The sequence below is a fragment of the Hymenobacter psoromatis genome, from assembly GCF_020012125.1.
Lineage (GTDB): Bacteria > Bacteroidota > Bacteroidia > Cytophagales > Hymenobacteraceae > Hymenobacter > Hymenobacter psoromatis.
The window spans coordinates 4,125,046-4,180,570 of the sequence record NZ_JAIFAG010000001.1 but is presented as its reverse complement, the minus strand read 5'-3'; the positions used below and the strand labels follow the sequence as shown (position 1 = coordinate 4,180,570).

52 protein-coding genes and 2 pseudogenes (1 of these 54 cut by a window edge) are annotated in these 55,525 nt (G+C 62.1%); 21 read left to right on the top strand and 33 right to left on the bottom strand.

Annotated elements, in window-relative coordinates; all coding sequences use genetic code 11:
• On the top strand, positions 1-1,270 hold the 3' portion of the coding sequence (gene uvrA, locus LC531_RS18060; RefSeq protein ID WP_223652782.1) for an excinuclease ABC subunit UvrA. Its footprint begins 1,829 nt before the window's first position; only the last 1,270 of its 3,099 coding nucleotides appear in the window; its start codon lies beyond the left edge, outside the window; its stop codon occupies positions 1,268-1,270.
• A gap of 69 nt (positions 1,271-1,339) precedes the next feature.
• A complete protein-coding gene (locus tag LC531_RS18055) occupies positions 1,340-1,600 on the top strand; it encodes a hypothetical protein (protein WP_223652781.1) in 261 nt (86 codons plus the stop codon).
• A gap of 404 nt (positions 1,601-2,004) precedes the next feature.
• Here the strand turns inward: LC531_RS18055 and LC531_RS18050 are convergent, their stop codons facing one another.
• From LC531_RS18050 to LC531_RS18040, 3 genes are all read right to left on the bottom strand, one after another.
• Positions 2,005-2,748 (bottom strand): ferredoxin reductase, encoded by a 744-nt coding sequence (locus LC531_RS18050; RefSeq protein WP_223652776.1) that lies wholly within the window; start codon positions 2,746-2,748, stop codon positions 2,005-2,007.
• Complete coding sequence (locus LC531_RS18045; RefSeq protein ID WP_223652775.1) at positions 2,745-3,377, bottom strand: sulfite oxidase-like oxidoreductase; 633 nt, start codon at positions 3,375-3,377, stop codon at positions 2,745-2,747. The genes LC531_RS18050 and LC531_RS18045 overlap by 4 nt, the downstream gene beginning before the upstream one ends.
• Positions 3,378-3,473: 96 nt before the next feature.
• Positions 3,474-3,893: an OsmC family protein gene (locus LC531_RS18040; protein ID WP_223652774.1), complete on the bottom strand. Its 420-nt coding sequence runs from the start codon at positions 3,891-3,893 to the stop codon at positions 3,474-3,476.
• A gap of 79 nt (positions 3,894-3,972) precedes the next feature.
• Here LC531_RS18040 and LC531_RS18035 point away from each other — a divergent pair, with 79 nt between their 5' ends.
• From LC531_RS18035 to LC531_RS18015, 5 genes and pseudogenes are all read left to right on the top strand, one after another.
• Complete coding sequence (locus tag LC531_RS18035; protein WP_223652773.1) at positions 3,973-4,818, top strand: hypothetical protein; 846 nt, start codon at positions 3,973-3,975, stop codon at positions 4,816-4,818.
• Positions 4,819-4,887: 69 nt separating this feature from the next.
• Positions 4,888-5,802 (top strand): lipoyl synthase, encoded by a 915-nt coding sequence (lipA, locus tag LC531_RS18030; protein WP_223652772.1) that lies wholly within the window; start codon positions 4,888-4,890, stop codon positions 5,800-5,802.
• Between the two features lie 246 nt (positions 5,803-6,048).
• Positions 6,049-6,255 (top strand): annotated as a pseudogene (locus LC531_RS23045) (type II toxin-antitoxin system RelE/ParE family toxin); the annotation flags it as partial.
• Between the two features lie 64 nt (positions 6,256-6,319).
• On the top strand, positions 6,320-6,460 hold the full coding sequence (locus tag LC531_RS18020) for a hypothetical protein (RefSeq protein WP_223652771.1): 141 nt from the start codon (positions 6,320-6,322) through the stop codon (positions 6,458-6,460).
• A 21-nt stretch (positions 6,461-6,481) separates the two neighbouring features.
• Positions 6,482-6,661 carry a DUF805 domain-containing protein gene (locus LC531_RS18015; RefSeq protein WP_223652769.1) on the top strand — a complete coding sequence of 60 codons (180 nt, stop codon included), beginning with the start codon at positions 6,482-6,484 and terminating at the stop codon, positions 6,659-6,661.
• 65 nt (positions 6,662-6,726) lie between these two features.
• Here LC531_RS18015 and LC531_RS18010 read toward each other — a convergent pair whose 3' ends face one another.
• Positions 6,727-7,356 carry a DUF4136 domain-containing protein gene (locus LC531_RS18010; protein WP_223652767.1) on the bottom strand — a complete coding sequence of 210 codons (630 nt, stop codon included), beginning with the start codon at positions 7,354-7,356 and terminating at the stop codon, positions 6,727-6,729.
• 208 nt (positions 7,357-7,564) lie between these two features.
• Positions 7,565-10,489 (bottom strand): aminomethyl-transferring glycine dehydrogenase, encoded by a 2,925-nt coding sequence (gene gcvP / locus LC531_RS18005; protein WP_223652764.1) that lies wholly within the window; start codon positions 10,487-10,489, stop codon positions 7,565-7,567.
• Between the two features lie 236 nt (positions 10,490-10,725).
• Here gcvP and LC531_RS18000 point away from each other — a divergent pair, with 236 nt between their 5' ends.
• Complete coding sequence (locus LC531_RS18000) at positions 10,726-11,940, top strand: NAD(P)-dependent oxidoreductase (RefSeq protein WP_223652762.1); 1,215 nt, start codon at positions 10,726-10,728, stop codon at positions 11,938-11,940.
• 120 nt (positions 11,941-12,060) lie between these two features.
• Here the strand turns inward: LC531_RS18000 and LC531_RS17995 are convergent, their stop codons facing one another.
• Positions 12,061-12,861 (bottom strand): NHL repeat-containing protein, encoded by an 801-nt coding sequence (locus LC531_RS17995; protein WP_223652760.1) that lies wholly within the window; start codon positions 12,859-12,861, stop codon positions 12,061-12,063.
• 257 nt (positions 12,862-13,118) lie between these two features.
• Here LC531_RS17995 and LC531_RS17990 point away from each other — a divergent pair, with 257 nt between their 5' ends.
• A complete protein-coding gene (locus LC531_RS17990) occupies positions 13,119-13,835 on the top strand; it encodes a methyltransferase domain-containing protein (protein ID WP_223652758.1) in 717 nt (238 codons plus the stop codon).
• Between the two features lie 11 nt (positions 13,836-13,846).
• On the opposite strand, the gene LC531_RS17985 is transcribed toward LC531_RS17990, so the two are convergent.
• The 4 genes from LC531_RS17985 to LC531_RS17970 form a co-directional block, all read right to left on the bottom strand.
• Positions 13,847-14,302, bottom strand: a complete 456-nt coding sequence (locus LC531_RS17985) for a macro domain-containing protein (RefSeq protein WP_223652756.1) — start codon at positions 14,300-14,302, stop codon at positions 13,847-13,849.
• A gap of 173 nt (positions 14,303-14,475) precedes the next feature.
• Entirely contained in the window at positions 14,476-14,760 is a 285-nt protein-coding gene (locus LC531_RS17980; protein WP_223652747.1) for a hypothetical protein, read from the bottom strand.
• A gap of 151 nt (positions 14,761-14,911) precedes the next feature.
• The gene (locus LC531_RS17975) at positions 14,912-16,024 is read right to left on the bottom strand and encodes a type III polyketide synthase (protein WP_223652745.1); all 1,113 of its coding nucleotides are present in this window, start codon (positions 16,022-16,024) and stop codon (positions 14,912-14,914) included.
• Positions 16,025-16,190: 166 nt separating this feature from the next.
• Positions 16,191-17,345 carry an NAD(P)/FAD-dependent oxidoreductase gene (locus LC531_RS17970; RefSeq protein WP_223652743.1) on the bottom strand — a complete coding sequence of 385 codons (1,155 nt, stop codon included), beginning with the start codon at positions 17,343-17,345 and terminating at the stop codon, positions 16,191-16,193.
• Between the two features lie 139 nt (positions 17,346-17,484).
• On the opposite strand from LC531_RS17970, the gene LC531_RS17965 reads away from it, so the two are divergent.
• Positions 17,485-17,865, top strand: a complete 381-nt coding sequence (locus LC531_RS17965; protein WP_223652740.1) for a T9SS type A sorting domain-containing protein — start codon at positions 17,485-17,487, stop codon at positions 17,863-17,865.
• Between the two features lie 321 nt (positions 17,866-18,186).
• On the opposite strand, the gene LC531_RS17960 is transcribed toward LC531_RS17965, so the two are convergent.
• Positions 18,187-19,581, bottom strand: a complete 1,395-nt coding sequence (locus tag LC531_RS17960; RefSeq protein ID WP_223652739.1) for a sigma-54 interaction domain-containing protein — start codon at positions 19,579-19,581, stop codon at positions 18,187-18,189.
• Positions 19,582-19,993: 412 nt separating this feature from the next.
• Here LC531_RS17960 and LC531_RS17955 point away from each other — a divergent pair, with 412 nt between their 5' ends.
• Positions 19,994-22,093 carry a T9SS type A sorting domain-containing protein gene (locus LC531_RS17955; protein WP_223652737.1) on the top strand — a complete coding sequence of 700 codons (2,100 nt, stop codon included), beginning with the start codon at positions 19,994-19,996 and terminating at the stop codon, positions 22,091-22,093.
• A 107-nt stretch (positions 22,094-22,200) separates the two neighbouring features.
• Here the strand turns inward: LC531_RS17955 and LC531_RS17950 are convergent, their stop codons facing one another.
• Genes LC531_RS17950 through LC531_RS17940 form a run of 3 tightly spaced genes read right to left on the bottom strand, consistent with a single transcriptional unit; the run spans position 22,201 to position 23,714 of the window.
• Positions 22,201-22,971 carry an exodeoxyribonuclease III gene (locus LC531_RS17950; protein WP_223652735.1) on the bottom strand — a complete coding sequence of 257 codons (771 nt, stop codon included), beginning with the start codon at positions 22,969-22,971 and terminating at the stop codon, positions 22,201-22,203.
• A 19-nt stretch (positions 22,972-22,990) separates the two neighbouring features.
• Entirely contained in the window at positions 22,991-23,365 is a 375-nt protein-coding gene (locus LC531_RS17945; protein WP_223652734.1) for a hypothetical protein, read from the bottom strand.
• Entirely contained in the window at positions 23,355-23,714 is a 360-nt protein-coding gene (locus tag LC531_RS17940) for a carboxymuconolactone decarboxylase family protein (protein ID WP_262903451.1), read from the bottom strand. Before LC531_RS17940 ends, LC531_RS17945 begins: the two co-directional genes overlap by 11 nt.
• A gap of 281 nt (positions 23,715-23,995) precedes the next feature.
• Here LC531_RS17940 and LC531_RS17935 point away from each other — a divergent pair, with 281 nt between their 5' ends.
• Positions 23,996-24,700: a ComF family protein gene (locus LC531_RS17935; protein WP_223652732.1), complete on the top strand. Its 705-nt coding sequence runs from the start codon at positions 23,996-23,998 to the stop codon at positions 24,698-24,700.
• Between the two features lie 222 nt (positions 24,701-24,922).
• Here LC531_RS17935 and LC531_RS17930 read toward each other — a convergent pair whose 3' ends face one another.
• The 3 genes from LC531_RS17930 to LC531_RS17920 form a co-directional block, all read right to left on the bottom strand.
• On the bottom strand, positions 24,923-26,191 hold the full coding sequence (locus LC531_RS17930) for an SUMF1/EgtB/PvdO family nonheme iron enzyme (protein WP_223652731.1): 1,269 nt from the start codon (positions 26,189-26,191) through the stop codon (positions 24,923-24,925).
• Positions 26,192-26,261: 70 nt separating this feature from the next.
• The gene (locus tag LC531_RS17925; RefSeq protein WP_223652730.1) at positions 26,262-27,311 is read right to left on the bottom strand and encodes a PorP/SprF family type IX secretion system membrane protein; all 1,050 of its coding nucleotides are present in this window, start codon (positions 27,309-27,311) and stop codon (positions 26,262-26,264) included.
• Between the two features lie 90 nt (positions 27,312-27,401).
• Positions 27,402-29,495, bottom strand: a complete 2,094-nt coding sequence (locus tag LC531_RS17920) for an OmpA family protein (RefSeq protein WP_223652729.1) — start codon at positions 29,493-29,495, stop codon at positions 27,402-27,404.
• A 134-nt stretch (positions 29,496-29,629) separates the two neighbouring features.
• Between LC531_RS17920 and LC531_RS17915 the strand changes: the two genes are divergently transcribed.
• A complete protein-coding gene (locus tag LC531_RS17915; protein WP_223652728.1) occupies positions 29,630-30,826 on the top strand; it encodes a lycopene cyclase family protein in 1,197 nt (398 codons plus the stop codon).
• Between the two features lie 57 nt (positions 30,827-30,883).
• Here LC531_RS17915 and LC531_RS17910 read toward each other — a convergent pair.
• The 3 genes and pseudogenes from LC531_RS17910 to LC531_RS17900 all read right to left on the bottom strand — a co-directional run.
• Positions 30,884-31,501 (bottom strand): annotated as a pseudogene (locus LC531_RS17910) (ABC transporter ATP-binding protein); the annotation flags it as partial.
• A gap of 200 nt (positions 31,502-31,701) precedes the next feature.
• Positions 31,702-31,923, bottom strand: coding sequence for a DUF2795 domain-containing protein (locus tag LC531_RS17905; RefSeq protein WP_068339058.1), 222 nt, complete (start codon positions 31,921-31,923; stop codon positions 31,702-31,704).
• 83 nt (positions 31,924-32,006) lie between these two features.
• The gene (locus LC531_RS17900) at positions 32,007-33,326 is read right to left on the bottom strand and encodes a DUF349 domain-containing protein (protein WP_223652723.1); all 1,320 of its coding nucleotides are present in this window, start codon (positions 33,324-33,326) and stop codon (positions 32,007-32,009) included.
• A 329-nt stretch (positions 33,327-33,655) separates the two neighbouring features.
• Here LC531_RS17900 and ettA point away from each other — a divergent pair, with 329 nt between their 5' ends.
• The gene (gene ettA / locus LC531_RS17895) at positions 33,656-35,323 is read left to right on the top strand and encodes an energy-dependent translational throttle protein EttA (protein ID WP_223652721.1); all 1,668 of its coding nucleotides are present in this window, start codon (positions 33,656-33,658) and stop codon (positions 35,321-35,323) included.
• A gap of 77 nt (positions 35,324-35,400) precedes the next feature.
• Here ettA and LC531_RS17890 read toward each other — a convergent pair whose 3' ends face one another.
• The 8 genes from LC531_RS17890 to LC531_RS17860 all read right to left on the bottom strand — a co-directional run bounded on the left by LC531_RS17890 (position 35,401) and on the right by LC531_RS17860 (position 41,159).
• Positions 35,401-36,306 carry a hypothetical protein gene (locus LC531_RS17890; RefSeq protein WP_223652719.1) on the bottom strand — a complete coding sequence of 302 codons (906 nt, stop codon included), beginning with the start codon at positions 36,304-36,306 and terminating at the stop codon, positions 35,401-35,403.
• Between the two features lie 165 nt (positions 36,307-36,471).
• A complete protein-coding gene (locus tag LC531_RS17885; RefSeq protein WP_223652717.1) occupies positions 36,472-36,945 on the bottom strand; it encodes a hypothetical protein in 474 nt (157 codons plus the stop codon).
• 8 nt (positions 36,946-36,953) lie between these two features.
• A complete protein-coding gene (locus tag LC531_RS17880) occupies positions 36,954-38,102 on the bottom strand; it encodes a hypothetical protein (protein WP_223652715.1) in 1,149 nt (382 codons plus the stop codon).
• A gap of 13 nt (positions 38,103-38,115) precedes the next feature.
• On the bottom strand, positions 38,116-39,261 hold the full coding sequence (locus LC531_RS17875; protein WP_223652713.1) for a hypothetical protein: 1,146 nt from the start codon (positions 39,259-39,261) through the stop codon (positions 38,116-38,118).
• Between the two features lie 103 nt (positions 39,262-39,364).
• On the bottom strand, positions 39,365-39,988 hold the full coding sequence (locus LC531_RS17870; protein WP_223652705.1) for a helix-turn-helix transcriptional regulator: 624 nt from the start codon (positions 39,986-39,988) through the stop codon (positions 39,365-39,367).
• Positions 39,985-40,110 carry a hypothetical protein gene (locus LC531_RS22765; protein WP_262903303.1) on the bottom strand — a complete coding sequence of 42 codons (126 nt, stop codon included), beginning with the start codon at positions 40,108-40,110 and terminating at the stop codon, positions 39,985-39,987. The genes LC531_RS17870 and LC531_RS22765 overlap by 4 nt, the downstream gene beginning before the upstream one ends.
• Positions 40,111-40,415: 305 nt before the next feature.
• Positions 40,416-40,724, bottom strand: coding sequence for a hypothetical protein (locus tag LC531_RS17865; RefSeq protein ID WP_223652703.1), 309 nt, complete (start codon positions 40,722-40,724; stop codon positions 40,416-40,418).
• Positions 40,725-40,769: 45 nt separating this feature from the next.
• Positions 40,770-41,159, bottom strand: coding sequence for a carboxypeptidase-like regulatory domain-containing protein (locus LC531_RS17860; protein ID WP_223652701.1), 390 nt, complete (start codon positions 41,157-41,159; stop codon positions 40,770-40,772).
• A 168-nt stretch (positions 41,160-41,327) separates the two neighbouring features.
• On the opposite strand from LC531_RS17860, the gene LC531_RS17855 reads away from it, so the two are divergent.
• Complete coding sequence (locus LC531_RS17855) at positions 41,328-43,424, top strand: T9SS type A sorting domain-containing protein (RefSeq protein WP_223652699.1); 2,097 nt, start codon at positions 41,328-41,330, stop codon at positions 43,422-43,424.
• 66 nt (positions 43,425-43,490) lie between these two features.
• Here the strand turns inward: LC531_RS17855 and LC531_RS17850 are convergent, their stop codons facing one another.
• The 3 genes from LC531_RS17850 to LC531_RS17840 all read right to left on the bottom strand — a co-directional run bounded on the left by LC531_RS17850 (position 43,491) and on the right by LC531_RS17840 (position 45,005).
• Positions 43,491-43,985 carry a GNAT family N-acetyltransferase gene (locus LC531_RS17850; RefSeq protein ID WP_223652697.1) on the bottom strand — a complete coding sequence of 165 codons (495 nt, stop codon included), beginning with the start codon at positions 43,983-43,985 and terminating at the stop codon, positions 43,491-43,493.
• Positions 43,986-44,119: 134 nt separating this feature from the next.
• Positions 44,120-44,380 carry a hypothetical protein gene (locus tag LC531_RS17845; protein ID WP_223652695.1) on the bottom strand — a complete coding sequence of 87 codons (261 nt, stop codon included), beginning with the start codon at positions 44,378-44,380 and terminating at the stop codon, positions 44,120-44,122.
• Between the two features lie 181 nt (positions 44,381-44,561).
• On the bottom strand, positions 44,562-45,005 hold the full coding sequence (locus LC531_RS17840) for a hypothetical protein (RefSeq protein ID WP_223652693.1): 444 nt from the start codon (positions 45,003-45,005) through the stop codon (positions 44,562-44,564).
• Positions 45,006-45,308: 303 nt separating this feature from the next.
• On the opposite strand from LC531_RS17840, the gene LC531_RS17835 reads away from it, so the two are divergent.
• The gene (locus LC531_RS17835) at positions 45,309-47,357 is read left to right on the top strand and encodes a M13 family metallopeptidase (protein WP_223652692.1); all 2,049 of its coding nucleotides are present in this window, start codon (positions 45,309-45,311) and stop codon (positions 47,355-47,357) included.
• Between the two features lie 80 nt (positions 47,358-47,437).
• On the opposite strand, the gene LC531_RS17830 is transcribed toward LC531_RS17835, so the two are convergent.
• On the bottom strand, positions 47,438-48,505 hold the full coding sequence (locus LC531_RS17830; RefSeq protein WP_223652691.1) for a zinc-binding dehydrogenase: 1,068 nt from the start codon (positions 48,503-48,505) through the stop codon (positions 47,438-47,440).
• A 68-nt stretch (positions 48,506-48,573) separates the two neighbouring features.
• Positions 48,574-49,146, bottom strand: coding sequence for a Crp/Fnr family transcriptional regulator (locus LC531_RS17825; protein WP_223652690.1), 573 nt, complete (start codon positions 49,144-49,146; stop codon positions 48,574-48,576).
• A 204-nt stretch (positions 49,147-49,350) separates the two neighbouring features.
• Between LC531_RS17825 and mgtE the strand changes: the two genes are divergently transcribed.
• From mgtE to LC531_RS17800, 5 genes are all read left to right on the top strand, one after another.
• Positions 49,351-50,742, top strand: coding sequence for a magnesium transporter (gene mgtE / locus LC531_RS17820; RefSeq protein WP_223652689.1), 1,392 nt, complete (start codon positions 49,351-49,353; stop codon positions 50,740-50,742).
• Positions 50,743-50,946: 204 nt separating this feature from the next.
• A complete protein-coding gene (locus LC531_RS17815) occupies positions 50,947-52,344 on the top strand; it encodes a carbohydrate porin (RefSeq protein WP_223652683.1) in 1,398 nt (465 codons plus the stop codon).
• 44 nt (positions 52,345-52,388) lie between these two features.
• Positions 52,389-52,985: a Uma2 family endonuclease gene (locus LC531_RS17810; protein ID WP_068339002.1), complete on the top strand. Its 597-nt coding sequence runs from the start codon at positions 52,389-52,391 to the stop codon at positions 52,983-52,985.
• A gap of 84 nt (positions 52,986-53,069) precedes the next feature.
• Positions 53,070-53,855, top strand: a complete 786-nt coding sequence (locus LC531_RS17805) for a S1/P1 nuclease (protein ID WP_223652681.1) — start codon at positions 53,070-53,072, stop codon at positions 53,853-53,855.
• 562 nt (positions 53,856-54,417) lie between these two features.
• Positions 54,418-55,461, top strand: a complete 1,044-nt coding sequence (locus LC531_RS17800; RefSeq protein ID WP_223652679.1) for an amino acid--tRNA ligase-related protein — start codon at positions 54,418-54,420, stop codon at positions 55,459-55,461.
• Positions 55,462-55,525: the final 64 nt, after the last annotated feature.

Below are 55,525 nucleotides of genomic sequence, written 5' to 3'. Positions count from 1 at the left end.
GCGCGACAACGAGCGCTTAATCAAGGCCTTGCAGCACCTGCGCGACATCGGCAACTCGGTGATTGTGGTGGAGCACGACAAGGACATGATTATGCACGCCGACCACGTGCTCGACATCGGGCCCGGCGCGGGCATCCACGGCGGCCACATCGTGGCCGAAGGCACGCCCGAAGCCATATTCAATTCCGGCTCGCTCACTTCGGACTACCTCAGCGGCAAGCGCCATGTGGAGATACGTAAAAAGAAGCGGGTAGGGGAGGGTAAAGAGTTGGTTCTGAAGGGCGCGAAGGGCCACAATCTCAAAAACGTAACGGCCAAGTTCCCCCTGGGTAAGCTCATCGCCGTGACGGGGGTAAGCGGCTCGGGCAAGTCGTCGCTGATTCACGACACACTGTATCCGATTCTGAATCAGCACTTTTTCAACGCCCACCGCGAGCCGCTGGCCTACGGCAGCCTCGAAGGCCTGGAGCTGATTGACAAGGTGATAGAGGTGGACCAGTCGCCGATTGGCCGCACGCCGCGCTCCAACCCGGCCACGTACACGGGCGTGTTCACCGAGATTCGCCAGCTTTTTGCCGAGATGGCGGAGTCCAAAATCCGGGGTTACGGGCCCGGCCGTTTCTCGTTCAACGTGCGGGGCGGGCGCTGCGAAACCTGCGAGGGCGCGGGCATCCGCACCATCGAAATGAACTTCCTGCCCGACGTGCATGTGCCCTGCGAAACCTGCAAGGGCCGCCGCTACAACCGCGAGACGCTGGAAGTGCGCTTCAAGGGCAAAAGCATCACCGATATTCTGGATATGACGGTGGAGAAGGCCGTGGAGTTCTTCGAGTTTCAGCCGCGCATCCTGCGTAAAATCAAGACCTTAGCCGACGTGGGCCTGGGCTACCTCACGCTGGGCCAGCAGGCTACCACGCTCTCGGGCGGCGAGGCCCAGCGCGTAAAGCTGGCCACGGAATTGAGCAAAAAGGACACCGGCAAGACCTTCTACATCCTCGACGAGCCCACCACCGGCCTGCATTTCGAGGACATCCGCCACTTGGCCGACGTGCTCCACAAGCTCGCCGACAAGGGTAATACCGTGCTCATCATTGAGCACAACCTAGACCTGATAAAAGTGGCCGATTACGTCATCGACATCGGTCCCGAGGGCGGCGCGGGCGGTGGTGCCATCGTGGCCCAGGGTACCCCCGAACAGGTAGCTAAAGCCAGCAAGGGCCACACCGGCCGGTTTTTGGCGGCGGAGCTGAGGACGAGCCAGTATGTGTAGCGCGCCGTCTTCGCAGTAGTAAATTCACTTCTCCAACCCGTTGCGCCATGACCACCGCCTAGGTTTTACTTGAGCAGTACAAAGTGCTGCCCAAGCATATTCAGCAGCAATTCAAGCAACTCATCATGCCGGCCCGCCCCTACGGCCGACGAGGCCGACGATGAGGATACGGATATCACCATCAGTATTTCGATGGAGGCATTGCGGGTTAGCATTGAGCAGGTGAAGCTGCTGAAAGTCGGTAAAATTACCGGCCGCCCGGCCCGCGAGGCACTCGCCGAACTGCGAAAAGAGCTGGCGGCTGAAGAGCTAGCTAAAATGCCCGCATAATTGCTCACGTAGTAATCCTCCCCGAATTTGAGCGCCGAAACAAGCGGCTGAGTCGCAAATTTCGAACGCTTCCCAATGAAGCAGACAACTTTATTGACTAGTTGCAAGCCACACCGCGCCAAGGCGAAAGCCTTGGCGCTGGCCTCTGTAAAATCCGCTTGGCCAGTGCCAGCAGGGGCGGCAGCAAGAGCGGCGACATCCGCGTCATCACCTGCTACGTGGAACAAACTGCCGAAGGTGAAACTATTTATCTGGTAACGATTTATGATAAATAGGAAGCCACCAGCATTCCTAAGGAAGAGCTGCTAAAATTGCTTCGACAAAAGTTGCTACCGGCTTAAAAAAAGTACGCCCGCCTACCTTTCAAGGGGTAGGCGGGCGTACTTTTTCATGGTTATTCAACTTCACCCGGTCGTTGGCCCAAACCGCTCGGTCAGAATTAATTCGGGGGGTAGGCCAGCTGCCAGTAAGCCGTTGGCCGCCGCTTCCACGAAGCCCGTGGGGCCGCACGCGAATACCTGCGGCTGGGCCGGGCCAAAGTGCGCCACTACCTCGGCCAGCATGGGCGCGTCGAGGCGGCGCTGGTAGCCGGCCCAGCCGGGCGGGGCCTGGCGGGTATAGTCGAGCAGCAGCGTAAAAGTGGAGTCGGCCCGCGCCAACGCTTCTAATTCAGCACGATAGATAACGTCCTCGGCCGTGCGGACGCTGAATAGCAGCGCGGCCGGCGTGCGCAGCCCTACCCCCCGTCGGTGGCGCAGCATGGCCATGAGCGGCACTACGCCCGAGCCGCCGCCCACCAGCAATAGTGGTGGCGCATTGGCCGCGCCGGCCCACACAAAGTAACCGCCGATGGGGCCGCGCACTTCCAGCTGGTCGCCTATCCCCACGCCTTCGTTGAGATAGCCGGATACTTCGCCGTCGGTGATAATTTCGACGGTTAGCTCTATCTCGCCGGTTTGTTCGGGGGGCGAGGCTATGGAGTAGCTGCGCTCGGCCTGGTAGCCATCCTCGGCGGTGAGGCGCAGGTCGTAGTGCTGGCCGGCCAGGTGCGGCGTAAACTGCGGCAGGCGCAGGGTAAAAGTCTTGACGTGCGAGGTCTCGGCCTTAATGCCGGTGACGGTGGCCTGCTGCCAGGTAATGCGGCTCATAGCCGGCTGGCCGCGGGCTCGTCGTCGTCGCGGTAACGCTGCTCTTTCCAAGGGTCGCCGTACATGCTGTAGCCGCCGCGCTCCCAGAAGCCGGGCTCATCGGCGGCGGTGAAGCGTAGGCCCTGCACCCACTTGGCGCTTTTCCAGAAGTAGAGGTGCGGCACCACCAGCCGGGCCGGGCCGCCGTGCTCGGCGGCCAGCGGCTGGCCCTCAAACTGCACGCCCACGAAGGCCCTACCCCCCCGCAGGTCGGCCAGCGGCACGTTGGTGGTGTAGCCGCCGTAGCTGAACTCGGTCACGAACTGCGCTTCGGGCTTGAGCCGGACGTGCTCCAGCAGCGTGTCCACGCTCACGCCGCGCCAGTGGGTGTCGAACTTCGACCACTTCGTGACGCAGTGAATGTCGGGGTTGAAGTCCTGCATGGGCAGTTGGTTGAACTCGGCCCAACTCCACTTCACGGGCTCTGCCACCAGCCCTTCGAGCCTAAACTCCCACTGGCTGAGCGTAATGCGGGGGGTAGGGCCAGCCGTGAGCACCGGAAAATCGGTGGTTTCGTACTGGCCCGGCGGTAGCGGGTGGCTACTCTGGCGCTTGGGCTGAAAGCCCTTATTGGTGAAGAAACCAGCCATCTTTTTAGGGGGTAGGAATGAACAATTAGTGAGTAAAGAATCGGCGACCAGAAAGTTATTACTCCCTGACCGTTCATCCCTACCCCCTAAAAAAACCTACTCGTACACGAACCGAACCTCTTGCCGGATTTCTGGGTTCAGGCTCAAGGCCACGGGGCAGGTGTGCGCGGTGCGTTCCAGTAGGGCGCGGTCGGGCGCGCTGAGGGCGGCGGGCAGGTGCAACTCTACGGTGAGCTGCGCGATGCGGCGTGGCGGCTCTGGGGTCATCATTTTTTCCATCTTAAACGACGCGCCCACCATAGCTAGCTGGTGGCGCTCGGCCACGATGGCCATCGTAGTCAGAATGCAGGTGCCGAGGGCGGTACCCACGAGGTCGGTTGGCGAAAATGCCTCGCCGCGCCCGTGGTTATCAACTGGCGCATCGGTTTGAATGACAGTGCCCGAAGCCGTGTGCGTAGCTTCGGTGCGCAGGTGGCCCTCGTAGCGGGCGGTGGCGGTGGTGTGGGGCGTGCTCATATCACAAAGCTACCCCGCCAACGTTAGCTAAGCGTCCGGCGGTGAATTGCCGCGCCAGCCGGTATTTTTGACTTCGCTTATGAACCAGACATACGTTCTCATCACTGCCCTTTGCTTGGCCCTGGGCCTGGCCGGCACCGCCCGCGCGCAGGCTCCCGATGCCAGCACCACACCCGCGCCCACCGGGCCGGTTATTCAGGCCCGGCCGCAGGCCATGCCTTCCGATGAGCAATCATACCAGCGCGAAACGGTGTTCGGCATCAATTTTAATACCCAGGGTGCGCTCATCGGGGGCATCAACGTGCGGGTAGCGCGGGTGCTCGACGAGCGCTGGCTGCGCTTCTGGAGCCTGGAGGGCGTATCGTTCAAAAACCCGAAGGAGGAAGCTGTAACCAACCCGTATACGGGCGGCAGCTACAAGCTCTACAAGGCTAATTATGCCTTCGCGCTGCGGCCATCCATTGGTATTCAGCGCATTCTGTTTCGCAAGGCCGCCGATGCGGGTGTGCAGGTCAATGGTCTGCTGAGTGCGGGGCCATCGCTGGGCTTACTCATGCCTTACTATATTAGCTACGACTATACGGCCGAAAAAAATAATGCTTTCGGCCCAGCCGATGTTATTGTGGACGAAGCCTATGACCCGGTGAAGCACGCGCAGGAACAGTTTATTTATGACCGGGCCCCGCTTTTCAGCGGCATCGCCCAGACCAAGATAGTGCCCGGTGCCCACCTGCGTGGGGCGCTCAGCTTCGAGTATGGCCGCTACCGCGATGCCGTGGCCGGGGCCGAGCTGGGCTTTCTGGTCGAGGTGTATACCAAGGAGCTGCTAGTGCTTAACCCGCCCGCCCCAGCTGATGTGAACAGCCTCAACCACCAGTTTTTCCCTTCGGTGTACCTGACCCTGTACATCGGCCACCGGAATTAATTTTGGGGTTATTTTAGTGGCTGCGCCGCGTACCGCGCGCCCTGGCAATCGATTTTACGGATAAAAAAGATGGATACTCTGCTGCTGACGCTTCCCATTATTCAGGCTGCGCCGCTGGCGGCCCCTACCCCCGCCCGCCCGCGCAAGCCCGACTGGCTGCGCGTGAAACTGCCCATTGGCCCCGACTACGCGGCCGTGCGCAAGCTCGTAGATGAGCACAAGCTGCACACTATCTGCGAAAGTGGCAACTGCCCCAACATGGGCGAGTGCTGGGGCGCGGGCACGGCCACGTTCATGATTCTGGGCAATGTCTGCACGCGCTCGTGCTCGTTTTGCGCCGTGGCTACCGGCCGGCCTACCGAGCTGGACCTCGACGAGCCGCGCCGGGTAGCCGAGGCTATTGCCTTGATGAAAGTGAAGCACGCCGTCATCACCTCCGTCAACCGCGATGAGTTGAAGGACCGCGGGGCCGCCGTGTGGCGCGATACGGTGGTGCTCACCAAGCAGCTCTCGCCCGAAACGACCATCGAAACGTTGATACCCGACGTGAAAGCCAACTGGGAAGCCCTCGAAACCATGATTTCGGGCGGCCAGGAGGTGATTTCGCACAACATGGAAACCGTGGGCAGCCTCTACCGGCTGGTGCGCCCGCAGGCCAAGTACGACCGCAGCCTGGAGCAAATCCGGCGCACCAAGCTGGCCGGGCACCGCACCAAGTCGGGCATTATGCTGGGCCTGGGCGAGCAGCCCGATGAGGTGCACCAGGCAATGGACGACCTCGTGGCCAACGGCCTCGACATCCTCACGCTGGGCCAATACCTGCAGCCCACCAAGCGCCACTTGGAAGTAGCCGAGTTTGTGCACCCCGATGTGTTCGCTAACTACAAAGAGGAGGGCTTGCGGCGCGGCCTCAAGTACGTGGAAAGCGGCCCGCTGGTGCGCAGCAGCTACCACGCCGAGCGCCACGTGAACGTGCCAATTTAATCATTTAAATTCAGCGAGTTATGTTGCTAAAAATGCCCTCCGTTAAAGAGCAGCTTCATACTATCGCTAATCGCCTGCCGGAGCAGGCTACCTAGGATGATGTGATGGAAGCGGTGTTTACTTGCCGCGCCATTGCCCGTGGCCTAGCCGATGTGGAAGCGGGGCGTACCATTCCTCATGACCAGGTGAAAGAATATTTGGCTCAACGTCGGAAAGAGCGTGAAACTACGGTAGAGTAATGAGGCGCTTGACGACTTAGAAGCCATCAGCGATTTCGTGGCGCAGTTTTCCGCTAGCTACGCCGACGAGCTAACCGCGCGCATTATAGCCGTTGCTGATACGCTGCTAAATTCTCCCGAGCTAGGGCGAAAAACAGCCGGACCAGAAAGTTCGCACGTCTGGGAATTGCTGATAGAAAAATATTGCCTGCATTATTGTATAGACAAAATTTAGATAATGATTATAGACATTCGTCACTAATCGCAATGACGGTAAGTATAGCGTATCTTCGTTGCCAATGTTGCACTATTTTACTACGAAAGGCCGGCTTTGTCGCTGGCCTTTTTTTTGGCGCGTGCTGGCACTCTACCTGTTGGCCTTCGCTTGCTACGGCCTGCCAGCCCTGGCTGAGCAGCTGCACAGCCCGGCTGACTACTGAAAAAACCTGGCGCTGGCTGGAATGCTGACGTGCTTTTATCGGGTTATTACGCAGTCAATTAAGCGCTTGCACGACCTGGATTTGCGCGGTTGGTGGCTGCTGGTTTTCGTGCCGATAGCCAGCTTGGTGCTAGGGGCCGGAATGCAGTTCGTGGCGGGTACGGCCGGGGCCAACCGCTTTGGGGCTAATTCGAGGGGGTAGGACCTAAAAAAACCTCGCCGGCCGACGAGGTTTTTTTTAGATTTAATCAACTTGGTAGCTGCCGTTTACCGGATGGCTTGGCGGCGCTGGTTCTGGTTGTCGGTGGGCGGATAATTGCTCAGCACGCTGTTCACGATGCGGTATGTTTCCTCCTCAGAGATGCTATTGTTGTTCAACTGGGCCTGGCCGGTACCGCGCCACGCCAACTCTTTGCGGCGGGCATCCACGATGTCGATAACGACCGTGCCAGCCTTATAGTTGTAGCCGCCGCCGCCGTAGGGGTAGCCGCCAAACCCACCGTAGCCGTAGCCACCGTAGCCGCCATAAGGATAGCCGTAGCCGCCGCCGTAGCCGGACTGCTGTTTATTCTCGACGCGCACGCTGTACGCTACGTACACGTCGGGCTCCCCACTAGCGGGCATTAGGCCCTTAGTAGCCAAGTCTTTGCTTACGGCATCGCGAATGCGCTGGTCTGTGAACGACTCGTAGCCGCGGGCCGGGCCGCCTTCGGTATCATTAGCTTGCTTCGGGTACCAAGCCCAGGTTTTATAGGCGCGAAAGTTAACAGCGTGGTCGAAATCACTGGTAGTGCCGACGTTGGCCGTTGTAGCGCAGGAAGCCAGCCCGAAGGTTAGGGCTAGACCCGTGACCGCCAGCGCGGCCGGCCGGACCAGATATTGAGTGATGCGGTTCATAAGGTTGAAAAATAGCGGGATGAAGCCCTGAATCAGGGGTAGGAGATTAACGCCGGGGCCTTAGCCAATGTTCCAAAAATAGTAGGCAAGCCGACTATTTTTACTAGCAAACCGGCTCCTATGCTAAACGCCCGGCCGAGTGCTTTTCGCGTGCTCGGCCGGGCATTTTTGGGGAAGTAGCGCAGACTCGCAGAGCCCGCACTACGGCTTAATACGATGGCCCCTTATCGGCCACTACCAGCTGCTCGCGCTCATCGGCGTATTCTTCCAGCGGGGTGCAGCTGCAAATGAGGTTGCGGTCGCCGTAGGCCGAGTCGATGCGGCTGACGGTGGGCCAGAACTTAGCGTTGCGCACGTAGGGCAGCGGGTACACGGCCTGCTCGCGGGTGTAGGGGCGCGTCCACTCGTGGGTGAGCACGGTGGCGGCGGTGTGGGGCGCGTGCTTCAGCAGGTTGTCCTTGGCATCGGCGCGGCCTTCTTCCACTTCGGTAATCTCTTTCCGAATCGAAATCATGGCTTCACAAAAGCGGTCCAGCTCCTCTTTGCTCTCGCTCTCCGTAGGCTCCACCATGAGGGTGCCGGCCACCGGGAAGCTCACCGTAGGCGCGTGAAAGCCGTAGTCCATCAGGCGCTTCGCGATATCCTCAACCTCGATGCCCGCCTTCTTGAAGTGGCGGCAATCCAGAATCATCTCGTGGGCGCAGCGGCCGTGCGCGCCGGTGTAGAGTACCGGAAAATGCTCTTCCAGCCGGGCCTTGATGTAGTTGGCGTTCAGAATGGCCAGCTCCGTGGCGCGGGTAATGCCGTCGCCGCCCATCATGGCAATGTAGGCGTAGGAGATGGGCAGAATGCTGGCCGAGCCCCACGGCGCGGCCGATACGGCTCCACTCGTGCGGCCTTCCACTGGTACCACCACGTGGCCGGGTAGGTAAGGCACCAGGTCCGCGACCACGCCAATCGGCCCTACCCCCGGCCCGCCGCCGCCGTGCGGGATGCAAAAGGTTTTGTGCAAGTTCAGGTGGCACACGTCGGCCCCGATGGCGGCCGGCGAAGTCAGCCCCACCTGGGCGTTCATGTTGGCGCCGTCCATGTACACCCGGCCGCCAGCCTGGTGAATGAGGTCGCAAATCTCGATAATCGTTTCCTCGTACACGCCGTGCGTGGAGGGGTAGGTAACCATGAGGCAGCTCAGGTGGTCGGCGTGTTGCGCGATTTTGGCACGCAGGTCGTCCATGTCCACGTTGCCGTCGTCGGTGCTTTTCACCACTACTACCTGCATGCCGGCCATCACGGCGGAGGCGGGATTGGTACCGTGGGCCGAGGCCGGAATAAGCGCCACCGTGCGGTGCTGCTCGCCCCTACCCCCGTGGTAACCGCGAATGGCCAGCAGGCCCGCGTACTCGCCTTGCGCCCCCGAGTTAGGTTGCAGGCTCACGCCGGCAAAGCCCGTTACCTCGCACAGCCAAGCTTCCAGGTTCTTAATAATCTGCTGATAGCCAATCGTCTGCGCAGCCGGCGCGAACGGGTGCAGCTGGCCGATTTCGGGCCAGGTCACCGGAATCATCTCGGCCGTGGCATTCAGCTTCATGGTGCACGAGCCCAAGGGAATCATGCTGTGAGCCAAGCTCAGGTCCTTGTTTTCGAGCTGCTTCATATAGCGCAACAACTCATGCTCGGCGTGGTAGGTGTTGAAAACCGGGTGCGTGAGGTAATCGCTGGTGCGAACCAGGCTTTCGGGCCAGGTCAGGCCGCGCTCGGCGGGGAGGGTAGGGGCGTCGGGCGTCGCCACTTCCTTGCCCAGCACCTTGGCGAAGAGGTCCACGAGGTCGCGCACGTCTTCCGGCTCCACGTTCTGATGCAGGCTGATGCCTACTCGGTTTTCGCTGTAGTAGCGGAAGTTGATGCCGGCGGCCTCCGCTTCTTTCCGCAGGGCCTGCTGCATCTCGTGGCTTTCCAGTCGCAGGCTCAGCGTGTCGAAGTAGCTGGCATTCAGCTGTTCTACGCCCAGCGCCTTTAGCTCGGCTTCCAGCGTTTGGGCCATCACGTGCGTGTTCACCGCAAACTGCCGGATGCCCTTGGGCCCGTGGTATACGGCAAACATGCCGGCCAGCACGCTCAGCAGCACCTGCGCGGTGCAGATGTTCGAGGTCGCTTTTTCGCGGCGGATGTGCTGCTCGCGGGTTTGCAGCGCCATGCGGTAGGCTTTGTTGCCGGCCGCGTCGATGCTCTGCCCGATAATGCGGCCCGGAATGACGCGCTTAAACTGGTCCTTACATGAGAAAAAGCCTGCGTGCGGCCCGCCGAAGCCCATCGGCACGCCGAAGCGCTGCGACGAGCCCACGCAGATATCAGCTCCCAGTTCGCCGGGCGAAGTCAGCAGGGTAAGGGCCAACAAATCGGCGGCCATTATCACGAACACGTTGTTATCGTGCGCGTTAGCAATGAACTCCTGGTAGTTAAAAATCTCCCCATTGGCCCCCGGATACTGCACAATGGCCCCGAACAGCGCCTCGTCCGTAAGGTCGGCCGTGCGGTGGTCGCCCACCACCAGCTCAATGCCCAGCGGCGTGGCGCGGGTGCGCAGCACGTCAATGGTTTGGGGCAGCACCTGCTCCGAGACGAAAAATTTATGGGCGTTTTTTTTCTTGGTTTGCGAGTGCAGCAAGTGCAGCGCCTCGGCGGCGGCGGTGGCCTCGTCGAGCAGGCTGGCGTTGGCGATGGGCAGGCCCGTGAGGTCAATTATCAGGGTCTGGTAATTGATGAGCGCCTCTAGGCGGCCCTGCGCGATTTCGGCCTGGTAGGGCGTGTAAGCGGTGTACCAGCCGGGGTTTTCCAGGATGTTGCGCTGGATAACGGGGGGTAGGGTCGTTTCGTGATACCCCAGGCCGATGTAGCTCTTAAACACCTTGTTCTGACCGGCCAGCTGCTTGAACTGCTTTAAAAACTGGCGCTCGCTGAGCGCCGGCGGCAGAGCCAGCGCCCGCGGCAGGCGAATGACGGCGGGCACCGTTTCGGCAATTAATTGCGCCATATTCTCGGCCCCGACGGCGTGCAGCATGGCTTGCTGGCTGGCGCTATCGGGGGCGTTGTGGCGGGTTTCAAACACGTCGGCGGGCTTGAATGTAAACGACATACGGGGGGGTTGGGGTAGGGGCGAAAGAGGCGACTTTTTCCTTAACAAAGGTAAGCCCGGTTTGGTCGGGGGTAGGGCGTAATTTTGGGGCAACGTTTCCTGTCTTTGGCTAAAAAAGAGCGTCATGCTGAGCTTGTCGAAGCATCTCACTCACATCGTTCGGATGTCGTTCAACGATGCGAGCGAGATGCTTCGACAAGCTCAGCATGACGCTCTTTCGCAGGCACTTCTATTTTATGCCCCTACCCACCCTCATTGGCCTGCTGCGCGAAGGCCGCACCCCACCCGACCGCCGCGTGGCCCTCACCCCTAAAAAATGCGTGGAGCTGCAAGACGCCTACCCCGGCCTGCGGGTGCGGGTGCAGCCCAGCCCCCACCGCGCCTTTTCGGACCAGGAATACCTCGACCTGGGCATTGAGGTGAAGGACGATATGGCCGCCTGCGACCTGCTGCTGGGCGTGAAGGAGGTGCCTGTGGCCTGGCTGCTGCCTGGCAAGACGTACTGCTTCTTTTCGCACACCATCAAGCAGCAGCCGGCGAATAAACAGCTGTTGCAAACTGTTCTGCACGAGCAAATTACTCTCATTGACTACGAGCTGCTGACTAACGCGGCCGGCCAGCGCGTGGTGGCCTTCGGGCACTGGGCGGGCATCGTGGGGGCGTATAACGGGCTGCTAACCTATGGCCGCAAGCATGGCCTGTTTGCCCTCAAGCCGGCCTGGCAGTGCGTGGATATGGAGGACATGGAGGAGGAGTTTTTCAAGGTCAAGCGCCTACCATCCATCAAAATCGCCATCACCGGCACTGGCCGCGTGGCGCAAGGCGCGTTGGAAGTGCTGGGCCGCATGGATATTCGTCGAGTAAGCGTGTACGACTACCTCTACCTCGATTTCCACGAGCCAGTGTACACCCAATTGTGCAGCTCGGATTACAACCGCCGCCGCGACGGCCGGGTCTGGGACACGGCTAATTTTCACCAGGAGCCGGCTGCTTACGAGTCTACGTTTGCTAAGTACGCGCCCGTGACCGACCTGCTCATCGCCTGCGCTTACTGGGACCCCGCCGCCCCGCATCTGTTCACCGAGGCTGATACGCAACGAGCTGATTTTAAGATAAGTGTGATTGCCGACGTGACCTGCGATGTGAACGGCTCCATCCCGCTCACTCAGCGTAGCAGCACCATCGCGGAGCCCGCCTTCGACTATGACCCCGCCACCGGCCAGCTGGAACCGGCCTACGCCCGCCCCGCTACCATCACCGTCATGGCCGTGGATAACCTGCCCTGCGAGCTGCCCCGCAACGCCAGCCGCGACTTCAGCCGCCAGCTGCTCGACCAGCTTTTTCCGGCCCTACTCGGCGGTGACCCGGCCGGCATGCTGGCCCGCGCCACCATCGCCCGCGCTGGGCAGTTATACCCCCGCTTCCAGTATTTGGCCGATTACGTGCGCTAGTAAAGTAAAGTAGTGCGGAATTTCCACTTTGTGCGCGAGCGCAGCGAGCATCGGTATCCGCGCCGCCTGGTTCCGGTTGCTCGCTGCGCTCGCGCACGAAATGAAAACTTCGCGCTACTGCTATTGCCGGCGGCCGGCTGTGGGGCCGGCCAGCACGGAGCCGAGTTCGGGCAACATCGTCACAACGCCCGCCGGGCTGATTTTTTTGAGGCTACCGTGCCCGGTATCGGTCACGTACACGTTGCCGGCCGCGTCGAGGGCCACGCCTAAAGGATAGGCAAAGCCGCTGGCCACCGTGTGCCCCCCGCCGGCCGGGTCGAGGCGCTGCACACGGTGGTTGTAGGTATCGGCCACATATACGGTACCGTCGGCGGCTACAGCCAGGCCGTGGGGCTTACTCAAGTCGCCGGCAGGCAGAGTGGTTACTTCCCCCGCGGCATTAATTTTTAAGATGGTACTATGCTCTGTATCAGTTGCGTACACGGTACCGTCGGGAGCTACGGCCACACCACCGAGGTGGGGTAGGCCGGTAGTCACTGCCTGAAAGCTTCCCCCCGGTGGCAGCCGAAACACCGCGCCGCTGCCCGGCCCGCTGCCCGCGTCGGCCACGTAAAGGGTGCCGTCGGCGGCTACGGCCACGCCGCAGGGGTAGGCGAAGCTCTGGTTGGTGAGGGGGATAGGCGGACCGGTGGGGGGCACGCGTACCACGTGGTGATTGCCGGCATCGGCCACGTAGGCCGTGCCATCGGGGGCTAGGGCTACGGCCGTGGGGTAGCGCAAGGGCCCGGTATTCAGGGTAGTAACTATGCCGGTCGGGCTTATTTTTCTCAGAGCTAAGCTATCCGTATCTACTACGTACAGGCTGCCGTCGGGGGCCAGGGCCACGCCATCGGGGTAGCCGAAGGCGGCAGGCAGCCTCATGCGCGCTATACGCGCCGCCCCTGGGCGGGTAGGCCCGCCAAAGGGAACGCTAGTTAGCAGCCAGGCGGCTAGGAGAGTAGAAATGAAGAACATAGAAGCGCAAGGAGAGGCGCAATATACACGCCAGTAGCGCGCAATGATTCAATTCACTGTTGGTATTATCATATTTTTTGCTGACTGGCCAGAATTCTGGGCAGAGTACCGACCTGGCGGAGCCAGCTACTACTTTTTGCCGGCTCCGGCCCACCTTTGCGCTCATGAACCTGAGCCGCCGCGCCACTACCCCCGAGCTGATGGACGACCTTACCCTGGCTTCGGACGAACTGCGGCAGAACCTCGACGAGCTGGAAACCATCAATACCTGGCTCGGCGGCTACCGGCCGGTGCTGGCGGCGCTGGCTCGCCTACGCCCGCGCTTTCCGCTCGCCCGCCCCCTGCGCCTAGCCGACCTGGGCAGCGGCGGCGGCGACACCCTGCGCCACGTAGCCCGCTGGGCCCGCCGCCGGGGGATAGGGATGGCACTAACGGGCATCGACGCCAACGCCTTTATGCTCACCTACGCCCGCCAGAAAAGCCAGCCCTACCCCGAAATCAGCTACGAGCAGCTCGATATCTTCAGCCCCGAGTTTGCGGCCCAGCCCTACGACGTGCTCACGGCCAGCCTCTTCTGCCACCACTTTACTGATGCCGAGTTGGTGGACCTGCTGCGTCGCTGGCACCAGCAGGCGGGCCTGGCCGTGGTCATCAACGACCTGCACCGCCACTGGCTGGCCTACCACAGCATCAAGTACTTAACCCGGCTCTTTGGAGGCTCGCGCTTGGTACGCAACGACGCGCCGCTCTCCGTGGCCCGCGCCTTTTCGCGCGCCGATTGGCGGCGGCTGCTGGCGCAGGCCGGCATCACGAAGTACGAGTTGCGCTGGTGCTGGGCCTTTCGATGGCAGGTGGTGATTTTGGCAGTAAAAGAAAAATAAGCTAGTGGCGCTCATTTTTGCCACTCTATAAAAATGTGGTTTTCGCTAGCTAATTCTTCCTCAATAATCGCGGCGATTATAGTCCAATCGCCACCTGCCAAGCCCGCGCCAATCGCGGGATAGCCAATGCGCTTCCCGGTAAAAGCATCTTTGATTTGTTGGAATACTTGCCGAGCAGCAGTATAATCAACCTTACGACCTGCGCCCCGCCATTGGTATTGCGTGTAGGCATTTACGATGGCGAGCGGCTTGCCTGCGTTATTCACTTGCGCCAAGGAATAGCTGCCGAGCTTGGCTCTGTCACCCTTAACGGTAGCGAGGTCTGCTTGATAGGCAGCCGGGAAAACTTGTTTGATAGTCTTGGCGATGCCCGCTCCCATTGTGCAGAAGCAGTTGCAACCATGCACAATAACATCGAATTCCCCGTTTTCGGCCTTCTGAATCAAATCACCTTTTTCAGTCAGCATTTTTAAGGTATAGGCGTTGCGTACCCATTAGGTAGATAGCGTTTCGTGCAGAGTTCGCAAAGTATTCGTTTTTAAAACTCTGAGCGAGTAGGTATTAAACTATGTTTCCCAATCCATAGAAATAACGTTTTAATGAAAAAGGCTAACGCTTTACGCAGTGTAAATCCCTACCCCTACGGCGTGGCCTGAGCTTGCTTCTTGAGCCCTTCCAGGTTCTGGCGCGAGCCTTCCACCTGCTGTTGCAGGGCGGTGAGCTTGTCTTGCTCGGCCTGAATGCGGGCCCGCTGCTGGCCCATCTCGGTGAGCAGGCTTTGCACCTTGCGGGCCTGCTCGGCAATAGCGGGGTTGCTGGAATTGAGGTCGCTGGCCAGCGGCGCGTTGCTGTCACTAGACTGGCAGCCGCTGAAAGCTAACGTGCTAAGCAGCAGTGCCGCCGCGGCGAGGGGTAGAATACGCATGGTGAGAGACAGAAGAGTGGAAAAGCGCGCGAAAAAGTACGCTTCGAACGCCGAAAGTACTGCGCTTAGCGAGGCTTAACCCCCAGCTTAACGGGTGGGGTCTCAATCGGTTGCCGGGCGGCTACCCTGGCCGGAGGCGGAAAAGCCGGCGCTAGGCGCAGATTTTCAAGAGCATGGCCTCCATCGTGAGGCCGGGGCCGAAGGCGCAGCTGAGCACCGGTGCCCCATTGTCGGCAGATGAGGCTGTGCTCAGCAACTCGCGTAGCACGAAAAGCACCGTGGCCGACGACATATTGCCAAACTCGCGCAGCACCCGGTAGGCGTGGCGGTTGTCGTCGCGGCTTAGGTTCAGGGCTTTCTCGATGGCTTCTAGTATCTTGCGTCCGCCGGGGTGCAGCGCGAAGTGCCGGATATCTTCGCGGCGTACCGGCAGGTCCTTTAGCAATTCGGCCGTGAGCTGCCCGATGCCGCGCTCAATGAGCGCCGGCACGTAGCCCGAAAGCGTCATCTCAAAGCCGAAGTCGCCGATGTGCCAGGCCATGTCTTTGGTACCCTCGGGCGCGAGGCCGCAGTGGAAGGCTTGCAGCGCTAGACAGGGGGTAGGGCCGGGCAGCGGCTGGCCCAATACCAGGGCCGCCGCCGCCCCGTCGCCAAACAGCGCGTTGCTCACCAGGTGGTCCTCCTCGTGGCTCTTCTGGAAGTGCAGGGTGCACAGCTCTACGCTCACCACCAGCACCCGCGCGGCGGAGTCGGCGCGCACGATGCTGTCAGCTAGGCGCAGGGCGTTCACGGCCGCGTAGCAGCCCATGAAGTTCACGCAGGTGCGGCGCACGTGCAGGGGTAGGCCCAGGGCCGCCACCAGCTCAATGTCCAGACCCGGCGCGTACAGGCCGGTGCAGCTTACGGTGATGAGGTGCGTGAGGCTACCAGCCTCGATGCCAGGGGCTTGACGCAAGCTCTCTCGCACGGCGGCCAGGGCCAGGGGTAGGGCCTCGCGCCGGTAGGCGGCCATGCGCTGGCTCACGGTCGGGAAGGGTTCCAGGCCCGGTGTGTTGGGAAAAAACTCGTAGTCGCCATTGGCCCGGCCATAATCAGCCAGCACCGAGTAGCGGTGCTCGATGCCCGATACCCGGTAGAGCGCCCGCAGCTTGCGCGTGCCATCCGCGTCCAGTTGCAGCGCCCCAGCCATAAAATCGGCGATGACGGGCTGGGCGAGGCGGTGGGCGGGAGTAGCGGTGCCGATGGCACCCAGGTAGCTGGGCATTGGGAAGAGTTAGAAGCGCAAGTTTACGGGCTAGCCCGGCACTTAAGCCCGGCGCGCATTCAAAAAAAGAGCCAACCAGCGCAAGCGGCTGGTCGGCCTCCCCATATACGAGGGCGCGGCCCATTTGGCGGGCTGGGCTGCTGTACGGGCGGGGCGAGGGCAAGCTCTAGCCAAACTCCGCGCCGTGGGTCTGGCGCATCAGGGCGCGCACGGCAGCGGGCCAGTGGCGCAGCCCGCCCACTACTAGCTCGCTCAACACCGGCCCGCCAAAAAGCCGCTGCACCGCCCGCCCTACCCGCAGCCGCGCCCCAAACTGCTGCTGCCAAGCGCGGGCATAGGCAGCCTCCAGGGCCGGGCGCGGCAGCTCGCCGCGCAAAAAGCGGCTGGCCAGCGGCGCGGCCAGCGCCGCGCCGTGCAGGGCCATCGCCATGCCGTTGCCACAGAGCGGCGTGATGAGGCCGGCCGCGTCGCCCACCATCAGCAGGTGCTGCTCCACGGGCTGCTTGGGGGCGAAGGAAATCTCGTTAATTACTTCGGGCTGCGCGTAAAGCTGCTCGGCATTATGCATAATATCAGCCAGGCGCGGGTTGCGGGCCAGCACCTCGCCTTCCAGGGCGGCGATGCCGCCGCCCGCCGCCTTGAGGTTGGCGCGGGTGGTGAGGTAGCAAAAACACAGTTTATCCTCCTCGATGGCTGAGATGCCGGCGTAGCCATCCCGAAAATTGTGCAGCTCAATCACGTCGCGGGCGAAGCCCGGCAGCCGCAGGTGGTATTTCACGCCGAGGTAGGGCGAGCGCGCCTGGAAGAAGGGCCGCGCCAGCTGCCGGTCGAGCGCGCTGCGCTTGCCGTAGGTGCCCAGCACGAGTGGGGCCGTGAGCTGGCGGCCGTCGGCCAGGGCCACCCGGTGCTGGCCGGCGGCCGCATCGAAAGTCACGTCGGCCACGGTGGCAAAAACAAATTCAACGCCTTGCTTCACGGCGTGTTGGTATAAAAAATCGTCGAGTTGATAGCGGCTCACGCCGAAGCCGCCCAGGTCGAGCGGACTATCGAGCAAGCGCCCGGCCGGCGACGACAACCCGAACCGCCGGATACGGGCCGGAGCCAGTGCCGCCGGGTCAGCCCCCAGCCGGCGCAGGTAGGGCAGCACTTCGTTGCTCACATATTCGCCACACACCCGGTGAAAGGGGTAGCGTCGCCGCTCTACTACTGCCACCCGGTGCCCGCGCCTGGCCAGGTCGAGAGCCGCCGCCAGCCCGGCCAGCCCCCCGCCCAACACCAGCGCGTCGGTCGGCTCAGCAGAAAAATTATGGATTAAACTCATAATTTGAGCGAATAAAAAACTGTCTTTACCTAAGAAAACGTATAGTGATGCGTCGGCAATTGTACTTTTGCGAAACCAAAAGATAAGTTAGTCGTTAACTTTCATGCTACCCGGCTACCGTGTTCTGGTTGATACTATTATGAAAAAACACCTACTATTTGGGTTACTATGGTTTGCCAGCCTGGGCGGCGCGCTGGGGGCCCTGCCACCTGGCCCGGCTTACGCCGATGCGGGCGTGCGCCAGACTATCACTCGCCCTACCCTCAGCGATAACACGCTCGTCGTGTATCCTAACCCTAGCACCGGCATCGTGCACCTCACTATCAGCGGCCTAGAAGGGCGCAAGGTGGAAATAATCGTGCTTAACGTCATCGGGACCATCCTGTACCGTGAAACGCTAACGGAGCTGAACGAGCGGTATACGAAAACCCTGGATTTGAGCCGCTTCGCCAACGGGCTTTACTATGTGAAGCTGGAAGCCGACAACGCCAGTCAGCTCTGCAAGCTGGTTATCCGCTAAAATGAGCGCCGGGCCGAACGGCCAGCACCCGCCAACAAAAAAGCAGCCGCGAGGCTGCTTTTTTGTTGGCGGGTCGCTTTCGCGACGGGCCACTGAGCAACTAGGCGCGTACGGGCGATGGGCTAACCATTTCGCGCACTTTGCGGGCGGTGTCGAGGGCAAGCAGAGCCGTGGCCAGAATCAGGGCAAAAAATACGTACCACATAAACGTAAGGACTAGAAGATAGGAAAGAACCGGGCGGCTCGGCTGCGAGCCGCCATCGGGCATTTAACCGTTGGGAAGGGGGTAGGGTTACAGTAAAATTCGGGCATTTTAGCGGGTTAGGCGGCGGGCAGTTGCAAGTGTCCGCTCTGCACCAGCCGGTAGAGCGTGGAGCGGCCCACCCGCAGGCGGTTGGCGGCGGCCACCACGTCGCCGTTCGCCGCCGTGAGGCTGGCTTGCATAATGGCCAGCGTTTGCTCGCGTAGCGACGGAAAAACCAGCGCTGTGACCGCCGTCGCTGACGTGGCCCTGGTGGTCAGCGGCTCGGGCGCGGTCGGGGCCATGCGCAGCGCAATGTCGGTGGCTTCTATCTGCTCGCCGTCGGCCAGCACGGCGGCCAGCTCTACCATCGCTTTCAACTCGCGCACATTGCCCGGAAACGAGTAGCCGGCCAGGCGCTTGCGAGCCTCGGGGCTGAAGGCGCGCGGCGGCAGCTGGTTGAGCTGACAGAAGTCGCGCACGAAGGTGTCGGCCAGCAGCAGCACGTCGCAGCCCCGGTGGCGCAGCGGGGGCAGCTCGATGGGCAGGCCCAGCAAGCGGTAATACAGGTCTTCGCGGAAGCGGCCGGCCCGCACCTCGGCGGCCAGGTCGCGGTGCGTCGCCACCACCAGGCGCACGTCGAAGGGCACGGGCTGGCTGCCGCCCACGCGCGTTACGGCCCGCTCTTGCAGCACGCGCAGCAGCTTGGCTTGCAGCACCAGCTCTAGGTCGGCAATCTCGTCTAGAAACAGCGTGCCGCCGTTGGCTTCCTCAAAGTGTCCCACGCGCCGGGCCGTCGCGCCCGTAAAGGCTCCCTTTTCGTGGCCAAACAACTCACTTTCCAGCAGCTCGCGCGGGATGGCCGCCATGTTAATAGCCACGAACGGCTGCCGCGCCCGCGCCGACTCGGCATGAATGGCCTGCGCCACCAACTCCTTGCCAGTACCCGTTTCGCCGGTCACCGACACCGTAATGGTGGTGCGGGCGGCCTTGGCAATTAGCTCGCGCACCTGCTGCATACTGGCGTGCTTGCCTAGTAGCAGCCCGGCCGGGGCCTGGGGCGCTGCCGGGGGGGTAGGGACTGGGGCTGGTTGCTGCCGGGCCTGCGCCAGCGCTTTCCAGAGCAACTCGGGGCTGTTGGTGTCTTTGGCCAGGTAGGCGCTGATGCCCAGTTCCAGCAGCTCGCCTTCGGCTTCCAGGTTGGGCTCGCTGGCCAGCACGTAGCAGCGGGCGGCGGGCAGGCGCTCGTGCAGCTTGCGCACAATGCGCCGGGGCAGGCCCTCGGGCCCATCGCTGTCCAGAATGAGCGCGTTGGGAGCTGCCGTGGCGGCCGGGCGGTGGGCCAGCGCCTGCGCCACCGTCGAGAAGCGCCGCACTTGGTAGTCAGGGTTGAGACTAAGCCGGTGGCACAGCCGTGTGATATAGTGGCTGTCCGGCGCGATAAGCCAAATATGATAATAAGTAGAAGTTGTCACCACGGGGGGGTAGGAGGAAGAAGGGAAAATATAAGCTCGGCTATAGAATGCTTAATAAGCAAGTTTTTATTAGAAAAATTATAAAAAGAGGAAAAACATCTAATTAGTGATTGTGTAAAATTCCTGGATAAAATTTATGCTTACCCTAAATACGAGAGGCAAAGTTCGTGCGGATTCGTCCTGTAAGTAGAAAATTATGCTGTTTTGAGAGAAAATATGAAATAATAATTTATAAAATATTATTGATAATCAAGAAGATAAAAAAATGGCCGATTGATTGAGTTAATAGAAGCACGCTCAATCTTTAGCCATCAGTATTATGCTAGTTCTTGGAAAAATTAAATACTCTTCCGCCCTGCGGAGTAGCTTTAAAAACGCTGGCGTAGTAGCCTTGCTGCTGAGTCTCCTGTTTATGGCCGCCAGCGCACGCGGGGCAGCATATTATTCTACCGGGAATCCTACGCAGGCGGACCTTAAAAATAACTGCCCGCTCGGCTTATGCACGGGTAAAATTCAGCTGGCCGTAACGGCCCCCACCGGGGGTGCCAACATTACGGCCACCATAAGCCTGCCCCTGGCGGGTACGGCACGGCTGCGCTACCAGCTCAACGGCACGGCCCTGGCCGGCTACCGGGCCGGCGTGCTGGTATCGGCCAACAGCGCGTCGCTCGGTCTGAATACGCTGGGTACTATCACGCTACGTACTTACCTCAGCACCGGCCCTACCCCCACCCAGCCGCAGGAACAGCGCGTGGTGCAGGGTAGCGTGGCCCAGGCGCAACTGCTGGCGGGCCGGGGCGACCCCACGCAGCTGGAATTTATTTCAACGGCCGATTTTGACCAGGTAGAGATTGAATTTAGTTCGGTGGCTAACCTAGGCACCAACCTGAGCGTGTATTATGCCTACGGCGTGGGCCAGAACCTGGGAACGCAGGTAACGGGCCTCACCTCGAACTCCACTACAACTACGCCCGGCCAGTACAGCGTGACTGGGAACTGCGCCGGTAAAGTAAGCAACCCCGGTAACGCGGTAGATAGCAGCCGGACCAACTACGCGACCTTCGGCAGCCTGCTGTCGGTGGGTTGCAACCCGCAGCTGCAAGTGGCGCTAACGGGCACCGCCCCCGGTACTTATAAGGCCGGCTTCGTGATTGGCCAAAACAATACGCTGCTGGATGCCAGCGTGCTGGGCGGCCTCACGCTGCGCACCTACAAGAATGGTGTGCTTCAGGAAACAGCCTCCGGGGCGTCGCTGCTGGGCCTGAGCGTGCTGCCCGACAGCAAGTCGCTGGTAAGCTTCCAGGCCACCATGCCCTTCGATGCCGTGTCGATTGAGCGCACCGACGTGGCGGCGGCCCTTGACAACCTACAGCTTTATTATGGGGTAGGTGTGGCCTCGACCACGCCGCAACAGGTAATTTCGTCGGGCTTCACTGATGGGCAGCAACACTACGCGACGCAGGCAAGCGGCCTGCTGTGCGTGGCCTGCGGCGTAACTACCCCCGCCAACGGCGCGGGCAACCCCAACTCGGCGGCTACTATTAATGTGGGCGTTGGCGTGGCCAACTGGGAGGGCCTAATCCTGGACTTGGATAGTGCCGGCCAGGCTGGCAAACAGGTGGGCCAGGCCGGCAACCGGGCGGGTATGATAATCGGTGGTAGCAGCCTGCTCGACGTAGCTGCCTTGAGCCGCATGACCCTGGTGACCTACGACAAAGACGGCAACGTGCTCGAAACGGCCTCCGGCTCGTCGCTGCTCAAAGTGAACCTGCTACCCGATGGCCGCCAGACCATCAGCTTCAACACAACCAAAAACTTCTCAAAAGTGGGCATTCGCATCTCAGGCCTAGCTACGGCCGTGAGCAATACCGATGTGTACTATGCCTTTACTGACAGCTCCAACGGCGCGCTGAGCATCATCCCGCCCACCGGCCCGCTGCCCGTGACGCTCATCAGCTTCGGCGTGCGCCGGCTGCCCGGCGAGGCCGGGGCCGAAATCAGCTGGGCTACTGCTACTGAGCTGAATAGCAGCAGCTTCACGGTCGAGCGCTCGGCCCAGCCGGGTGAGGGCTTCGTGGCTATCGGGCAGGTAGCAGCCGGCGGCACCAGCAACTCGCGGCACGCCTACACCCTGCGCGACGCGGATGCCGCCACCCAAGCTGGCCTGCTCTACTACCGCTTACGCCAAGTCGATACCGATGGCCGCGCTACCCTCTCGCCCGTGGCTGTGCTGGCCGCCGGCCCCGCAGTGGCTGGCTTCAGCCTCTACCCCAACCCGGCCCCGGCCGCTGCCCAGCTGGTAACGCTTGGCACGAGCGCCGCCTCGGTAGCTGGCTATTCGGTGAATCTCTATTCAGGACTGGGTCAATTACTTAGCAGCAAAGTGATAGGCGACGCCGACGCGGCCGCCCCCACCATCCGCACCGCTGGGTTGGAAGCGGGCCTCTACCACGTCGTGCTCCGCGATGGTACCGGCCACGCCGTATCGTCGCAGCGCTTGGTCATTGAGTAAAACGTCCTGCTGACGAAGGAAGTATCTCGCCCGCGTAAGTAATCCTGCCGTTTGGGGTTAGTTACGCGGGCGAGATGCTTCCTTCGTCAGCAGGACGTTTTACCCATTTACTCCATGACCACCCACGCCGGGCAGTGGTCCGAGTGCACAGCATCGGGCCAAAGGCCGGCCCCGCGCAGGCGGGGTAGCAGGGCTTGGTCGAGTAGCAGGTGGTCGAGGCGCCAGCCCACGTTGCGGGCGCGTGAGCCAGCCCGGTAGCTCCACCACGAGTAGTGGCCCGGCGCATCAGAGTGCAGCTGCCGAAACGAGTCGAGCCAGCCATCGGCCAGCAGGTCCCGGAACCACTGACGCTCCTCGGGTGTGAAGCCGGGGCTCTGCTGGTTGGCCTTGGGGTTGTGCAGGTCGAGGGCCGTCTGGCAGCAATTATAATCGCCCCCGATGATGAGCGGCGGCACGGCCGCATCCTGGCGCAGCCCCGCCACGTAGGCTCGAAACCAGTGCAGCCACGCCACTTTGAATGCCTGCCGCGCCGGTCCGCTCGTGCCCGAGGGCATGTAGGTATTGAGCACCGATACGTCGTCAAAATCCAACCGCAGTACCCGCCCCTCCTCATCATACAGCGGCTCGCCGCAGCCCACCACCACGGCTGTGGGCTCGCGGCGGCTGAACGTGGCCACGCCGCTGTAGCCCGGCTTGCGGGCCGGGTGCAGGTAGGCGCGGTAGCCCAGCGCCGCCAGGCCGCTCACGTCGAGAGGGGTAGTACCGGCTTTTATTTCCTGCACGCATAGCACATCGGGCGCGGTGGCGGCTACCCAGTCAAGCAGCCCCTTGCTAAGCGCCGAGCGCAAGCCGTTCAGGTTATAGGAAACAATTTTCATGTGGGTCGACAACCACCAATTAATCTAACTCATCAAAGTATTCCAGGATGTGCCATTTCAGCATGCGCTCCTGCTCCTTGAGGTTGGCGAAGGGCACGGGCGTAAGGAGCTGGTAGTGGGGCCAGCCTTCGTCGTCCATGCGCTCCAGAGCGTAGTGGCCGCTGAGGCTGAAGAGCTTGCACGTAGCGATGTGCATCAGGTCCTGCTTCTGCTCTTTGGTGAAGGCCGCCACGCCCTGCCCCAGCTCCTGCACGCCAATGAGCAGCAGCAGCGCGTTGAGGTCGGGCCGCCGGTCGAACCGCACCTGCATAGCCGCCAGCAGCGTTTCCCAGCGCTCGTTGAACTCGGCCTCGCTCTCGCTGGCCCCGGCGGGGGGGGTAGGGCTAGTGGACATGAGGCGGGTGGCTAGCGGCGGCTGGCCCGTTCGGACCCGCCAGTGCGGCTTCGGCGCGCAGTACTTCCCAGTACTCCACGGCGCGGCGGAAATGTGGAATCACGATGCTACCCCCAATAAGATTGGCAATAGAAAACACCTCGAACACTTCCTCGTCGCTCAGGCCTTCTTCGTGGCATTTGCCGAGGTGGTACTTCACGCAGTCGTCGCAGCGCAGCACCAGTGAGCAGGCCAGGCCCAGCATCTCTTTCACTTTCACGGGCACTGCGCCCGCCTGGTAGGCATTGGTATCAAGGTTGAAAAAGCGCTTGATAACCTTGTTGTCGTAGGCCAGCACGCGCTCGTTCATCCGCTGGCGGTAGTCGTTAAAATCAGTAGTAAGCGACACGGAAAGGGGGTAGGGGAATGGGGAGTTAAGAAATAGCGTGGGTACTGCGAGTCTGCGCTTGGGAACGTTGTTCAATGCCACTGCGCACGAACTTCTAACGCCCACGCTACTCTTCAAAATAGCGGTATGTTTGTGAAAATGCGAATGCTACTTCACTGAAAGCAGGCACAAAGAACGGGCTTTGAGCGGGGATAAGTTCGGCCGCCCGGCCCCAGCCTGCTCATCCGCCCACCCCCTTGCTTATGCTACGCCCGCTACTGGCCGATTTTGCGGCCTTATTTTTCCCGAAGTCCTGCCTGGCCTGCCGCGAGCCCCTGGTGGCGGGCGAGCAGCACCTGTGCACCGGCTGCCGCGCCGAGCTGCCCTACACCGGCTACCACCTGCTGCCCTCAGCCCAGAACCCGCTGGCCCGCCGCTTCTGGGGTAAGCTACCGGTGCGCCACACGCTCAGCTACCTGCGCTTTTTGCGCCACGGCCGGGTGCAGCAGCTGCTGCACCAGCTCAAGTATCAGGGCCAGGCGGGGGTAGGGCGGGCCCTGGGACAGCTCTACGGAGCCGAGCTGGCCGCGGCGGGAATGAGCGCTGAGTTTGGCCTCATCGTGCCCGTGCCGCTGCACCGGCGCAAGCTGGCGCGCCGCGGCTACAACCAGGCCGAAGCCTTCGCCACCGGCCTGGCCGCCGCCCTACCCTGCCCCAGCGCCCCGCACGCCCTGCGCCGTACCGAGCACACCGCCTCCCAAACCCGCAAGGGCCGCGCCGAGCGCTGGCAAAACGTAGCCACGGTCTTCGAGGTAGCCGAGCCCGCCGCCATCGCCGGCCGCCACGTGCTACTAGTCGATGACGTGCTCACGACCGGGGCCACCCTCGAAGCCTGCGCCGCCGTGCTGCTGGCCGCCGGCGCGGCCGCCGTGAGCATCGCCACCATCGCGGCCGCAGATTCAAACTGAACCGCAGATTCAAACGGATTTCACAGATACGCCGCTTCGCGGCTGGCTACGCAGGGGTGGGGGAGCGTAGGCTGCTCATTGCCGCGCTAGTCAACGCTACTATGAGTCGATTTGCGAGTTGCAACCAGCAGAGCCAAAAAGCAAAAAGGCTACCCTGGTGGGTAGCCTTTTTGCTTTGCAAAAAAATTTGTTCAATCCACTAAATCAGGTTGAATCTGCGGTCTATTTGTTTGAGCCGGCGTTAATCATGGCGCAGCGGAAACCAATGGTGGAGGTCGCCGAATCCTCGGCCAGGAAGCGGCGGGTGCCGGGCGAGAGGTAGTAAGCCACATCGCGCCACGAGCCGCCTTTGTATACCCGCACGTGGTCATCAATCAGGCTCTGGTAGCCTTTTTTGTCGTAGTTCTTGGCATCGTCACCCACGCCATTGCGGCGGAAGGGGTTGAGGTCCTCCACGTCCTGGAACGAAAGCGGGCGGTACACGTCCTGCACCCACTCGTTCACGTTGCCGGCCATGTTGTACAGGCCGTAGTCGTTAGGGGGGTAGGCGTAGATATACTCCGTAATCATGGCTCCGTCGTTCAGGCTGCCCGCGATGCCGGCGTAGTCGCCGCGGCCCCGCTTGAAGTTAGCCAAAAACTGGCCCTGCTTGCTGCCGTAAGGGTTGCGGGTCGAGCGGCCATCCCAAGGGTAGATGCGCTTCTCTTCCTGGTTTTCGTTGCCTACTTCCTGCGTGCCAATGAGGGCCTGCGCGGCGTATTCCCACTCTGCCTCGGTGGGCAGGCGGTAGTTGGGTAGCGAATTGCCGTTTTCGATGGACGGGCCGCCCTTGCCGCTGGCCATAGCCCCGGCACCGCCGCCTTCGGCCCCAGTGGCGGCAGTCGCGCCTTTGTCTTTCTTCTTGCCAAACAGGCCGCCGCTTTTCTTCTCGCCGCCGCCGCCTTTGGCCAGGTTCTCGTTCACTTTGGCCGTGCGCCAGGCGCAGTAGCTATCGGCTTGCAGCCAGTTCACGCCTACTACCGGAAAGTAGCGGAAGCCGGGGTAGCGCAGGTAGTACGTCACGTAGGGGTCGTTGAACGACAGGTCGCGGGCCCACACGGTGGTGTCGGGCAGGGCGGCCTTATACTTCTCCTCCGACGAGTCTTTGCGCAAAAAGTGTAGGTATTCCAACCAGTGAATGTTGGCCACTTCCGCTTCGTCCATGTAGAACGAGGCGATGGTTACCGTGCGCTCGATGTTGTCATGGTTGTTAGTTACGTCCTCTTCCTGCGAGCCCAGCACCGTGCGGCCGCCCTCAATGTAGACGAGGCCCGGCCCGGTCGGGATTTTCTTGTAATCCGACACCTTCATGCCCTCGTCGGTATTGTAGGCGATGCCCGTAGTCATCGACTTTTTGCCGGGGTTGGTGGCCGTGGGCGTACCGTTTTTGCTACAGCTGGCCAGCGCTAGGGTGCTGGCGGCGAATAAGCTCAAATAATTAGTGAATCGCATAATAAAAAAGAATGTGCCTAGAGGGTTAATAAATGTAGGTCGGACAATTTACTCGCAATATTACGCATAATCAGAAGTCGGGACAAGGGGCGTTTGGATAATTCCGTCTTTTCAACCTGCGAAAAGCGTTTTCCAGCTTGTCAAACGCACGGAGCGTTAAAGTTATTTCATGCGCGCCGCCCAAATCGCTGGCTAATTGGCTCACGCCCACGTCGTAGCTGTAGCCGACGCGCAGGCTGCCCACCGCAATGCCCGCCACCACGGCCACCACGTGCTGGGTGCCCAGGTTGGGGCTATTCAGGTTGCGGTAGAGTGCACCCACGGTCACGGGGTCGGCCAGTAGGTAGGCCCCGGCCTCCGAGCGCCGCGAGCCACCCTGCCGGGTGTAGCTGGCGGTCGGAATAAAGCTGATTTCGCGCTGCTCACCCTTGCCGCTGCCGGCCGGTTTTTGTAAAAAAAGCTTGTATCCCCCGCTCACCGTTAGCCGCAGGGGTAGGCCCGCCTGCGTGCTGAAACCCAGGTTGGGCTGGTTTAAGTTCTGGCCCGATATGCTCAACCAGGCTTCCTCAGCATAAAGCACGCCCCCTACCCCCGCCGTGAGGTAATTAACGGGCGGAAAGCCGGCCAGGCGCTCGGCCGTGGCCCCGGCGTAGCTACCGTCGGCGCTGTACTGGTCGCCAAAAGTCAGATTATCGTAGCCCACGCGCTGGCGGCCGTACCCCACTTGCGCGCCGCCACTCAGGGCCAGCGTGCGGGTCAGGCGGGTGTGGTAGGCGTATTGGGCGGTGGCCCCGAGGCGGGTGTAGCCCACGGTGCCGGCCTGGTCCTGGTTGATAAGCAGGCCCAGCGCGTGGTGCAGGCCGGGCTTGGGCAGCCGCCAGCCCGCCGCTAGCTGCACCGTCTGAAACGAGCCCGCCAGCTGCGGAAACTGGTCGCGGTAGCTCAGCGTGGCACTATAATCGTCCACCAGGCCGGTCCAGGCCGGGTTTTCCGCTTGGCGGTTGGCAAAGGCCTGCGAAAAATACACGTCCTGCCCCCACGCCGGCCCGGCCGCCAGCAAGCTTCCCAGCCCCGCCAGCCAGGGCCAGGCACTCAGCAAAAAGCGGGGGGGTAGGGACATAAGCGGTTAGCAGTCAGTCAGTAGCTGGGGAGGGGTAGCAAGGCTTTCGTACCCTGCTACCCCTCCCCAACGACCAAGCCGGCTACTAATTTACTTCTTCGTAATCGTAAACTCCACCCGGCGGTTGAAGCGGCGGGTTTCTTCCTGCTCATTGCTGGCGATGGGCTCGGTGCCGCCGAAGCCTTTCGTGGTGAGGCGCTTGGCATCTATTCCCTTGCTAACCAGGTACTTCTTCACCTCGTTCACCCGGTCTTCGCTCAGCTTCAGGTTCAGGGCCGGGTCGCCCTGGTTGTCGGTGTGGCCGCCAATCTGAATTTCCACCGTGGGGTAGTCGCGCAGGATGCGTACCAGGCGCAATAGCTCTGGAAACGAGCTGGGTTGCAGGTAATACCGGCTCTGCGGGAAGAAGATATTGTTGAGCTTCACCTTTTGGCCCACCTTGAAGGGCACCAGAAATAAATCCTGCTGCTTCTCGGTGTATTTATCGGCCGCCGTGGCGTCGAGGCTGGCGTTTTCGGCGAGGTAGTCGGCGGCTTCGGCACGGTAGCCGTACTGCACACCGGCCGGCAGCACAATGGTGTAGGAGCCATCCACCGGCGACGACTCGGCCACCCCGATTTCCTCGCCCGTAATCAGGTTTTCGTAGTGAATAATGGCCCGGATGGGCTTTTTCGTCACCGCGTCCAGCACCTTGCCCTGCACCAGCGTCACCACTTCGGGCTTGAAAGCCGGAGCCAGCGCGATGCGAAAAATATCTTTCGAGCCGCCCATCCCGTTGCGGTCCGATACCAGATACGCGTTATCACCAGCCGCCGATACGGTGTAGTACGCGTCAAAATCGGGTGAATTCACCACTGGCCCGAGGTTGCGCGGGGCGCTCCACTTGGTCCAGGTGCTATCCAGACGTTTTGAATAAAAAATATCACTTTTCCCATAACCGCCGTGCCCATCCGAGGCGAAATACAGCGTCTTATCGTCGGCCGCCAGGAAGGGCGCAAAGTCCGCGCCCGGCGTGTTGATAGTCTTGCCCAGGCTAATAGGTTTAGTCCACTGCACTACCCGCTTAGGGTCGGGCTGCTCGCCCACCGGAATGGGTTTAGGGAAGCTCACGAAGATATCCTGCTCGCCCTGGCCCTCGGGGCGCTGCACGGCCATGAGCAGCGCCTTGCCCGAGGTAGCCATAAACCCATCAATATGGGCCGGGTCTTGGTTGATGAAGTTGTCAATCGGTACCTTTTGCGGCACGCTCCAGCCGCCCGGCGAGCGCCGGCTCGTGCTGAAGCCTTTGGGCTCCATAAAGCCATCTACGTATACGCCAATAAGCAGCGCCACCTGCCCGTTGGCCGATACCGAGGCCAGGCCGTTGGGGTCTTCGGGGCCGTTGGGCGGGGTGCCGAGGTTCTTGGCCGTGCTCCAGGTCTGGTTTTTACCGCTCGTGAGCTTGGAATACCAGATGTCCTGCGGGTCACGCGTGCCGCCGCGGTTTTCAGGGTAAAACTGCCGGGCGAAAAACATGGTGCGCCCGTCGGGCGAAATCACCGGGTGGGTATCCACGTATTTGCTGTTCACGGTGGGCCCCAGGTTCTTGAGCGTCGAGTCCATCTGTACCGTTTCCACGTCCGTCGAGGCCGGGTTTTTGAAATCCTGCCGCACAATCTGCACATCCACGTTGGCAATGCCGATGGCATCGAGTTGATTGTCACCGGGCACCTTGGCCGCGTTCAGCGTCACTTTCGCGCCGATAGTGCGGTATTTCTCGGGCTTAAACTTGACCTGAAGCGTGCGAAAACCCACCGGCAGCGGGCCGGGGTTGGGGTTGGTGTATACCACGTGGTGCTCTCCCTTGATGTCAATCAGCTCAATCTTGGTCACGGCCCCAGGGTTCACGTTCTCAATCACCGTCACCTGCTGCGCGATAATTGACTTGGCAAAGCGCACGGTAATGAACTCGTTGGAGCCGTCCTTGCCCGGCGTCCAGGCTTCGTTGCTGGTCTGGCCCAGGGGTAGGGAGTTGGGTTCGCCCAAGGCTTTGTCGGGCGAAAATGGGGCCTTGCCCTGGGCTTTTTGGGAAGAAACATCTTCCACTTTAGTGGCCCAAAGTACCGTCTGGCCGTGGGCGGCCGACGTAAGCAGCAGGCCGGCCACTAGGGCCGGCATAAAAAATAATGGGGTGGACGGCTTCATAAAATAAAAGGGTATCGGTCGGGGTAAAGCACCGGGGAATAACAAAAAAATACCACTTGAATAAGTGTACTACTAGTATCACCACGAACCTAACACCAAATCGACGAAGCGCCGCGCCCGCGCATCTTTGTGCCATGCCCTACCCCCCCTCCGCGCCGCTGCCCTACGACTACCTGCTGGTGGGCGGCGGGGCGGCGGGCCTGAGCCTGGCCTATTACCTGGCTCAGGAGCCCCGCTTGGCTGAAAAGCGCATCCTGCTCATCGAGCCCGAAGCCAAGGACCGCAACGACCGCACTTGGTCGTACTGGGCCGACGAGCCTACCCCCTTCGATAAGCTGGCCGTGGGCGAATGGCAACATATCGCCTTCCGGGCTCCGGGTTTTGCGCGGGTGCTCAACTTGGGAAAGTACCGCTACCGCACCGTGCGCGGGCTCGATTTCTACCAGTTCGTGCACCAAGCACTGGTGGCGCGGCCGGCGCAGTTCACGGTGCTGCGCGGCCGGGTGGCTTCGCTCGAAAACACGGGGGTAGGGGTGCGCGCCCGCACCGAGGCTGGCGAAGAATTCATTGCTCACTACGCCTTCGACAGCCGTCCGCCGGCCATCACGCCCCGGCCCGGCCGGCACCGCTACCTGTTGCAGCATTTTGTGGGCTGGGAAATCGAAACCACCCGCGACGTATTCGACCCGAACGTGGTCGAGTTCATGGATTTTCGCGGTCCGCAGTACCACGAGGCGCGGTTCATGTACGTGCTACCTTTCGCGCCGCGCCGGGCGCTGGTCGAGTACACACTCTTCTCGGCGCAAGTTTTAGCTAAGGCCGAATACGAAGCCCATATTCTTGATTACCTGACGAATACGCTGGATTTAGCGCCAGCCGACTACCGCATGGTGGAGGAGGAAATGGGGGCTATTCCGATGACTGACCACCCGCTGCCGGAGGGGGTAGGGGCCAATATTATCAACCTGGGGACCCGCGCCGGGCGGGCCAAGCCGAGCACCGGCTACGCCTTCCGGCGCATTCAGGCGCAGTCGGCGCGGCTGGCGGCGGCGCTGGCGGCCACCGGCCGGCCGCCCCGCGACCTCACCGGCGACCGCTGGCAGTTCCGGCTTTTTGATACGCTGCTGCTCGACATTATGCAGCGCCGGGGCGAGACGACCCGCGACATTTTTCAGCAGCTTTTCGAGCGCAACCCGGTGGCCCGCATCCTGCGCTTTCTGGACGAAAAAACATCCTGGGCCGACAACCTGCGGGTGATGAACTCGGTGGCACCGGGGCCGTTTATGCGCTCCATCTGGCACGTGCTGCGCGGCCGGCCGGGGAATAGGTAGTGGTGAGTAGCGAAAGAACGTCATGCTGACGAAGGAAGCATGACGTTCTTTCGCTACTCATTCCTTTTCCAGAAACCTGCGCTCAGCGCGTACCGATTCGGCGCTGAGGGGTAGCAGCTTGGGGTGCGGGCGCGACAAATTGAGCAGGAAGCCGGGCAGGCCGGGCAGGCTGTCGAGGTCGTGGGTGCTGCATAAAATGGTGCGCCCTTCTATCGTTACCCACTCACTTAGCAAAGCAAAAATGCGCCGCCGATGGTACACGTCGAGCTGCTGGGTAGGCTCATCGAGCAGGTACAGCGGCGCATCGTGCAGGCTTAGCTGGGCCAGCCATATTAGCTGCTGCTCGCCGCCCGAAAGCTCCCGGAAATCCTGCCCAGCCAGGTGGGTAGCGCCCACGGCGGCCAGCGCCGCGTCGGCGCGGGCGTAGTCGGCGGGGCCGTAGGTGCTGAACAGGCCGTGGTGGCGGTAGCGGCCCATCACCACCAGCTCGCGGGCAGCCAGGCCAAAGTCGAGGCTGCCACGCTGGGGCAGGTAGCCCAGCCGCCGCGCCAGCGCCGGCCCGCGCAGCGTGCGCAGCTCTTCGGGCCCGCCCAGCCGCACCGAGCCTTGGTAGGGCAGCTGCCCAGTCAGCACCCGAAACAAGGTGGTTTTGCCGGCTCCGTTGTGCCCCAGCACCGCCACAAACGTGGGCGCGGCCGGCAGCACCAACGAAAAATCGCGGAGCAGCACCCGATTGGGGTACCCCGCGATTAACTTTTCAATTATCAGTGAGCAATTATCAGTTATCAATTCCGAAGGAGGCTAACTGGTGGCTGCAACCCGCGCAAATATTTGAAGAACAGTTGATAACTGTTCACTGATAATTGATAACTGAATTAGTATTCATCTTCGTTGAACATGAAGTCTTCCTTGGTGGGGTAGTCGGGCCACACTTCTTCGATGTTTTCGTAGGGCTGGCCGTCATCTTCCAGCCCTTGCAGGTTTTCGACTACCTCCATCGGGGCCCCCGAGCGAATAGAAAAGTCAATGAGTTCGTCCTTGGTGGCCGGCCAGGGCGCATCTTCCAGGTAGGAGGCGAGTTCGAGGGTCCAGTACATGGTAAAAAAAGAGGGGGTAGGCGTTGGAAAAAAGGTTGCTAAATATAAGCGCCACCGGCGCAACGCAAATGCCCGGCCAAAGGTTAGCTGCCGGTAGACAGCTGAAAGAGGGTAATTAGCTCGGTTTTAGTTTGAATCTTACGCTCGAAGGTGCGAATTTTTCCTTGCAAGAGTTGCCGGAACTGGTCATTAGCTGCCGAATTGTTGAGCTTGCTCAGGTTATCGCGCAGCGCGGCTAGCTCCTGGCGGTCGCTCTCAATAAACTTGCGCAAGGCCACCGTAGCGGTCTGGGCGCGCTCGTCGGGGCTCAGCGGCGGGCTGCCCTCAGCCTGGCGCTTGCGCAGGTAGTAGTCGAGGGCACTCATCTCAAATACCTTGTCGCAGGCCAGCATGAAGCGCTGCCACAGCTGGTCCGACTCGGGGCCACGCACCGCGCCGCTTTGCTTCCACTCGGCTTGCAGGGCTTTGGCCTGCGTCACGCCCTGGTTGGGGGGTAGGGCAATGAGGGCCTCGGCGCGGCGGGCCAGCTCGCGCTTGCGCAGCAGGCTTTCCTCGGGTGAGCCGGGCACGGCACCGGGGCGCACCTCGGCGGGGCGCTGGGTTTCGATGTGCGTTTTGAGGCGCTCAAAAAAGTGGTTGTTAGCCGCCCGAAATCGGGTCCACAGCTCGGCCGCCTGCTTTTTGGGCAGGTTGCCATTCACGTCGCGCCAGGCCGTTTGCAGCTGCTTAAGCTGCCGCGACACGGCTTCGAACTGGTCGGAGTTCTTGAGGCTTTCGGCCTGGTTCACCAGCTCGCGGTAGCGCTCCACGGTGCGGCGCGCCAGCGCCTTGCGGTCGGTCTGGAAGGCTTTGCGGCGGTCAAAGAATTCCTGCACTGCCCCGTGAAAGCGCTCTTCGAGCGGCGGGGCCAGGGCCTTGTCCACGGGCCCGGTTTTAAGCCAGGCTTGGCGCAATTCCTTCACGGTTTCGCTGGCCGACAGCCACTCCACGCTTTCGCGCAGGGCCTCAGCCTGCTCGATGAGGCTGACTTTGGTGGCCAGGTTTTTTTCGCGGTTGCGGGCCACCGACACGTTGAGCTGCTCCTCGGCCTCGCGCAGGCGGCGGTGCAGGCCCTCGTAGTCGCCCAGGCCGTCGTGCTGCTTGGTCTGCTCCTGCAGGTGCAGCAGCTTCATCAGGTAAGAGCCTTGGTTGTCAGCAGCTTGCAGGCGTTCTAGCAGCTCATCAATCTTTGCCCGAAAAGCCTCGTAGCGCTGGCCAAAGTAGCGCAGCGCGTCATCGTCCGTGTCTTTAACCTGGCCGATGCGGCGGGCCGGCTGGCCCAAAACCGGGCGCAGCCAAACGCCCCCGTCCTGCACGTAGCCATAGCGGCGAGCTTCCGTGAGCGGGTGGTCGGGAATGTCCATTGGTGAAATGGGAAAGATAGAGTGAGGCAAAAACGTCGGAAAGCGCAGCAGTCGGCTCCAAACGTGGACAGGGAATGAACTACAAGTTTACGCGAAAAATTGGTAGTTTCTGGTTTGGAGTTCCTAGTGCCTGGTTTCTAATTCTCGGTTTAGGGTTTCTGGTTTTAGCCGTAAAAAAGGGAAGGCTTCTATTTTGACCAGCGTCCGCCGACCTTTGACGCCCGGAGGCTAGAAATCGCACGCTCAAAACCAGGATTAAAAACCAGGAACCAAGGACCAAAAACTCAGCGACAGCACTTCAGTACCTCAAAAATCAGCACTTCAAACATATGTCCGACCAGCCCACTATCATCTTCAGCATGGCTGGGGTAAGCAAGATTTACCCGCCGCAGAAGCAGGTTCTCAAAAATATCTACCTCTCGTTTTTCTATGGGGCCAAAATCGGCGTGCTCGGCCTCAACGGCTCGGGCAAGTCGAGCCTCTTGAAAATTATTGCGGGGGTAGACAAGCAGTTTCAGGGTGAAGTCGTGTTTTCGCCCGGCTACTCGGTGGGCTACCTGGAGCAGGAGCCCCAGCTCGACCCCGCCAAAACCGTACTGGAAGTGGTGCAGGAAGGAGCCGCCGAAACGGTAGCCCTGCTCAAAGAATACGATGAAATAAACGAAGCCTTCGGGGCCGAAGACGCCGACTTCGACAAGCTGCTGGAGCGCCAGGGCACGGTGCAGGAGCGCCTGGACCAGCTCGACGCCTGGAACCTCGACAGCAAGCTGGAACGGGCGATGGACGCCCTGCGTACCCCGCCGCAGGAAGCCATTATCGGCACGCTCAGCGGGGGCGAGAAGCGCCGCGTGGCCCTGTGTCGCCTGCTGCTGCAAGAGCCTGACGTACTGTTGCTTGACGAGCCCACTAACCACCTCGACGCCGAAAGCGTGCTGTGGCTAGAGCAGCACTTGCAGCAGTACAAAGGCACCGTGATTGCCGTCACCCACGACCGCTATTTTCTCGATAACGTGGCCGGCTGGATTCTGGAGCTGGACCGCGGCACCGGTATTCCGTGGAAGGGTAATTACAGCTCGTGGCTGGAACAGAAAACTGACCGCCTGGCCAAGGAGGAAAACACCGAAAGCAAGCGCGCCAAAACCTTGCAGCGCGAGCTGGAATGGGTACGGATGTCGCCCAAAGCCCGTCAGAGCAAGGGCAAGGCCCGCCTCGCCAACTACGACAAGCTGGCTAGCGAAGAAGCCAAAGACAAGGAGCAGAAGCTCGAACTATTCATCCCCGATGGCCCGCGCCTGGGTGCGCAAGTTATTGAGGCCGAGCACTTGCGCAAAGCTTTTGGCGACAAGCTGCTGTTCGAGAACCTGAGCTTTTCCCTACCCCAGGGCGGCATCGTGGGTATCATCGGACCCAACGGCGCGGGCAAGACCACGCTCTTTCGGATGATAACCGACCAAATGAAGCCTGACGCCGGCACGTTCGAAGTCGGCCCCACGGTGCAAACTGCCTACATCGACCAGCAGCACGACTCGCTCGACCCCAGCAAATCGGTATTCGACACCATCACGGGCGGCACCGAAACCATGCTGCTCGCCGGCCGGCCAGTGAATTCGCGGGCCTACGTGAGCAAGTTTAACTTCGGCGGCGGCGACCAGGAAAAGAAAGTCGGCACGCTCTCGGGCGGCGAGAAAAACCGCGTACACCTAGCCATGACCCTCAAGCAGGGCGCGAATCTACTGCTGCTCGACGAGCCTACCAACGACCTGGATGTGAACGCCATCCGGGCGCTGGAAGACGCGCTGGAAAACTTCGCCGGCTGCGCCGTCATCATCAGCCACGACCGCTGGTTTCTGGACCGGCTCGCTACCCACATCCTGGCCTTCGAAGGCGACTCGGAAGTGGTGTGGTTCGAGGGTAATTTCTCGGATTACGAAGAAGCCAAGCGCAAGCGCCTCGGCGACGTGGAGCCCAAGCGGGTGCGTTATAAGAAACTGGGCTAACGGATTACCCCGTCCTGGCCGGCAGCTTGCGTGAGAATGGCGGGGGTAGGGTGGTTTTGTAAATTACCCTACCCCCGCTACACGGCCGTGCCGAAGCGCTGGCGCAGCTGCTGGTAAGTGGTGGGCGAAAGCGCCAGGTACTTCAGAACAGTTTTGGCTTGCTGCGTGCCCTTGCCCTTTTTGTCGCGCTTGGTTGCCACGTTTTGCAGGGTTAGGTAGTGGCAGTCGGAGGCGTTGGGGGCGTGGTGCAGCTGCAGCCGGGCAAACGAGCCGGTGGCCGACTGCCCATCATAGGGTACCAGCTGCTCGAAGTGGCCGCTTTCGAGGGCCGCGCGGATGCCGGGCACGTCCTGCACGTAGTTTAGGGGGCGCGCCAGGTGTTCGGTGGCCGCCCACTCGTCGCTGGTTTCCGAAAACGGCTCGCTGGCCTGGCGGTGTGCCAGCCAGTAGGCCACGCCCATAATAATGGCAGCTTCCCCCAGCCAAACCAGCCATAGGAACACGCCCGACACCGCCGTATTGGTGGCGCTGGCGCTGCCCAGCGACCAGGTGCCGGTGGCATTTACCCGCTGCATGGCCTGCCACATGGCTACCGGGCTGGTAACAATTTGGGTGAATAAGGGTAAACTAAAGGACGTACTCGTATCGGCCTGCGACTCGGAGCCGGTCGTTTTGGAGTTGTAGAGCAGCGTCAGAAACACGCTCCATTCGAGGTATACGGCCACCAGGCCCACTACCAGCGCCAGCTGGCCTACCACCCAGGGGCTGCGCAGCTTGCCTATTTTCGCCAGCGAGGCCAGCGCCCCGCCCAGCAGCAGCCCGAAAACCCCGCATACCAGCAAGTTCAGGTACACGGAAGGAATGTACCAGACGGCGTAGATGTAGAGGGGAGCCAGCACGGCGGCGGCCGCTACCCCGCCAGCCAGCAGCAGCAAGCTGCCCGCGGCGGTCATTTTGTGGGAGGGCTGGTAGTAAGCGCTCATGGGCCAGGGTGCAAAGGGCGGAATTCCCTCGCAATAAACACCAGCGGCCCGCTACTGTCCTAACGCAAAACAGGCGGCTTTGCGACTGTCGCGCTCGTTCCTCACGGCCCTACCCCCTCGTCTTGCTCAGGGCCAGGGTTTAGGGGCGCAAATACTCCGCTGGGCTTAGCTCAAGTCGCGCAGGGCCGCCACGAGGGTGTCAATTTTCTTGGCCAGTTTCGTATCGGGGGTGTCCAGGGCATGGTTGGCGGCTTGCAAGGCTTTAAGCGCCATTCGTGCTTCGGCCAGGGCCTGGTTTACCTTATCCAGCCGCAGGTTTTTGGCGTCGTTGCGAGCTTGTGTTGTCACGCCGGTAATGAGGGTGATTTGCTGCTTGAGCGCCGATTCGCGCGCCCGAATGGCCCGCAGCGCATCACCGATGATGCTGATGTTCAGGTCAACGATTGCGCCCGTGGCAATGTTGTCGAGGGGGCCGGCATCAATGGGCGACTTCTTGATGAACGTGCGCAGCAGCTCGGCTATTTCCTGGCGCTGGCCGGTGGGGCTTTGCACGGCGGCTTCGGCAGCGGCCAGAATTTGCTGGAGCGCAGCGGCCCAGTCTTCCAGCAAAATGAGGTTGTTCCAATCAATAACGGGCATGGCCGGGCTTAGTTAAAGGCGGTGGAAATCTTATCAATATATTCCTTGAGCTGGCGGGCTTCGGCCACCACCTCCGCAAAGGACACGGCGTGCCGCTGGTCAACCACCGCTTGCCGGAGAGCGGTGTGGCTGGTGGCCCAGGTTTCGAGCAGGTCGGTGGCTTTTTGCAGCACCTGCCGGTGCTGCCGGGCGCACCGGGCGCGGGCAGCCAGCTCGGCCTGCACCCGGTCGTAGCGCGCCTGGAAGGGGGCCGAAATTCCGTAATCGGCCCGCTGCCGCCAAAAGTCCTCGCGCTTGGCCAGTAGCGCCAGGGTAGGCCGCAGCTCGCTGGCCGGGAAGGGGGGTAGGGACCCGGTGCCGGGGTCGAAAAACCGGGTTATCACCGGGTCGAAGCGCGCAATTTCTCTTAGCAGCTGGCTCAGGCGCTTCTGGTAGCGCGTGCGCCGGTCGGCTGGGGCTCCGTTGTAGGCAATGGCCGTGGCTTCAAACTCCACCATCAGGGCGGCGGCCGTATCGGCGCGGGCTGTGCGCAGCGTCAGGTCGTCGTAGGCTTGCAGCACGTTCTGGTTGGCCCCGGTCAGCTGGGCATCGGCGATGCTGGCCGCCGCGCTGTCGATGCGGGCAATGTCCTGGTTGTTGGCGGCCAGCAGCGCCGTAGCCCGCTGCACGGCGCTATCGGCCGCGCTCAGGGCCCGGTCGAGCCGCTTCAGCGTCCGGATTTGCTGCACGTTCTTCGAAATACCCTGCACGCCGGTGGCAAACAGGCCGCCCGCCACGCCGGCCACCGGGTTGAAAGCGGCCGCTACCCCCGCCAGCGCGGTCGCTATTTTGTTGAGGCTGGCTTGGCCCTGCACCCCGGCATCCGCTACCTCCACCAGCGCCTTGGCATATTGGTTGAAGGCCGCCAGGGCGCGCCGGCTCACGCGTAGGTGCTTGGCCAGGGAATCGCGCTGCAGCAGCAGCTGGGTTTGCTGGCCGGTGCTCAGGCCCAGCGGGGAGGTAGCCGCCAGGTCGTCCAGCACCAGGTCGTAGCCCGCGCCCACGGCGGAGGTCATTTCGCCGGTAGCCGTGGCAAAGGGCTGAATATCGGGCACTTTACAGCTCTTCAGCGGTAGCAGGAGCAGCACGCCGAGCAGCAGGGCGGGTAGGTGGCGCATGAGAAGTAAAAAGCTAGGTGGTTGACTTAGGCTTGAGGCCGACGTTGCGAATATTGATGAACTTACCCAGCGTATCGAACCAGAAAGGCGCGCCCAGCATCAGGGCAAAGGCCGTGAGCAGCCAGCCGCCCAGGATATCCAAAAAGCCCGAAAACCCGCGCGCCAGGCGCACCTGGCCGGTTTGGGCATCGAGCTGCCACCGCTGGGCGTAGGGCGGCATCCCGAAGTCGTCGGCCGCCGGGTCCCACCCATAGGCCGCCGGGCGGGCATAGCGCCGGGCGGGGCTCGCCGAGTCGCGCACCGTCGTGGTGTTGGTGCGCCGGGCACTGCGGTGGGTCCAGCGCAGCCAGCCCAGGGGCAGCCCCGCCGCGGGCACGGCCGCCAGCGCCTGCTGAAACAACGAATCGGCTTGGTGCATGGCTCGGCTTGCTGGTACAGCCGGCGGTGCGCCGGCCGGATTGGCCGGGTTATAGTCCAATCCGGCCGGGTGGGCTTCCCGCGCGATTTGCAGCCCGGTATCCACCAGCGCCAGGCGGGCGGCCGCGTGCTGCGAGTCGCCGAGAAAGCGGGCCAGCCGCACTGAATCCACATCGGCCAGCACGGCCACCAGCAGGCCCACCAGAAACAGGTACTTGCGATTATCGCGCTTGTACCAGCCCGTGAGCCGCTCGCCGAACTCGTGAAACCAGCCTTCCAGGTTGCGCTGCAAGGCCACGCCCTGCTCGGCAGGCGTAGCTCCCACGCGCAGGGCGTTGTCATACAGCGTTTGCAGCGTGCCCGTAAACGTCGTTGGGCTCAGGCTGCGCAGGCCCGCGCTGAACTGGTCGAGGGGGGTAGGGCCAGTGCCCGCCCCGGCCACCTGCTCGATAATCGTCTGGGCAAAGAGCGTTTCGCTGACGTAGCTTGGCCAGCGCGGTACCCAGGCCACGAGCAGGTTTTTCTGCGCCCTGGGCAGCGTCAGCGCCCGGATGGTGGGGGCCTGGTAAAACGCATCGCGCAGGGCCAGCCCCAGCGCATCGCCCAGCCGGGCGTGCAGGTACGTGCCCCTGGTGTTCAGCACGCCCGCTGGCAGCTCGACCAGCGAGAGCGTGAGCTGGCTGAAAATCAGGTACAGCGTAATCAGGGAAAGAATAGTGTCAAAAAACGGGCTGTTGAGCATGGGTAGGCGGGAGGAAAGGAGCGGCCCGCGCCGCCTGGTTTTCACTACCCGCAAAACAACCTGTGCCTGTTCGCTGCCGCATCCGTACCAGCACTGAACTTGGTCAGGCCACCCAGCCCTCGCGCACGGCGCGGGCAGCCAGGCCCACCAGCGTGCGGGTGCCGGCCTTTTGGAGCAGCATGCGGCGGTGGCTTTCCACGGTGCGCACGCTCAGGCACAGGCGGTCGGCGATTTCCTCGTTACAATTATCCGCCACTACCAGGCGCAACACCTCCAGCTCGCGCCGGCTGAAGTAGCCGGTCGCCGGGGGGGTAGGGGCCGGGCCGGGCCGGGCCGTGGCCCCAAACAGCACATCCAGCCACGGGGCCAGGGCCGTAGCCAGCGCCGGGGGCGCTACCTGGCTGGGCACCACCAGCCGCGTACCCGGCCACGGCAACGGCACCCCGCGCTCCAGCAGCGGGCGCTGGTCGGCCAGTACCACCAAGCGCTGGGTGGGCCGGGTCTGGTGCAGCCGCGCCAGCAGTGCGGGCAGCGCCAGGCCCGGCAGCGTGCCATCCAACACCAGCAGTCCAAAGGCGTGGTGCGCCACCAGTTCGGCTACCTGTGAGGCATCGGCGGTAAGAGTGAAGAGTAGTTGGGGCCAGTGTTCGCGCAGCAGCGCCATTAAGCCCTGCCGAAACAGGGTAGGCGGGGCCGCGATGAGGGCGGTGGTGGGGAGCGCGCTCATGACACCAGCCGCCAGAAACCAGCTAAGGAAAGTGCGCGCGCTTGGGGCGTGGGGCCGGGGCGGCTGCGGCGCGCGGCCGGCACCGGGCCGGGCCCAAACAGGGCCGGTAGGGGGAGTTTCATAGCCAAAAAGAGAAGGGTAGGGTAAAGCAGCCAACGTACTGCCCGGCGGCGCGGGGATAGCCAACGCCCGCCCAAAGCAGCTAAACCAACTTCGGCGGCCCGCGCCGTGGGGGCCGCCAATGCGCGCCCAGCGGCGCGGCCCCCACGGGAGGCACGGAGAACACCAACCGGACCAGGCAACGCGCCGGCCCGCCATCACGCACAAAAATCGCCTGCCGCCCGGCGCGTGGAAAAGCGCCGGCATACTTGCTCCAACCCCTTGGATATTAACCCGGAGGTGCGGCTAAGGTACGGTGCCTGATTGACTAAAGCAACTGCGCGGGCGCGCCGGGCAGCAGCTCCAGCCAGGTGCCGGGTGGCAGGGGCGCGCCGGGGTCGGCATCGAGCAGCAGGGCGCGGGCCGGGGGCTCACCGGCCTGCGCCAGCTCCTCCATAGTGGCGGGCAGGAGTAGGGGCGGCTGGCCGGGCCGGTGCAGCCGTAGGGCCAGCGCCGTGTGCAGCGCGGGCCCGGCCAGCCAGGCCGGAGCCGGCGCGGCCGGCAGCACCAGCAAGCCCAGTCCCGGCACCCGCAGGCTGCGGCCTACTACCAAAGCGTCGGCTGGATAATGCATCAAATTTTACGTAATCTCCCGCCCTATACTTTGAATGCCAAAACCGCTCTAATAGCCCTGGTGCATAATGAAACCCTTCTTTTTACCGCGCTTCTTGATGCGGGTGCCGGGTAGCAGCTCCAGCTCGACAATGAGGGGCTCGCACGAGGTAAACGTGACTTCCTGCGGCTTATAGCCGGCGGCGCTCACCAGCAGCGTGGGCTTGGCTGTCACCGCGGGCGGCAGCGTAAAAAAGCCTTCCTGGTTTGTAATGAGAATAATTTTAGTGCCCTTCACGGCCACGCTGATGCCGGCCAGCTGCTTCTCACCAATAACTATGCGGCCACTGTAGGCTGCGCAGGGAGTAACCGCGGGGGCGAGGCTGTCGGGGGCGGTTTGGGCGGTGGCCGCGCTCGTCGCGAGCAGGCCGGTCAGCAGTAAGAATAGCAAGTACTTCATAATAGTCGGGTACGATGGGAGGCCCGCGCGGGGGTAGGGCAACGGGTGGGGAAAAACGCGGGCGGCCCGTAAGAACTTCCCGAAGGTAACTGCCACGTCAGAAAGCGTGCCGGGCTTGGGCCAGGGCCAGCGGCGCGGCGAATGGCCGGCCAGACCTAACTTTCGCACATGTATTTTCTGCGAAACCTGCGGGCCGGGTGGCTGGCTCTGACCCTGATGGTGCTGGCAGGGCCACGGCTGGCCGCCCAGCCGGCCCCGCTGCCCTGCCTGCTGCTGCCCCTACCCCCCGCCGAGCGCGTGCAGGCCGCCAGCCTCATCGTAGAAGCAGAAGTACTGGATGCCAGCGGCGAGTGGGATGCTACGCACGGGCATATTTTTACGCGGCAGCGGCTGCGCGTTTTTCGGGTGCTGAAGGGCACGCTGCCCGATACCGCCGCCCTACCTCTGCTGGTGGAGGGCGGCCAGGTAGGCCTGGCCCGCCAGGAGCTGACCAACACCCTGCGCCCGCTGCCAGTGGGCCAGCAGGGGCTTTTTTTTCTGGTGCCCGCGCCGTGGGCGGGGGTAGGGCCGGGCTACGCGGCCTACGCCTCCAGCCAGGGTGTTATCACCTACAACCTGAGCCGGGGCACTGCCGCCGAGCCCGCCCGCGCCTACCCCAGCTGGGCCGCCGCTGCCCGGCAAACCGAGCAGCTGAGCGGCCAGCCGGCGCAGGTGCTGCAAGTTAACCCGGCCTTGCTGGCGGCCGCCCAGCGCCAGGCCGTCGCTGCCAGCCAGCGCACGCTGGCCCCGGTTATCAGCGATTTTAGCCCGGCCCAGGCTACGGCCGGCACGGGCACGGTGCTCACCCTGCGGGGCAGCGGCTTCGGCAGCAGCCAGGGCAGCGGGGGCGTCGATTTCAGCAATGCCGACGACGGCGGCGCGACCACGACCCGCGTGCTGGCCCGCGACTACCTCAGCTGGACCGACACCCAGATTCAGGTGCGGGTGCCCTCGCTGGCGACCGGCGGCCATCCCGCCGGCACCGGTCCGCTCACCGTAACCACGGCCGATGGCACGGCCACCACCACGGCCGCGCCGCTCACCATCATTTATGCCCTTACCAACGTCGAGAACACCGACGGCACCCTCGCCGACCGCCCCAACCACCTCGCTACCAATGCCACGGGCGGCATCACGTTCCGGTTCGCGCCCAACTTTCGGAGTAATGCCGCCGCTGGGGCCGCCTGGCAGCGGGCCCTGGCGCAGTGGCGCTGCGCCACGGGCATCAACTGGGACCTGGGCCCCGATGCCCCGGCCAATACCATTGCCTCGGACCAAACTAACGTCATTGCCTTCGACGCGGCCGGCACGCTGCCGGCGCGGGTGCTGGGGCGCACTACGTCTTATTATTTAGGCTGTTACAACCTGCAGGGCGAGGTGGTTTTCTACGTGTCCGAAATCGACCAGCAGTTCACGGCCAGCCTGCCTTTTCAGTTTGGGCCGGGCCGGGCGGGGCCGGGGCAATACGATTTTGAGTCGGTGGCCGTGCACGAGCTGGGCCACGCGCAGCAACTCGCGCACCTCATCCGGCCGGGGGCCATCATGCACTACGCCATCGGGGCGGGAACCAATCTACGGGTGCTCGACCCGACTTCCGACGTGGCGGGCGGGCGGCTGGTACTGCGCACCCGCAGCTTTCGCAACCGCGGCTGCGGCGGGCCGTCGCTGTTGCCGGCTCCGCTCACGGCCCTGGCCGCCGGGGGTAGCGGCACCGGAGTCGGCCTGGCGTTCAGCACCCGCGACGAGTGCTTCGTCACCGGCTTCGTGCTGGAACGCAGCGCGGGCCTCGATACTACTGCCGCGGCCGCGGGCTGGCAGCCAGTAGCTGCGGTGGCCGCCGGGCAGGCGACCGGCCAGTACGCGCTGCCCGACCCCCAGCCGCTGGCCGGCCTGCACTACTACCGCCTGGGCCTGCGCCGCCCCGATGGCACCACCGACTACGCCGCGCCCCTACCCCTCAGCGGCGAGGCCGGGGCCGAGGTCAGCGTCTTCCCCAACCCTATCACCGCCAGTCAATTCCAGCTCGCTTACCCCGCCACCGCGGATGGCGACCTCCTCCTGCGCTTCTACGACGAGCTGGGCCGCTACTGCCAGGGCCAGCGCGCCGCCGTGCAGGCCGGCCTCAACGTGCTCACCCTCAGCGTAGCCGACCTGCGCCCCGGCTTCTACGTGCTGCGCCTCACCGACGCTCAGGGCAGCCGCAGCGTGAAGGTTATTCGGCTCTGAGCCAGGGGGTAGGGAATAATGACAGGCGTCTTTTGCGTAAGCTCTAATAAGCAATGACAGACGCCGCTACTCCTTGCTCCCGGCAAACCGATACGCGCTAAGCTCCTCTGCACCGAGAGCGCCGTTGAGCCATTCAGCCTCAATGGTCGCGCCGAGTTTTTGGTAAAAGGCGATGGCGGGCTCGTTCCAGTTGAGCACCTGCCACTTGAGACGCTGGGCCCCGGTGCGCCGGGCCTCGGCCACCACGGCATCGAAGAGCTGACGGCCGTAGCCGCCGCGCCGGGCGGCCTCCGTCACCACCAGGTCTTCGAGGTAGAGCATCCGGCCCTTCCAGGTCGAGTAGGCGGTGTAAAACAGGGCCAGGCCCACGAGGTCAGCGTCATTTTCGAGCACGAAAAACCCGAAAATTGGCTCCGGCCCGAATCCGTCGTGCCGCATCATAGCCAGGGTATTCGTCACGGCCTCGGGGGCGCGCTCGTACTCGGCCAGCTCCTGAATGAGGGCCAGCACGCGGGGCAGGTCGGCTTCGCGGCCGCGGCGCAGGGTAGGGGAAAGAGTCATCAGAAAAATAAAAATAAGCTATGCAAAAGCCTGTATTAATAACCTGACAAGCAGCTCATTAACACAGGCCAATAGGTGCAAATAATGCCTTTTTTGCACCCGCAAAATCTGCTTCATTCGCGATAATCCGCGATTTACATTTGCGGCTGCATCTTCTTGATGTCCTCCACCGCGTTCTGGGCGCTCAGCTCGCGGTTGATGCTGTTGGCGGCGGGCGGCGGGGCTTTTTTGCCACCAGTGGTATCCACGACGGGCGGCAGGGCCGGCAGTGGCGTAACAACCACGTTATCAGGCGTTGAGCCATTAGGAATTCCCTCGGGCGACTCGTCGTTGCAGGCCGCCAGGGTCAGCGTGAGGGCTGCCGACGCCAACAGCGCGGGCAGGAAGCGTTTCATCATCATAAGGTAAGCCGAATTTAAGGCCGCAAGTTACGGCGGGAAGTAAGTATTGCGTGTGTAGGGGAGGCTTTAGCCTGCCAAAGTAACCGAGGGGGGTAGGGTAAGCTTCAGCTTGCCGCTAGTGGGTAGAGCGGGCACCTTACCTACTGGCCAGCCCGGCTACAGGACAAGCGAAAGCTTACCCTACCCCCTTCCACAGCATCCAGCCCAGCAGGGCCGCGCGCGCCGTCCAGGCCAGCGTGCGGAGCCAGTTGGTGCGCACTAGGCCGTCGATGGTAATGTAATCGTAGCCGGTGGTCGCCAGCCGGTTATGAAACGGCACAGAAATAAAAAAGGTGGCAGCCCACACCGCCAGCACCAGCGCCAGCTGGCCCAGCGCCGGTCCCGCGCCCCAGGTGGGGTAGGCGGCCCAGGCTAGCCAGGCCGCCAGAGCCAGTTCCAATACCATTGGCGCGCCCACCACCCAGCCCATACCCTGCGTGTGGGCGGCATGGTAGCGGGCAAACTCGGGCTTACCCACCAGCGCCAGCGCCGGATAGGTCACGAGCTGCACCATCCAGATAACCCCGGTGAGGTAAGCAGCTAGTGTAAAATTGAGCAGCAGTAAGCGGGGCAGGGGCATAAGTAATGGGTAGGTGATGAAGCGATTAAATTTTTAGAAATCGTACCTTTGTGTGCCATTTAATTTTTCGTTACCACTTGATTATCAATTATCTATCTGGCTGGCTTCAAATAATTAAAGGGGGGGTAGGGCGTAAGTGCTTAGCATACGCAGCAAGCTGCTAGTTGGGTAGAACCCACGAAAACCAGGGGGTAGCTGGCCAGTCGTTCAGCAATCGTTCATCTGGCTGAGGCTGGGGAGCTTGCGCAGCGGCCGGGGCGGCGCTACTATTGTGGCCGTAAGGGCTTGCCCATCTTTTTGCTTATGAAAAATTACCTATACCTACCGCTGCTGGCCGCCCTGGCCGCAGCCTGTAACTCGTCGTCCACGTCGTCGTCGGCCAGTGCGGGCAAGCAGCCCGATTTGCTGCGCGCCGCCCTCGACACCACCGTGGTGCCGGGCAATGACTTTTTCAGCTATGCCAACGGTACCTGGATTAAAAACCATCCCATTCCGGCCTCCGAAAGCAATTCGGGTATCGGCATTGAGGTGCAGAAAGAGATTTATGCCCGCCTGCGCGCGACCAGCGTGGAGGCCGCCAAGGCCAATGCCGCCGCTGGCAGTAACCAGCAGAAAATCGGTGATTTTTGGGCTGTGGGCATCGATTCAGTGAAGGCCGATAAGCTGGGCTACACGCCCATCAAGCCCGAGCTGGACCGCATCGCGGCCATTAAAACGGCGGCCGACGTGCCAGCCGTCATCGCCCACGAAATCCGGCTGGGCGTGCGCGCCCTCATCGGCCCGCGCGTGAACCAAGATGAGAAGAACAGCGACAAGATGGCGCTCTATCTCTACCAAAGCGGCCTGGGCCTACCCAACCGCGACTACTACTTCAACACCGATAACCGCACCAAGGGCATCCGCCATGCTTACGTGCGCCACGTGGCCAGCATGTTTAAGCTGCTGGGCCAGGACTCGACCACGGCCAATGCCAGCGTGGCCAAGGTGATGGCCTTGGAAACCACGCTGGCTAAGTCGTCGCGCAAGCTTGCCGACTTGCGTGACCCGTATAAAAACTACCACAAGCTGACCCTGGCCCAGCTCGACAAGCTGACGCCCGGCATCAACTGGAAATCCTGGCTGGGCCAGCTGGGCGTCACTAGTGTTGATAGCGTCATCGTGGGCCAGCCCGAGTTTTATCAGACCGTGGGCCAGCTCCTGAAAACCAAGTCGGTAGATGACTGGAAAGCCTACCTCAGCTGGCAATTGGCCCGCGAGTACGCGCCTACCCTCAGCCAGCCTTTCGTAGATGAGAACTTCAGGTTTTACGGCACGCAGCTGCGCGGGGCCAAGGCCATGCGCCCCCGCTGGAAGCGCGTGCTCGACATGCAGGAAGATGCCCTGGGCGATGCGCTGGGCCAGCTGTTCGTGAAAGAATACTTCAAGCCCGAGGCCAAAGCTCGCTACGATACCTTGGTGAAAAACGTGATGTCGTCGTTTGCCCAACACATCCAAAACGTGGACTGGATGAGCGCACCTACCAAAGTAGTGGCCCTTAACAAGCTCCACGCCATTATGCCCAAGGTGGGCTACCCCACTAAGTGGAAGGATTACTCCAACTTAAAGATAGACCGCAGCTCGCTGGCGGCCAACGTAATGCGGGCCAACGAGTGGCAGTACAACTACCAGCTCAACAAGCTGGGCAAGCCCGTGGACCGCACCGAATGGGGCATGACGCCCCAGACCTACAACGCCTACTACAACCCCAGCAACAACGAGATTGTGCTGCCCGCCGCGGCCTTCGCCATCCCTACCCTGCTCGACGCCGACGCCGACGACGCGCTGGTGTACGGCTACGCCGGCGCCAGCACCATCGGCCACGAGCTGACCCACGGCTTCGACGACCAGGGTAGCCAGTACGACGCCCACGGCAACCTGCACGAGTGGTGGAGCAAGGCCGACCGCCAGCGTTTCAACCAGCGCGTCAACGTGATTGTCAAGCAGTTCAATCACTACACGCTGCTCGATTCGATGCACATCAACGGCAAGGCCACGGCCGGCGAAAACATCGCCGACCTCGGCGGCATCGTCATCGGCCTCGATGCGTTTAAGAAGACCAAGGAATACAAGGAGGGTAAGAAAGTGGCCGGCCTCACGCCGGTGCAGCGCTATTTCCTGGGCTATGCGCTGGGCTGGCAGATGCACGTGCGCGACGAAGCCCTGGCCTCGCAGCTGCTCACCGACGTGCACTCGCCGGCCCAGTACCGCGTGAACGGCCCGATGGCCGACGTGCCCGCTTTTTACGACGCCTTCGACGTGAAACCCGGCCAGAAGCTGTACATCCCGGACTCGGCGCGGGTGAAAATCTGGTAGGGGGTAGGGTAAGCTTTAGCTTGCCGTTTTAGCAATTGCGGGCTACTGACGGCAAGCTAAAGCTTACCCTACGCTCTTCCCTAAGGCCGGATAATGGTGTAGCGAAACGGTCCGCCGTGCGCGGCGGCGTGTGCCACCGCCTCATTGGCCTGGGCCAGCGGAAAGTCGGTTATTTCTAAATCAGTCAGCGAGAGCAGGCCGGCATGGACGAGCGCTGCCAGCCGGGCCGGGGCCTCACGGAGATACATGTAGTGGCCACGCACGGTGATACAGTGCCGCATGAGGTGGGCGTAGGGCAGGCTCAGGTCCACGCGCAGGCCGCCCATGAGCACCACCGTGCCGTGGGGGCGCACCGCCAGGGCAGCGGCTCGCACCGGCGTAGCGTCGGGCAGGGGGGGTAGGAGGTCGAGCACTATAGCAATGGGGCTGGGAGCGGCCCGGCGCATGGCTTCGGTGTCGGCGGCTTCATCGCCGCTGAGCGGCACCGTGACCACGCGGGGGCCGAAGCGGCGCGTGAGGTCGGCCAGCACGGCCGCGTTGCGGCCGGGAGCCACGACGCAGGCCGCGCCCATTGCCAGCGCCACGGCCACGGCCGCGCTGCCAAAGTGGCCCGTCGCGCCGCTGATGAGCACCGTGTCGCCTGCCTTTAATTCGGCCGCCAACAGGCCGCCGTAGGGCACGAGGCTGGTGCCCAGGGCGCACCAGCGGCCCGCATCGGCGGGGTCAATATTTCCCAGCGGGGTAGCGTTTTCCAGCGGCAGCAACTGCTGCTCAGCGAAGGTGCCGTGGTGGAAGTGCGCTTGCAGCTTCAGTGCGGCGGGGCTGGGCGCAATCAGGCCCTGGAGCATGATGTCGGGCGCGAAGGCCTGGTCACGGGCCCGCACCGTGGGGTCGCAGAAAACCCAGTCGCCGGGCGCGAGGCGGGTGGCATCCGGCCCCACGGCCCGCACCCGCCCGATGCCGCCGCAGCCCACGGCCAGCGGCAGCAGCATCGGGTATTGCCGCTGGCCGCCGTACACGTCGGCGGCGTAGGCTAGCACCGGCGCGGCTACTATGTCCACTACCAGCTCGCCCGCGCCGGGCTGCGGGTCAGGTAACTCTTCTATTATCAGAGGTTTGCCAAATTCTGTCAGGACGGCCGCTTTCATTGCTTTGCGTGGGTTGGTTCAGTGCAAAGGTCCGGGCGGGCCGACTTACCAAATGGTAAAAACGCTCCCTACCCCATGATTTTGCGCAGGCGGCTGAGCGACTGCGGCGTGATGCCCAGGTAGGAGGCAATCATGCGCTGGGGCACGTGCCGGGCAATTTCGGGCTGGCACCGCAAAAAGGTCTCGTAGCGGGCCGCCGCGTCCTGCCCCAGATAACCCCGTTGCAGGTGCAGCTTGGCCAGCAGCTCGTGCTGAATGAGCTGCGCGAACAAGCCCGGTAGGTACGGGAGCTGTTGGCACAGGGCTTCCAGCCGCACCTTGCTGATAGCCAGCACCTGGGCCGGGCAAGCCGCCTGAATGCGCAGGGGTGTCGGCACCTGCTGCTCGAAGCTGGCCAGCACGGTGCAGAGCTGGCCCGCCTGCCGAAACGAATGCGTTACCTCTTGGTGCCGCGCTGGCTGCGCCACCAGGCGCAGCACACCCTGCTCAATAAAAAACAGCTCCTGGCAACTGGCCCCGGCCTCCGATAACGCTTCGCCTTCGGCCACCGTCCGGCCGGCCCAGGCTAGCAGAAACTGCGCCTGGTCGGCCGCCGGGATGGCACCAAACGGATGGAAAGAAGCGAGCAAAGAAGAAGCCATAGCAGTAGAAAAAGTAGGCTGGCGCATACCATGCTACCTCAACTAGCCTGGCCGCTCGCAGGTTGGGCCGCCCGGCTATGAACGCCACCGCAACAACTGCCAGTGAGTGAGGTTTTGGTGAGAGAAGGGTTGATTATCTGCACGGTGTGACATTTCGCGACGAGCTACGTAAGAGCGGGCAAACCCTGATTTCTGCCCGTGCTCATGGCCCCCGCTGCTACCCTTACCCCCACCGAAAACGTGCGCGCGCTCCTCGCCCAGCACGATTTTCGCGCCCTCAAAGCCGCCCTGGCCGACTGGCCCGCGCCCGACCTGGCCCGCTTCGTGGCCCAGCAGCCCGAAGCGCAGCTGCTTATCCTGTTTCGGCTGCTGCCGCTGCACCAGGCGGCGGCCGTGTTTGGCTACCTGGCCCCGGTGGTGCAAAACCGGCTGCTCAGCCACCTGGCCCCCGAGCAGGTAACGGCGGTGCTCAACGACATGGCCCCCGACGACCGCACGGGCCTGTTTCAGCGCCTGCCGGCCACTTTCGTCAAGACGCAGGTCGAACGCCTGGCTCCCGAAGAGCGCCGCGTGACGCTGGAGCTGCTGGGCTTCCCGCACGACAGCGTGGGCCGCCTGATGACGCCCGACTACATTGCCATCCGCGAAGACTGGACCATGACCCAGGTCTTCGACTATATTCGGCGGCACGGGGCCAGCGCCGAAACCGTGACGATGCTCTACGTGGTGGATGAGCAGGGCAAACTGCTTGACGACGTGCACATTCGGGAGTTTCTGGTGGCCGAGCCCACGGCCCGCGTGCAGCAGGTGCGCAACAATATTTTCGTGTGCCTCGATGCCCTGCAAAGCCAGGATGCGGCCCTGGCCGACTTCCGCCGCTACCAGCGCGTGGCCCTACCCGTCACCAACGCGGCGGGCGTGCTGCTGGGCATCGTCACCCTCGACGACATCCTGGCCCTGCGCGAGCGCGAAGACACCCGCGACATGCAAAAGCTCGGCGGCTCCGAATCGCTGGACGAGCCTTACCTGGAAATTCCGCTGGCTAAAATGGTGAAAAAGCGCGCCGGCTGGCTGGTCGTGCTCTTTCTGGGCGAGATGTTTACGGCCACCGCAATGGGCTTTTTTGAGGGCGAAATCGAGAAGGCCGTGGTGCTGGCCCTGTTCGTGCCGCTGGTCATCAGCAGCGGTGGCAATGCCGGCTCGCAGGCCACCTCGCTCATCATCCGGGCCATGAGCCTGGGCGAAGTAACCGTGGGCCGCTGGTGGCAGGTGATGCGCCGCGAGCTGCTGGCCGGCCTCGCGCTGGGCGTGATTCTGGGCATCGTGGGCACCATTCGCATTGCGCTCTGGCAGGGCCTGCACCTGCGCGACTACGGCCCGCACTGGGTGCCGCTGGCCCTGGCCGTGGGCTTCGCGCTGGTGGGCATCGTGCTGTGGGGCTCGCTGGCCGGCTCCATGCTGCCGCTGCTGCTGCGCAAGGTCGGCTTCGACCCGGCCACTTCCTCGGCCCCCTTCGTGGCCACCCTCGTGGACGTGACGGGGCTGGTTATCTACTTCACCGTGGCGTATCTCTTTCTGCACGGCACCTTGCTGTAGAGGCTTTGCCAGCGTTGCTCGCGCGGCCGGGGGGTAGGGAGGCCGGCGACTTCTCCTTAAAACGTGCCGGCTTGTGGAGGTTGAGTTACCCGGCTTGTCTTTTTCTAAAATACATGAATTATTAATGAAATTCTAATTCGGCTTATGTAGGGAGCGTACTTTTGCGGAGCGTGGATTGTCCGTATGGCTCACCTTTTTGATTGAATGACTTTTTATTATGCGCGGGCGCTGACCGTGGCCGCTCTGGGCCTGCTGGCGCGGGCCGCTTTTGGACAGGGCCAGGTGACGCCGCCCGCCTCCACGTTGCCCGCCCAAACACCCGCCGCTGCCTCGGCCCCCGATGCCGTGCACCGCGACGATGATGGCTGGAGCCTGCACTTCCAGCAGACGCTTATCCAGCAGTGGCACCAGGATTTAAGTCCCCGCTACGCAGGCGACCACAGCTTGCTGGCCCGCGAAAACGCCAAGCTCTCGTTCACCAGTACGCTCTTCATTGGGCGGCGGCTGTGGAAGAACGCGGCCGTGTATTTCAACCCCGAGGTGGCCGGCGGCAGCGGCCTGAGCGGGGCCACCGGCATTGGCGGCGCGCCCAACGGCGAAACTTTCCGCATTGGCGACCCCTCCCCGCAGCTTTATTTGGCCCGGCTCTACGTGCGCCAAATCTGGGCGCTGAATTCAGAAACCGAAGATTTTCCCGACGACCTCAACGAGGTGGCCGGCCGACGCCCTACCCACTACCTGGCCCTAAACGTGGGCAAGTTCAGCGTGGCCGACTACTTCGACCAGAATAGCTACGCGCACGACCCACGCACGCAGTTTTTCAACTGGAGCCTAATGAGCGCTGGCTCCTGGGACTACCCCGCCAATGTGCGTGGCTACACCGTGGGCGCGGTGCTGGAGTACATTACGCCCGCCCTGGCCCTGCGCGCCGGGGTAGGGGCCATGCCCGCTGATGCCAACGGCCCTACCCTCGACTATAACTACGCTAAGGCCCAGGCCCTGACCGCCGAGCTGACCAAGCCCTATACCATGAACGGCCACCCCGGCGCGGTGCGGCTGCTGGGCTTCCGCAACCAAGCCGCGATGGGCAGCTACCGGCTGGCCGTGCAGGAAGCCGGCCCCGATGGTCCCGACGTGACGGCCGTGCGCGCCGACCGCCGCACCAAGTACGGCTTCATCATCAATGCCGAGCAGGAAGTGAGCAAGGAAGTCGGCGCGTTCGGCCGCTTCAGCTACAACGACGGCCACAACGAAACCTGGGCCTTCACCGAAATTGACCGCAGCCTGAGCCTGGGCCTCACCAGCACCGGCGCGCGCTGGCACCGGCCCACCGACCGCCTCGGCGCGGCGGTCGTGGCGAATGGCCTCTCGGCGGCGCACCGCGCCTACCTGGCCGCCGGCGGCTCGGGCTTCATCCTCGGCGACGGCCAGCTCGCCTACGGCCTCGAATACATTGGCGAAATCTATTACAGCTTCGATTTTCCACGCTACCACGCCGCCATCAGCCCCGATTACCAAATTGTGATTAACCCCGGCTACAACACCAACCGCCTGCCGGGGCCGGTGCATATCCTGGCCCTGCGCCTGCACGTGGAATTTTAAGGGGGGTAGGGATATCTTTACGCTAGCACTAGCCGGCTTCAATTATGGAACCCATCACGCAATTTTCGCAGCTTGACCTAAGCAAAAGCTATACTTACGCCGATTATCTGACCTGGAAATTTGACGAGTTCGTGGAGCTTATCAAAGGTCGTTTAATGCAGCCTATGGCAGGACCAAGCCGTTTGCATCAGGTGTACGCGCTCAATATGGCTGCCAATATCCGTCAGTTTTTGAAGGGTAAGAAATGCCAAGTCTATATCGCGCCATTTGATGTGCGCCTGACTACGGGCGGTGTAAATGGCGACCAGCAGATTACCACCGTCGTGCAGCCTGATATCTGCGTGGTTTGCGACCTGACTAAGCTGGACGACCGGGGGTGCCTGGGCGCGCCCGATTGGATTATCGAAATCGTGTCGCCCGGCAATACGGCCCGCGATACCAAAACCAAGTTTGACCTCTACGAGGAAAGTGGCGTGCGCGAGTACTGGATGGTGTATCCGGGCATGAAAACTATAACGGCCTACGTGCTTGATAACGACCAGTATAAGCTGGCTGGGGAATATATAGAACCGGGGCTTATTTCGGTCGCCACCGTGCCCGGACTGGCCCTGGAATGGACCGAGATTTTTGCTGAAGACTAATCAGCTTCCTGCAACCGTAACCGGCAGGCTGCAACTGCGTGGCCGGTGGCGGTGTTCTTGCGCTTTGCTACCCTTGCTTTACTGATGAAAAAACTGTTGTTTGCGCTGGCTTTATGGGCGGCGCTGCCGCTGGCCGGCCGGGCCTGGGGCGTGGAAGGCCATCGCGCTATCGGCATTATTGCCGAAAACCACCTCACCGAAAAGGCCCGCCGCCAAGTGGCTGCCCTGCTCGGCACGCAGTCGCTGGCCATGGTCAGCACCCTGCCCGACGAGATGCGCTACCTGCCCGAGTACAAGGACACCGCGCCCTGGCACTACGTGAACACGGCGATGGGCCTGGGCCACGACCAGTACCTGCAAGCCGTGAAAGCGCAGACTACGCCCAATGCCTACAATGAACTGCTGCTGAAAATTAAGGAGATGAAAGACCCGGCCTTGACGAAGGCGCAGCGAGCCGAAGCCCTCACCTTTGTGGTACACATCGTGGGCGACATGCACCAGCCCATGCACACCGGGCGGGCCGAAGACAAGGGCGGTAACGACATCAAAATGACTTATCGGGGCAAGGATACCAACCTGCACAGCCTCTGGGACAGCGGTCTGCTTGATTACCAGGGCCTCACCTACACCGAGCTGGGCCAGCAGGACAGCGCCGTGCCTACCCCCCTTATCAAAACCTGGCAGGCCACGGCCGACCCCGCCGACTGGCTCTTCGAGTCGTACACCATCGCCGGCCAGCTCTACGCCGAGGCGGCCCAGAATCCGAATCCCGACTTTCGCTACTACCCCGCCCACGCCGACGAGCTGAAGCAGCGCATTCAGCAGGCCGGCATCCGGCTGGCGGGCGTGCTGAATGAGGCGTTTAAATAGGCTCGTCGCGCTGTTTTGGTCAATAAAAAAGGCCGCCGCTCCCAGCAGGAGCGGCGGCCTTTTTCAGGCGTAATGCACTTAGGCTGAAACAGTCAGCGCGAGCAACATTATCGAAATAAAGAGCCAAAGTTACGCTAGTCTTACCGGCAGACACAAACGATGGGCTAACCGCAACTTTTTTTTGAGCCATCAGCGACTCCCCAAAAGGGCCTAAAATCCTAGCCTGCCGCAGGAAAACTTTTTTTGCCAGAAACCGGAAAAAGGTTTTTTGCCAATGATACTATGGCCGCTAAAAAGGAGCGCGTAATTTTGCACTGTGAACGCACTCAACCACCAGTGGATGATGCGCGGGATGGCTCAATCGGTCGCCCTGCGAGAGGACCGGAAGGCCGTTGGCCCCGTTTTTCAGTCGTTCTGTAATTCGTTTTTCGTTTCGTTTTTTTGATTTACCGCTTCATTCGTTTGAAGCGGTTTTTTTGTGCCCGGCCGGCGCGTTATGGTTTTAAGATTTTAGGTTTTTTTTAGTTCTTCTTAACTACAAATTCCCCTCATCAACTCCAGTATGGATACCAACACGCTTTCCCCGAAAGTAGCCGCCGCTACGTTGTCTTCGACCGCCACCCACGCTGGCAACCGTAACCTGAGCACCGACCCCAAGCGGATGGCGGTTATTAAGGTGTGGGATTCGATGATGCGCGGCGCTCGCAAGTATTGTGAGGAGCAGGGCTTTGTGACCATCCACAACATGCCTCACATTGTGGGCGTGACGGGTGCTTGCGAAAACACGGACACGCTCTTTACCCTCGACTGGTACGACGGCAAGAAGATGTTCCTGCCCCAGAGCAACCAGCTTTACATCGAGATGCTGACCCAGGCTGTGGAAGGTGGCCGCGTGTGCGGCGAAATTCAGAGCTTCCGCAAGGAGCTGAACGCTGACAACCGCCGCCTGGCGCAGTTCACCCTGTTCGAAATCGAGCACGTAGGCGACCTCGACGAGCTGCTGGGCCACCTGGCCGGCATCGTGCACACGGCTTGCCGCGAGGTAGCCATCAAGTGTGCCAAGGAGCTGGCCCTGTTTGGCCGCGACCCGCTGGATATTATCGACCTGACTTTCAAGCGTAAAACCTACGCCGAAGCTATCGAGCTGTTGAAGCCGAACGGCTTCCCCGACTTGCAGTGGGGCGATGACTTAGGCGCGGCCGAAGAGAACCGCCTGACCGAGCTGGAAGGCCCGATTTTTATCACCCACTACCCGGCCGACATCAAGTTCTTCAACATGCGCAACAACGATGACGACCCCCGCGTGGTGAACAGCAGCGACCTGCTGCTACCCCTCGCTGGCGAGTCGGCCGGCTCGGCCGAGCGGGAATTCGACGGTGCCAAGCTGCGCCACAAGCTGGAAACCAGCTCGATGCTGGCCGGCCTCATCCGCCAAGGCATGAAGCTCGAAGACTTCGAGTGGTACTTAAGCTTCCACGAGGAGTATGACGTGCAGCTGCATAGCGGCGCCGGCGTAGGCATGGCCCGCGTAGCGCAGTTCATCCTCGGCCAAACGGACATCCGCGAGTGCGTGCCCTTCCTGATTAACCGCGAAAATGTAATCTAAGCTGCTGACTACGAAGCGCCCGGCCCCGCCGGGCGCTTTTGTTTTTACCTGGTTTGTAGCGTGG

Bases quoted from the DNA above. Each gene is read 5' to 3' on its own strand.
- LC531_RS18050 (WP_223652776.1), bottom strand. From the start codon at position 2,748: ATGAGCCGCATTACCTGGCAGCAGGCCACCGTCACCGGCATTAAGGCC.
- LC531_RS18045 (WP_223652775.1), bottom strand. From the start codon at position 3,377: ATGGCTGGTTTCTTCACCAATAAGGGCTTTCAGCCCAAGCGCCAGAGT.
- LC531_RS18040 (WP_223652774.1), bottom strand. From the start codon at position 3,893: ATGAGCACGCCCCACACCACCGCCACCGCCCGCTACGAGGGCCACCTG.
- LC531_RS18035 (WP_223652773.1), top strand. From the start codon at position 3,973: ATGAACCAGACATACGTTCTCATCACTGCCCTTTGCTTGGCCCTGGGC.
- lipA (WP_223652772.1), top strand. From the start codon at position 4,888: ATGGATACTCTGCTGCTGACGCTTCCCATTATTCAGGCTGCGCCGCTG.
- LC531_RS18020 (WP_223652771.1), top strand. From the start codon at position 6,320: ATGTTGCACTATTTTACTACGAAAGGCCGGCTTTGTCGCTGGCCTTTT.
- LC531_RS18015 (WP_223652769.1), top strand. From the start codon at position 6,482: ATGCTGACGTGCTTTTATCGGGTTATTACGCAGTCAATTAAGCGCTTG.
- LC531_RS18010 (WP_223652767.1), bottom strand. From the start codon at position 7,356: ATGAACCGCATCACTCAATATCTGGTCCGGCCGGCCGCGCTGGCGGTC.
- gcvP (WP_223652764.1), bottom strand. From the start codon at position 10,489: ATGTCGTTTACATTCAAGCCCGCCGACGTGTTTGAAACCCGCCACAAC.
- LC531_RS18000 (WP_223652762.1), top strand. From the start codon at position 10,726: ATGCCCCTACCCACCCTCATTGGCCTGCTGCGCGAAGGCCGCACCCCA.
- LC531_RS17995 (WP_223652760.1), bottom strand. From the start codon at position 12,861: ATGAGGCTGCCTGCCGCCTTCGGCTACCCCGATGGCGTGGCCCTGGCC.
- LC531_RS17990 (WP_223652758.1), top strand. From the start codon at position 13,119: ATGAACCTGAGCCGCCGCGCCACTACCCCCGAGCTGATGGACGACCTT.
- LC531_RS17985 (WP_223652756.1), bottom strand. From the start codon at position 14,302: ATGCTGACTGAAAAAGGTGATTTGATTCAGAAGGCCGAAAACGGGGAA.
- LC531_RS17980 (WP_223652747.1), bottom strand. From the start codon at position 14,760: ATGCGTATTCTACCCCTCGCCGCGGCGGCACTGCTGCTTAGCACGTTA.
- LC531_RS17975 (WP_223652745.1), bottom strand. From the start codon at position 16,024: ATGCCCAGCTACCTGGGTGCCATCGGCACCGCTACTCCCGCCCACCGC.
- LC531_RS17970 (WP_223652743.1), bottom strand. From the start codon at position 17,345: ATGAGTTTAATCCATAATTTTTCTGCTGAGCCGACCGACGCGCTGGTG.
- LC531_RS17965 (WP_223652740.1), top strand. From the start codon at position 17,485: ATGAAAAAACACCTACTATTTGGGTTACTATGGTTTGCCAGCCTGGGC.
- LC531_RS17955 (WP_223652737.1), top strand. From the start codon at position 19,994: ATGGCCGCCAGCGCACGCGGGGCAGCATATTATTCTACCGGGAATCCT.
- LC531_RS17950 (WP_223652735.1), bottom strand. From the start codon at position 22,971: ATGAAAATTGTTTCCTATAACCTGAACGGCTTGCGCTCGGCGCTTAGC.
- LC531_RS17945 (WP_223652734.1), bottom strand. From the start codon at position 23,365: ATGTCCACTAGCCCTACCCCCCCCGCCGGGGCCAGCGAGAGCGAGGCC.
- LC531_RS17940 (WP_262903451.1), bottom strand. From the start codon at position 23,714: ATGAACGAGCGCGTGCTGGCCTACGACAACAAGGTTATCAAGCGCTTT.
- LC531_RS17935 (WP_223652732.1), top strand. From the start codon at position 23,996: ATGCTACGCCCGCTACTGGCCGATTTTGCGGCCTTATTTTTCCCGAAG.
- LC531_RS17930 (WP_223652731.1), bottom strand. From the start codon at position 26,191: ATGCGATTCACTAATTATTTGAGCTTATTCGCCGCCAGCACCCTAGCG.
- LC531_RS17925 (WP_223652730.1), bottom strand. From the start codon at position 27,311: ATGTCCCTACCCCCCCGCTTTTTGCTGAGTGCCTGGCCCTGGCTGGCG.
- LC531_RS17920 (WP_223652729.1), bottom strand. From the start codon at position 29,495: ATGAAGCCGTCCACCCCATTATTTTTTATGCCGGCCCTAGTGGCCGGC.
- LC531_RS17915 (WP_223652728.1), top strand. From the start codon at position 29,630: ATGCCCTACCCCCCCTCCGCGCCGCTGCCCTACGACTACCTGCTGGTG.
- LC531_RS17905 (WP_068339058.1), bottom strand. From the start codon at position 31,923: ATGTACTGGACCCTCGAACTCGCCTCCTACCTGGAAGATGCGCCCTGG.
- LC531_RS17900 (WP_223652723.1), bottom strand. From the start codon at position 33,326: ATGGACATTCCCGACCACCCGCTCACGGAAGCTCGCCGCTATGGCTAC.
- ettA (WP_223652721.1), top strand. From the start codon at position 33,656: ATGTCCGACCAGCCCACTATCATCTTCAGCATGGCTGGGGTAAGCAAG.
- LC531_RS17890 (WP_223652719.1), bottom strand. From the start codon at position 36,306: ATGAGCGCTTACTACCAGCCCTCCCACAAAATGACCGCCGCGGGCAGC.
- LC531_RS17885 (WP_223652717.1), bottom strand. From the start codon at position 36,945: ATGCCCGTTATTGATTGGAACAACCTCATTTTGCTGGAAGACTGGGCC.
- LC531_RS17880 (WP_223652715.1), bottom strand. From the start codon at position 38,102: ATGCGCCACCTACCCGCCCTGCTGCTCGGCGTGCTGCTCCTGCTACCG.
- LC531_RS17875 (WP_223652713.1), bottom strand. From the start codon at position 39,261: ATGCTCAACAGCCCGTTTTTTGACACTATTCTTTCCCTGATTACGCTG.
- LC531_RS17870 (WP_223652705.1), bottom strand. From the start codon at position 39,988: ATGAGCGCGCTCCCCACCACCGCCCTCATCGCGGCCCCGCCTACCCTG.
- LC531_RS22765 (WP_262903303.1), bottom strand. From the start codon at position 40,110: ATGAAACTCCCCCTACCGGCCCTGTTTGGGCCCGGCCCGGTGCCGGCC.
- LC531_RS17860 (WP_223652701.1), bottom strand. From the start codon at position 41,159: ATGAAGTACTTGCTATTCTTACTGCTGACCGGCCTGCTCGCGACGAGC.
- LC531_RS17855 (WP_223652699.1), top strand. From the start codon at position 41,328: ATGTATTTTCTGCGAAACCTGCGGGCCGGGTGGCTGGCTCTGACCCTG.
- LC531_RS17850 (WP_223652697.1), bottom strand. From the start codon at position 43,985: ATGACTCTTTCCCCTACCCTGCGCCGCGGCCGCGAAGCCGACCTGCCC.
- LC531_RS17845 (WP_223652695.1), bottom strand. From the start codon at position 44,380: ATGAAACGCTTCCTGCCCGCGCTGTTGGCGTCGGCAGCCCTCACGCTG.
- LC531_RS17840 (WP_223652693.1), bottom strand. From the start codon at position 45,005: ATGCCCCTGCCCCGCTTACTGCTGCTCAATTTTACACTAGCTGCTTAC.
- LC531_RS17835 (WP_223652692.1), top strand. From the start codon at position 45,309: ATGAAAAATTACCTATACCTACCGCTGCTGGCCGCCCTGGCCGCAGCC.
- LC531_RS17830 (WP_223652691.1), bottom strand. From the start codon at position 48,505: ATGAAAGCGGCCGTCCTGACAGAATTTGGCAAACCTCTGATAATAGAA.
- LC531_RS17825 (WP_223652690.1), bottom strand. From the start codon at position 49,146: ATGGCTTCTTCTTTGCTCGCTTCTTTCCATCCGTTTGGTGCCATCCCG.
- mgtE (WP_223652689.1), top strand. From the start codon at position 49,351: ATGGCCCCCGCTGCTACCCTTACCCCCACCGAAAACGTGCGCGCGCTC.
- LC531_RS17815 (WP_223652683.1), top strand. From the start codon at position 50,947: ATGACTTTTTATTATGCGCGGGCGCTGACCGTGGCCGCTCTGGGCCTG.
- LC531_RS17810 (WP_068339002.1), top strand. From the start codon at position 52,389: ATGGAACCCATCACGCAATTTTCGCAGCTTGACCTAAGCAAAAGCTAT.
- LC531_RS17805 (WP_223652681.1), top strand. From the start codon at position 53,070: ATGAAAAAACTGTTGTTTGCGCTGGCTTTATGGGCGGCGCTGCCGCTG.
- LC531_RS17800 (WP_223652679.1), top strand. From the start codon at position 54,418: ATGGATACCAACACGCTTTCCCCGAAAGTAGCCGCCGCTACGTTGTCT.